The following is a 54,579-nucleotide window of genomic DNA, read 5'->3' as shown; positions in this document are numbered from 1 at the left end:
GAACGGCCGGAGCGGGCGCCAGTCCCGCCCGGCCGGGTGCGGCCAAGCTCAACGCGGCGATGGCGGATCGGCCGGCTGGGGAGCCGGCGCCGCCGGCGGCAAGTCGTCGAACAGGTCCAGCTGGTTCTCGTCCTTGACCGGCGCCGCCTCGGCCTGCGCCTCGACGTCGACCGGAAGCGGGTCCAGCAGATCCGGCTGCAGGCCGCCGTGGATGAGATTGGCCGCCTCTTCCACCGGCGCACGCGCCTCGTCCGCCAGGGAACGCAACTCGGCGCTGTTCTGCTCCATCGCCTCGCGCACGCCCCGCACTTCGGAGTCGAGCTGGCCTTTGAACGACTGCGCCGCGTCCTCGATGTCCTGCCGCAATTCGTTCAGGCCGGTCAGATTGGCCTGCTGCTGGATGTCGGACTTCACCGTGGCCACGAAACGCTGGGCGCGGCCCACCAGCGCGCCCAGGGTGCGCGCCACCGTGGGCAGGCGCTCCGGCCCCAAGACCACCAGGGCCACCACGCCTATCAACAGGATTTCGCCAAAGCTGATTTCAAACACGCTTGAGCCGCGCCTTATTTCTTGTCGGCGTCGCCGTCGATGATGCGGCCGGTTTCAGCCGGCTTGTCCTTGGCGGCCTTGTCGTTCTCGCCGTTCATGCCTTCCTTGAAGCCTTTGACCGCGCCGCCCAGATCTTCACCGATATTGCGCAGTTTCTTGGTGCCGAACACCAGCACCACGATCAGCAATACCACCAGCCAGTGCCAGATGCTGAAAGAACCCATGATTCACTTCCTTATCAAATCGAATTAGTACGCGGAGGCCGCCCGGCCTCCCGCTTCGGGCCCGCGGGCCGATCAGTTATTCTTGTGGCCGAACACATGCACGTGCAGGTGGAACACTTCCTGCCCGCCGCCGCGGCCGGTGTTGATGCCGGTCTTGAAGCCGCCCTCCAGGCCCTGCTCGCGCGCCAGCTTGGGCGCCAGGGTCAGCATCTTGCCCAGCACCGCCTCGTGCTCGGGGCCGCAATGGGCCAGCGAATCCACATGCAGCTTGGGAATCAGCATGAAATGCACGGGAGCGATCGGACGGATGTCGTGGAAGGCCAGCACATCGTCGTCTTCGTAGATTTTATTGGCCGGAATCTGCCCGGCCACGATTTTGCAGAAGATGCAGTCTGTCATTATTGTCGGCTCTCGCTCAATCTTAAGGGGTGGGGGCGCGGGAGGCCTTTTCATCCAGGCCGGAAATACCCTCGCGCCGCTTCAACTCCATCAGCACGTCCTCGGGCCGCAGGCCATGATAGGTCAGCAACACCATGCTGTGGAACCACAGGTCGGCCACTTCGCGCACCAGATGCAGCTTGTCCTTGTCCTTGGAGGCCATCAGCGTTTCCGCCGCCTCCTCCGCCACTTTCTTCAGAATGGCGTCCTCGCCCTTGTGAAACAGGGACGCCACATAGGAAGACTGGGAACTGGCCTCGCGCCGCGCTTCCAGCGTGTCCGCAATGGTTTTCAGCACATCCTGGCTCATGTCGCTATTCCTTTATGCCGCAACCCCGGCAAGTATATGTCGTTCCGATGGCAAAACGATAACAATCGCCTTGCCGGCAGCCATTCTAACGGCCAGCCGCCGCAAGGCGTTGACCGCGCGCAAGTCAGGCCTTGCCGTAGATGGCGCCCGGGTCCTTCAAGACCGCGTCCACCACTTCCCAATCTTGCCGCGCCGGATCGAAGCGGCGGTAGAAGCAGCTTTCGCGGCCGGTATGGCAAGCGATGCCGCCGGCCTGCTCGATCTGCATCACCACCACGTCGCCGTCGCAGTCCAGCCGCAACTCCTTGACGCTTTGCAGGTGGCCGGAATCCTCGCCCTTCTTCCACAGCTTGCCGCGCGAGCGGCTCCAGTAATGGGCGACGCCGGTTTCGGCGGTCAGGGCCAGGCTGTCGCGATTCATCCACGCCACCATCAGCACCCGGCCGCTGGCGGCGTCCTGGGCGATGGCGGCGACCAGGCCCTTGTCGTCCCATTTGACTTCATCCAACCAATTCATGGCTCACCTTTAGAAGGCCGCGCGCCTTGGCTATGAGTGGCGGCGCGGCAAATGATTCAGCGCGGCGCCCGCTTCGCCTCAAATTAAGACGCCGGCAAGAGTGTCGATCGGAAAGCGCTCACAGCCGCACTTCGATGCCGGCGTCCCGCATCGCCTGCTTGGCCTCCGCCACCGTGTGCTCGCCGAAATGGAAAATGCTGGCGGCCAGCACCGCGTCGGCCTTGCCCAGTTTGACCCCGTCCACCAGGTGCTGCAGCGTGCCCACGCCGCCGGAGGCGATCACCGGAATGTCCACCGCTTCCGACACCGCGCGCGTCAGCTCCAGATTGAAGCCTATCTTGGTGCCGTCGCGGTCCATGCTGGTCAGCAGGATTTCGCCCGCCCCCAGTTGCTGCATCTGACGCGCCCACGCCACCGCGTCGATGCCGGTGCGCGTGCGGCCGCCGTGGGTGAACACCTCCCAGCGGTCGTTCTCCGGCGTCACCGCCTTGGCGTCCACCGCCACCACAACGCACTGGCTGCCGAAGCGATCGGCCGCCTCGCTCACCAGCTGCGGCCGGGTCACCGCCGCGGTATTGATGCTGACCTTGTCCGCGCCGGCGCTGAGCAGGCGGCGGATGTCCGCCACTTCCCGCACGCCGCCGCCCACGGTCAGCGGAATGAACACCTGCTCCGCCACCGATTCGATCACGTGCAGAATGATGTCGCGCTGGTCCGAGCTGGCGGTGATATCGAGAAAGGTCAGTTCGTCCGCGCCCTGCTCGTTATAGCGGCGGGCGATTTCCACCGGGTCGCCGGCGTCGCGCAGACCCAGGAAGTTGACGCCTTTGACGACGCGACCGGCGGTCACGTCCAGACAGGGGATGATGCGTTTGGCAAGCATATGGGGTCCGGCAAACGGCCAACCGGCCCGAACAGTGCGTACGGGCCGGCATGGCTTGATAAGTCGAGAACAGGCTCTCAGTCCGACAATTCGTCGGCCAGCGTCTGCGCGGCGGCGAAATCGATGCCGCCCTCGTAGATGGCGCGGCCGGTGATCGCGCCTTCGACGCCCTCGTCCTTCACCGCGCACAAGGCGCGGATGTCGTCGAGATTGCTCAGGCCGCCGGAGGCGATCACCGGGATGGTCAGCGCCTGCGCCAGCTTGACGGTGGCGTCGATGTTGACACCGTTCATCATGCCGTCGCGGCCGATGTCGGTGTAGATCACCGAATTGACGCCGTAGTCCTGGAAGCGTTTGGCCAGATCGATCACCTTGTGGTTGGTGACCTTGGCCCAGCCGTCTATCGCCACCATGCCGTCCTTGGCGTCCAGGCCGACGATGACCTGGCCGGGGAAGGCGTCGCAGGCATCGTGCAGAAAGCCCGGCGTCTTGACCGCGGCGGTGCCGATAATCACGTAGGCCAGACCCATGTCCAGGTATTTCTCAATGGTGTCCAGATCACGGATGCCGCCGCCCAATTGCACGGGGATTTCATTGCCGACCTCGCCCAGAATGTCGCGGATCACCGCCAGATTCTTGGGCTTGCCGGCGAAAGCGCCGTTGAGGTCGACCAGATGCAGGCGGCGAGCGCCCTGATCGCGCCAATGGGCGGCGACTTGCACGGGGTCGTCGGAGAAAACGGTGGCATCGTCCATCACGCCCTGTTTCAGGCGTACGCATTGACCGTCTTTCAGGTCTATCGCGGGTATGAGCAGCATGGTGCTAAATCAAACGTGAGTTAAACACTGCCATCCCAGGCCAGGAAGTTCTTCATCATCTGAAGGCCGGCCCGGTGGCTCTTTTCGGTGTGGAACTGGCTTGCGAAGATGTTCCCACGACCGACAATACATGAAAACCGCTCAGGGTATTCACTTTCCGCCAGCGTCAGGCCCGCATCGGCCGGCGCAAAGTGGTAACTATGCACAAAATAGAAACGCTCGCCGTCGGCGATGCCGGCGAACAAGGGATGGACCCGCGTCTGGAACACCTGGTTCCAGCCCATGTGCGGCACTTTCAAACGCTCGCCCTCGGCGTCGCGCAGTCCGGCGGCAAAACGCGCCACCTTGCCGGGGAACAGGCCCAGGCCTTGAGTCGGCCCCTCCTCGCTTTCCTCGAACAATAGCTGCGCGCCGACGCAGATGCCAAAAAACGGCTTGTTCTTGGTGCTTTCCCTTATCGCCTCGGCCAGCCCGTGCTGGTTCAGCTCGCGCATGCAGTCCGGCATCGCGCCCTGTCCGGGGAAGATCACCTTGTCCGCCTTGAGCACGGCTTCCGGCTCGCTGGTGAGGAAGATGTCCGCGCCGATGTCGTTGACGGCCTGCGCCGACTTGAGCACCGAATGCAGATTGCCCATGCCGTAATCCACTACTGCAACTTTAATCGCCATCCTGCAAGCTCGCTTCGGGGTGTGGCGGCGCTCCGGCCAAATGCGTCCGGAGCCCTGAAAAAACGGCGTGACCGACTTATGCGGTCAGCGTGCCCTTGGTGGACGGCGTCTGTCCGGCCATGCGTTCGTCCGCCTCACAGGCCATGCGCAAGGCGCGGCCGAAGGCCTTGAAGATGGTCTCGGCCTGGTGATGGCTGTTGACGCCGCGCAGATTGTCTATGTGCAGCGTGACCATGCTGTGATTGACGAAGCCGTGGAAGAACTCGGAAAACAGGTCTACGTCGAACTGGCCGATGCTGGCACGGGTGTATTCGACCTGGTATACCAGGCCCGGACGGCCGGACAGGTCGATCACCACCCGGCTCAGCGCCTCGTCCAGCGGCACATAGGCGTGGCCGTAGCGGCGGATGCCCTTCTTGTCGCCTATCGCCTTGGCGAAGGCCTGGCCCAGGGTGATGCCGATGTCTTCCACCGTGTGATGGGCGTCGATATGCAGATCGCCGTGGGCGACCACGTCCAGATCGATCAGGCCGTGGCGGGCGATCTGGTCCATCATGTGGTCGAGAAAGGGCACGCCGGTTTCAAAGCGGCCTACGCCGGCGCCGTCCAGATTCAGGCTGACGGTGATCTGGGTTTCCAGGGTATTGCGGGTAACGGTTGCGGTTCTCATGGCTCAGGCGAAGTAAGCGTCCAGGGCCGCCAACATGGCGTCGTTTTCCTGCGGCGCGCCCACGGTCAGGCGCAGGCATCGCTCCAGCAAGGGGTGGCTGCCGTGCAGTTGCTTGATCAGGATGCCGCTGGCCTTGAAATGCTGGTACAAGGCCGGCGCGTCCGGCACCCGGATGGTGATGAAATTGGCTTCCGACGGGAAGGCTTCGATGGCGGCGTGGCGCGCCAGCCCGGCGGCCAGCCGGCCGCGTTCCTCGCACAGTTCCGCGGCCTGGCGGTTGAAGACATCGATATGGCGCAGCGAGAAGCGCGCGGCGGCCTGGGTCAGCACATTGACGTTGTACGGCGGGCGCACCTTGTCCAGTTCCCGGATCCAGTCGGCGGGGCCGGCGGCGTAACCCAGGCGGATGCCGGCCAGGCCCAGCTTGGACAGCGTGCGCATTACGATCAGATTGTCGCGCAGGCCGGCCAGATTCATGAAGCTGTCGCTGGCGAAAGCCTGATAGGCCTCGTCCACCACCACCAGGCCGGGCGCGGCCTCGCAGATCGCTTCCACCTCGACGCGGGCGAAGCGCGGGCCGGTCGGGTTGTTGGGGTAGGACACGAACACCACCGCCGGCTGATGCTCGGCGATGGCCGCCAGCGTCGCCGGCAGGTCCAGGCTGAAATCGGAACGCAGCGGCACGCCGACGTAGTCCAGGCCGGAGAACAGCGCGTTCATCTTGTACATCACGAAGGACGGCTCCAGCGCCAACAGCTTGGCGCCGGGACGGGCCAGCGCCTGCGCCACCAGGGTGATCAGCTCGTCGGAGCCGTTGCCCAGCAGCACTTCGGCCGGCTCCGGGATGGAAAACGCCTGCTTCAGCTGGGCTTTCAGCGTGCCGCCGGACGGGTCCGGATAACGGTTGACGGCGACGTCGGCCAGCGTCCGCGCCAGTTCCTGGCGCAGCTCGGCCGGCAGCGGCCACGGATTCTCCATGGCGTCCAGCTTGATGTAGCCGTCGGCGGAGGCTACCGGGTAGGCGCTGATGGCGGCGATCTCATCGCGCACCAGCTGTCGGACGGACTTTTTCATGACTTCGCAATCGGCCTGGCGGCCAACAAAAGCCCCGCGGGCGGAGCCGTGTTATCGGAAAAGACGAAAAGCTATAGTAGCGTGTTCATTCGCTTTCAGCTACTCGACCCAATTCGCCCGTTCCCGCAGCCGCGCCGGCAGCTCTATGCGGTCTCGCGCCAGGCCTTCGCGGCTGAAAACATAGCGGCCTTCCGACGGCGTCACCGGGAACAGGCTGGCCACCGGCTTGCCGTGGAACAACACTTGCTCGGCCAGCTTGGCCGCCTCGCGGCCCTGCTCGTAGCCGGACAGCACCAGGCCGCCGGCGGCCTTGTCCTTGCCCACGGCGAAATCCCAGAACGCGAACAGCGGCAGCTTGGCGTGGGCGGCGGTCCAACGCAGCACTTCATCGCCGGGCACCACCTTGCCGCCGGCGTCGCGCAGGGTGAAGTAAAGGCCGACCCAGACCGCCTGATAGCGGCCGGCGGCGCCCAGCACCCGCCGCTGCCAGTCCGCGTAGGAGCCGGTCAAGGCCAGGTCGACGTGGATATTGGCCAGCAGCATGGTGTCGCGGCCGACGAAGGTCTCATCGCGGATGATGCGCGAGGTGAGATCGTCGTCGAACAGCACCAGCGCGCTGCGCAGGCCTTTGACGGTTTTGCCCAATTCGAAGACGCTGCGCAGAATCAACGGCCGCTCCAGCACACCGCTGACGCCCGACGCCGCGCCCGGGAAGTAATTGCGCGGATTGTTGTTGATGCCCAGATAGATCACCGGGACGCCCCGCTGGGCCAGCTTGCTGCCCACTCTTTGCAAGGCGGCGTCGTCGCCGACGATGACGAGCTCAGGTTTTATTTTCGCCGCCATCGCCAGCGCCTCGTCGGCGCGCGCCTGATGCTGGGCCGGCGGCAGACGCTTGGTGTCCATCGCGTAATAGCTCAGCTGCGCGCGCTTGCCCAGGCGCTCCTGCAGGGCGCGGCGGTAATCCTGATCCCAGGGGTAGTCGCTGTGATAGCTCTCCACCACCAGCACCCGCGGTTGCGCCCCTGCCGCCGCGGACAAGAAAAAGGCCAGACAGAGTCCGGCCATGATGCGTTTCAGCCCAGCCATCGCCTTCTCCGGTTACCTATCCAGATTAAGCGATGAAGCGGCGTTTCGCCTCCAGCGGCGCTAGGCGTCCAGCCTCAGCTCCGCCGCGCGCGCATGCGCGCTCAGGCCTTCGCCGTGGGCCAGCAGGCTGGCGACCTGGCCCAGCGTCTGCGCGCCGGCCTGGGACACCCGGATCAGGCTGCTGCGCTTCTGGAAGTCGTACACGCCCAGCGGGCTGGCGAAACGCGCGGTGCGGCTGGTGGGCAGCACGTGGTTGGGGCCGGCGCAATAATCGCCCAGGCTCTCCGAAGTGAAACGGCCCATGAAGATGGCGCCGGCGTGACGGATCAACGGCAACAGCTCGTCCGGATGGGCCACCGACAATTCCAGATGCTCGGGCGCGATGTAGTTGGCGATCTCACAGGCTTGCGCCAGATCGCCGACCTGGATCAGCGCGCCACGATTGCCGAGGCTGGCCTCGATGATGGCGCGGCGCGGCATCTGCGGCAGCAGTCTGGCGATGCTGGCCTCAACCTGGGCGATATAGTCCGCCGACGGGCACAGCAGGATGGCCTGGGCGATTTCATCGTGCTCGGCCTGGCTGAACAAATCCATGGCCACCCAGTCCGGCGGGGTGTCGCCGTCGCAGATCACCAGGATTTCGGACGGGCCGGCCACCATGTCGATGCCCACCACGCCGAAGACCCGGCGCTTGGCCGCGGCGACGTAGGCGTTGCCCGGGCCGGTGATCTTGTCGACCTGGGGCACGGTCTCGGTGCCGTAGGCCAAGGCCGCCACCGCCTGGGCGCCGCCGCAGGTGAACACCTTGTCCACGCCGGCGATGTAGGCGGCGGCCAGCACCAGATCGTTGCGCTCGCCGTCCGGCGTCGGCACCACCATGATGATTTCGCCGACGCCGGCCACCTTGGCCGGCATCGCGTTCATCAACACCGAGCTGGGATAGGCGGCCTTGCCGCCCGGCACGTAGATGCCGACGCGGTCCAGCGGCGTCACCTGCTGGCCCAGCAAGGTGCCGTCCTCGTCCTGATAACTCCAGGAATGCGCCAGTTGCTTCTCGTGATAGCGGCGCACCCGTTCCGCGGCGGTGCTCAGCGCGTGGCGCACCGGATCGCTCAGCCGGTGGAAGGCGGCTTCCAGTTGCTCGCGCGACAGCGTCAGATCGGCCATCGAGACCGCGCGCATGCGGTCGAAGCGGTTGGTGTAGTCGATCACCGCGGCGTCGCCGCGCGCCTTGACATCGTCGCAGATGGCGGCGACGGCGGCGTCGACGGCCGGGTCCTGCGCGGTTTCAAAGGCCAGCAGCGCCTGCAGGCGGGCGGTGAAATCGGCTTGGGAAGAGGACAGTTTCAGCATGGAGCGGACCTCAGGCCGGCACGGCGCCGGCGAATGCGTCCAGCACCGGCTGGATCACGTCGTGTTTGAGCTTGAGCGCGGCCTGGTTGACCACCAGCCGCGAACTGATGTCGACGATGTGCTCGACCGCGACCAGATCGTTGGCGCGCAGCGTGCCGCCGGTGGAGACCAGGTCCACGATGGCGTCGGCCAGGCCGACCAGCGGCGCCAGCTCCATCGAACCGTAGAGCTTGATGATGTCCACATGCACGCCCTTGCGGGCGAAATGCTCGCGCGCGATCTGCGGATACTTGGTGGCGATCTTCAGGCGCGCGCCGCGGCGCACCGCGGCCTCGTAGTCGAAGCCGTTCTGCACCGCCACCATCATATTGCATTTGGCGATATTGAGATCCAGCGGCTGGTACAGGCCGGCGCCGCCGTGCTCGATCAGCACGTCGCGGCCGGCGATGCCCAGATCGGCGGCGCCGTACTGGACATAGGTCGGCACGTCGGACGCGCGCACGATCACCAGCCGCACGCCCGGATGGTTGGTGCCGATGATCAGTTTGCGCGAGGCTTCCGGGTCCTCCGCCGGCAAAATGCCGGCGGCGGCCAGCAGGGGCAGGGTCTCTTCAAAGATGCGCCCTTTGGACAGGGCAATAGTCAGCTTCATGATGTCTTGCGGCAAGGATGACGAAATCGAGGTTAAGGCGAAGCGGCGCGCGGATTCAGCCGACCAGCGCGCGGCGTTCGCGCTCCAGCAGGCCGACGTAGCGCTGGATCAGCGTCTCCATCGCCGGCGTCAGCCCCAGGTAGGAGCAACCGATGCGCACGGCCTCGTTGCCGTTGCGCAGCTTGGCGGCCAGCCGGTGACGGACTTCCAGCCCGATATGCAGCCCGCCCAGCGGTTTCAGATCCAGCGTGCAGCGCTGGTATTGCTGGCCGATGTCGAAGCCGGGCGTGGCCGGCTGCGGCAGCCACATGCTGACGCCGCCCAGGCTGACGTCGAACAAGGCCAGGTCGATGGGCTTGTGCGGGTAATCGGCCACATGGCACATCACCGGGCTGGCCGCCGGGGTCTGGATGCGGAAGAATTCGCGGCGCTGCAGCTTGATCACCTGCTCGGGCAGATCCGCCTGGAAGGCGGGCTGGCCCTCCCAGTCTATGCGGCGCACCTGGCCGGTGACGAACTGGGTCTTGACGCCCTCCGGCGAGCAGACGAAGACATTGCGCTCGCTGGCCAGCAGATGTTCATTGGTCTCCGGGTCCGCGCCCCAGTCGAACACCAGCGTGCCCGCCTTGTGGTCCACCTCCAGGAAACGAGTCAGGATGAAGGTTTTTCCCTTATTGGAAAACACCGTCACCATGTGGCCGTTCTTGGCGATGCCGGCCAGATGATGGGCGATCTCCACCGACGTGGACAGCGTGTATTTGGCGAGGTCCAACGATGGTTGCGAGCCGGATGTTGCGCCAGCGTTATGGTCGTTGCTCACTTTGATCCGACTTTCATGTCTGCGTCAGTTTCCGATACGCCAAGTTTAGCGTAACAACTGGCCAATATCATGAGCCAAGCTCGCCGACGGCGTGCCATAGGCCTCAAACACTCGCAAACGGCCCTGTTTATCCAACAGATAGGAGCCGGCGCTGTGGTCCACGCTATAGCCGCCGCCCGGCTGGCTCACCCGCTGGGCGACGACCTTGTATTGATTCTTGATCTGCTCGACCTCGCCGGCCGTGCCGGTCAGGCCGACGAAGCTTCGATTGAAATGCGGCACATAGCCGGCCAGCACCTGCGGCGTGTCGCGCTCCGGGTCTATGCTGACGAACAGCACCTGCACCTGGCTGGCCTGCTCGCCTAGCTGCTTCACCGCCGCCGCGTATTCCAGCATGGTGGTGGGGCAGACATCCGGGCAATGGGTGTAGCCGAAGAACAGCGCCACCACCTTGCCCTGGTATTGGGACAGGCTGCGGCGCTGGCCTTGGTGGTCGGTCAGCGTGAAATCGCCGCCTATCGACGCGCCGGCGACGTCGGTGCCTTTCAAATCCAGCTTGGGTTCATTCGGCGAGCACGCGGCCAGCCACAACGGCAGCAGCAGCCAGCCGGCGAGTTTTATCAATTTGCGCATCAGGAAACGGGTATCAGCCAGTAATGGTCTATCAGCAGGGCCGCGAATAGCCAGGTCAGATACCAGATCGACCAGGCGAAGGCGCGGCGGGCCAGAGCGTCAGCATACTGGCGATGCAGGCGCACGGCAAGGAAGAGCAGCCGCGCGTCCAGCGCCAGCGCCGCCAGCAGATAGAGCCAGCCGGCCGCGCCCATCGCCACCGGCAACAGGGTGATGGCCGACAACAGCAGCGAGTACAGCAAGATGGACAGCGTGGTGAAACGCTGGCCGTGGGTCACCGGCAGCATGGGCAGCCCGGCGCGGGCGTAATCGTCGCGGCGGTACAGCGCCAGCGCCCAGAAATGCGGCGGCGTCCAGGCGTAGATGATAAGGAACAGCACCAGCGCGAACGCGTGCACCTCCCCGGTCATCGCCGCCCAGCCCAGCACCGGCGGCATCGCGCCGCTGGCGCCGCCGATCACGATGTTCTGCGGCGTATTGGGCTTGAGCAGCAGGGTGTAGACGATGGCGTAGCCGACGAAGGTGGCCAGCGTCAGCCAGGCGGTCAAGGCGTTGACCAGGCCGGCCAGCAAGGCCATGCCGATGCCGCCGGCGGTCAGCGCGATGATCAGGGTCTCGGCCGCGCCGGCCTCGCCGCGGGCGGTGGCGCGCCAGGCGGTGCGGCGCATATTGGCGTCCACCGTGCGCTCCACCAGGCAATTGATCATCGCCGCCGCGCCGGCCACCAGCGCGATGCCGGCGGTGGCCGGCAACAGGCGCGCCGGATCCGGCCAGCCCGGCCCCGCCAGAAACATGCCGATCACCGCGCAGAATACGATCAGCCCCACCACCCGGGGCTTGGCCAGTTGCATCAAGGCGACCGCGTGCTGGCGCGCCTGCTGAAGCTCCGCTGCGTTCATGTTTTTTCCCCCTCAGGATGCGGCGCTCAAACCCATTCGCGATGGTTTTTGGAAAGACGGGGCAAAGGCCCGACCGGCCGCGCCTGCGCGGCGCGCGCCGGCCTCAGCCGCAGCGCCAGCAGGCTGCTGATCAGCAGCAGACAGGCGGCGCCGGCGTTGTGCAGCACCGCCACCGGCAAGGGCAGCGCCAGCAACACATTGGCGACGCCCAGCCCGATCTGCAGCGACAGCGCCGCCAGCAAGCAACACAGGTGGCCGCGCAGCGCCGGCAGCCGCCAGCCGGCGCGCGCCGCGCTCAGGCACAAGACGGTCACCAGGGCGGCGCCCAGCCGGTGCAGCCAATGCACCGCCACCAGATTGCCCACCGCCAGCGGGCTGCCGTCCGGCGCCTCGCCCAAGGCGCGGAACAGATGGAAAGCGTGTTCGAAGCGCATCTGCGGCCACCATTCGCCATTGCAGGCGGGAAAGCCCTGACAGGCCAGCGCGGCGTAGTTGGTGGACACCCAGCCGCCCAGGGCCAATTGCAAAGCCACCGCCAGCGCCAGAGCGCGCGCCAGCCAGCTCAACGACGCCGGCGCGTCCACCGGAGCGAGCCGCGGCGACAGCGCCAGCCAGGCCAGCAGCAGCAGCACCGACACGCCCCCGATAAGGTGCAGGGTGACGATGGCCGGCTTGAGCAGCAAGGTCACCGTCCACATGCCCAGCAAGCCCTGGAGCAGCACCACCGCCAACAGCGTCCCGGCGACGCGGCGGTGGCGTTTCCGCCGCCACGCCTGCCAGCCGATGGCGACGATCAGCGCGCCGAGCGCGCCGGCCAGATAGCGATGGCTCATTTCCTTCCAGGCCTTGCCCAGGCTGACCGGGCCGTCCGGGCTCTGGGCTTGCTGTTGCTGAATGCGTTCCGCGGCGTGATGCGGGGAGATCTGGCCGTAACAGCCCGGCCAGTCCGGACAGCCCAGCCCGGCGTCGGACAGGCGCACATAGGCGCCGAAAGGCACAACCACGCATGCCAGGATGAATGCCAGCCAGATCAGTCGCCTCATGCTGCTCTCCCCTTGTCGAGCGGCCAAGAAACTGCGGATGTCGCGGGGCCGCGCGGGCACCGCGGCTTAACAAGCTCAACCGATGCCGTTATTGGTTTTCAGCACGCGGCCTATTTCCTGAATCACTTTCTTGGGATCGGCGGCGTCGGGATAGAACAAGACCTGGTTGCCCAAGGGGTCCACCAGGTAGTAGCCGCCGCCGTCGACGTCCGTCTGCGCGGTTTGCACGATGTGGGTGGCGTCCACCTCCTCGTGCGCGGCGCTCTCCTGCCAGCCCAGCCGGGTCAGACGGCCGGCGGCCTCGCCCTGCGCGCGCTGGATCTGGCGCATCGCGAAAAAGCGCTGCTGGCAGCGTGTCTGGCAGCCCGGTTCTATCCTGGCCGCCAGCACCCATTTGCCGCGCGGCCATCCTTGCGCGCCGGTCAGCGCGAACGGCCGCGTCGGCAACAATTGGCCGTAGCTCTTGCCGCCCTGCGGCGGCATCAGCCGGTAAGCCGCCCAAGAGGCGAGCACCGGCGCCAGGCAGATGGTCGCCATCAGCAGCAGCTTGAGCCGGCCACGGCGCCGGGACGGCTCGGGGGACGCTTCATCGACGCGGCTCATGGGAACGTCTCCTCAGCGAATGCAAGGACAGCAGCAATAACAGGCCCAGCAGCAGCCACTGCGCCGCATAGGCGTAATGGCGCTCCGGCATGAATTCCGGCAGCACCGGCCAATGCCGCAGCGGGTCCGGCGAGTGCTCCAGCACCACCACGCCCTGATGCCAATGGCCGGGGTAGCGCTGGCGCAGCGCGGCCATGTCGATGGCGTCGACGCGGCCCTCCACGCCGGCCACCGCGCCGGGCAGCACGAAGTGGCGCGGCAGCGGCATCCAGTGTCCGCGCAAGGTCAGCGTTTTCGGATCGACGGCGGGCGGCGTCACGCCGTCGGCCAGCCAGCCCAGGTCCAACAGGGCCATCGCGCCGTCTTCCAGCCGCCAGGGCTGCAGCATGCGCCGGCCCTTGACCTCGCCCAGATAGCTGTTTTCCAGCAGCAAGGCCGGGCCGGCCGGCTGCGCGCCGGGCAGCGCCACCCGGCTGAATTCCGGCTGCGGGCGGGCCTCGCGATAAATCAGGCTGACCGGCGGCACGCCGATGGCGCTGGTCAGCGAGCGCAATAATTCGGACTTTTCCTGCGCGCGCTGCCATTGCCAGGCCGCCAAAAAGAAAGGCAGCACCGCCATGGCCAATAAACACAGCCAAACCAGCCGTTTGCCGCTAGACTTCAAAGCTGTAGATCGACGGCCCAATCGACCGGGGGATTCCGCAATGAAACTTGTCATTCTGTTCTTGCTCGCCTGCATCGTGCTTGCCCTGTTCTGGGGCCTGACCGGCCTGCTGAAGTCCGATCAAGGCTCTCAACGTCTGGTTCGCTCCCTCACTTTGCGCATCGGCCTGTCCATCGGCCTGTTCCTGCTCTTGCTGCTGGGCGCGCTGTTCGGCTGGTGGCGCCCTCATCAAGCTTAGCCGAGCCGGCCGCCCTCGTCCCGGCGCGGCCCCTGGCCTTTGGTCCGGCCGCGCGGTTCACAGCCAGTAGACGAAGACGAACAGCAACAGCCACACCACGTCGACGAAGTGCCAGTACCAGGCCGCCGCCTCGAAGGCGAAATGATGCTGGCCGTCGAAATGCCCGCGCATCACCCTCAGCCACACCACCGCCAGAATGATGGTGCCCAAGAGCACGTGCAGGCCGTGAAAACCGGTCAGCATGAAGAAAGTCATGCCGTAAGCGCCGGAGGCCAGGCTCAGATTCAACTCGCTCATCGCGTGGCCGTATTCGTACATCTGCAGGCAGAGGAACAAGCTGCCCAGCAACACGGTCAACAGCAGCCCCAGCTTCAATTGCGCGCGCCGGCCTTGCAGCAGCGCCCAATGCGCCCAGGTCACCATCGCGCCGGAACTCAGCAGGATCAGGGTATTCAGCGCCGGCAGGCCCCAGGCCCCCATCGCCTGATAGGGCTTGGTGATGCCCGGCCCGGTCAGCAGCGGCCAGGACGGCTCGAAATCCGGGTACAAGATTTTGTAGTCCATCTCGCCCAAGGTCGGCACCGACACCACCCGCACCCAGTACAAGGCGCCGAAGAAGGCGCCGAAGAACATCACCTCGGAGAAGATGAACCAGCCCATGCCCCAGCGGAAGGACATGTCTTCCTTGCCCTGGTAGTCGCCGTGCCGGCTTTCGCGGATCACATCGCCGAACCAGCCGAACAACATATAGATCAGTATCAGCGCGCCCACGCCCAGCGACAGCTTGCCCAGCGGCTGGCCGTTGACGGCGAAAGCCGCGCCCAAGCCCAGGCAGAACAGCGCCACCGCGCCCACCGCCGGCCAGCGCGATGGCTGCGGCACAAAGTAATGCGTCTGTTCCCGCTCGTTCGCTGTCGTCATTGCGTTCTCCCTGCACACCGATTAGGACGTGGCCAGCCGCACCACCAATAGCAACACGCCGATAAAAGTCGCCGCCAGCAGCAGCGCGGTCAGTATCAGCTGCAGCGGCGAGAGCTTGCTGTCCTCGCGCGCGTCCGCCTTGCGGCGCACGCCGAAAAAGGCGGACAACACCGCCAACACGCCTTGCCATGCCCTCATGAGCCCGCTCCCGCATTGCCCGGCACGTCAAACACGGTATAGGCCAGCGTGATGCTGTCTATTGAGGCCGGCAAGCGCTTGTCGACGACGAACACCACCGGAAAGCGTCTGGTTTCGCCGGGCGCGAAGGCCTGCTGGCGGAAGCAGAAGCACTCCAGCTTCTTGACGTACTCGCCGGCGGCGGCGGGCAGATAGCGCGGAATCGCCTGCCCCACCACCCGCTGACCGCTGGCGTTGGTGATTTCGTACTCCACTTGCACGAACTGGCCGGGCTTCACCTTGAGCCGGGTCTGCAAGGGCCGCACCTGCCACGGCAGGCCGGCCTGCACCGTGGCGTCGAAAGTCATGTCCACCTCGTGCGCCGCCGCGCCGCCGCTTGTCGCCGTGTCGTCCAGGCTGTCCGCCTTGACCACGTCGTTGAGGCCGGTGACTTCGCACACCACCTTGTACAGCGGGATCAGCCCCCAGGCGAAAACGAACATCAGCAAGGCCACCACCGCCAGTTTCTTCATCAGCTGGCGGTTGCTGCGACCCTGCTTGGCGGCGGCTTCCATCGCATCGTCCTCAGTGGTGCTCGCCGCCGGTGCTGGACACCACCACGCCGTTTTCGATCACCTCCAGCTGCGGCGCTTCGGCGAAGCTGTGATAGGGCGCCGGGGTGGGAATCGCCCACTCCAGCGTATTGGCGCCCTCCCACGGATGCTGCGGCGCGGGCTTGCCGTGGCGCAGCGAGCGCAGGATGTTGTAGAGGAAGATCAACTGCCCCAGACCGAACATGAAGGCGCCGATGCTGGCCAGCTGGTTGAATTCGGTGAATTGCAGCGCGTAGTCGGGAATCCGCCGCGGCATGCCGGCGAGGCCGAGGAAGTGCATGGGGAAGAAGGTGACGTTGAACCACAGCAAGGACCACCAGAAATGCAGCTTGCCCAGGCCCTCGTGGTACATCTTGCCCGTCATCTTGGGAAACCAGTAATAGATGGCGGAGAACAGGCTGAACAGCGCCCCGGCCACCAGCACGTAATGGAAATGGGCGACCACGTAGTAGCTGGCGTGCAGCTGGATGTCCACCGCCGCCACGCTGAGGGTGACGCCGGACAGGCCGCCTATGGTGAACAGCAGGATGAAGCCGATGGCGAACAGCATGGGCGTTTCAAACGTCATGCTGCCCTCCCACATGGTGGCCACCCAGTTGAACACTTTGACCCCGGTGGGCACCGCGATCAGCATGGTCGCGTACATGAAGAACAGCTGGGCGGTGGCCGGCATGCCGGTGGCGAACATATGGTGCGCCCACACCATGAAGGACAGGATGCCGATGCTGGAGGTGGCGTAAACCATGGAGGCGTAGCCGAACAAGGGCTTGCGGGCGAAGGTGGGAATCACCTGGCTGACGATGCCGAAGGCCGGCAGCGCCATGATGTAGACCTCGGGATGGCCGAAGAACCAGAACACGTGCTGATACAGGATGGGGTCGCCGCCGCCGGCGGCGTTGAAGAAATGGGTGCCGAAGTGACGGTCGGTCAACACCATGGTGACCACGCCGGCCAGGACCGGCATCACCGCGATGATCAGGTAGGCGGTGATCAGCGAGGCCCAGGCGAACATCGGCATCTTCATCATGGTCATGCCCGGCGCGCGCAGATTGAGGATGGTGACGATGATGTTGATCGACCCCATGATGGAGCTGACGCCCATGATGTGGATGGCGAAGATGGTCATGTCCATGCCCATGCCCATCTGGGTGGACAAGGGCGCGTACAGCGTCCAGCCGGCCGCCGCCGCGCCGCCGGGCACGATGAAGGACAGCAGGAGCAGCAGCGCCGCCGGCGGCAGCAGCCAGAAGCTCCAGTTGTTCATCCGGGCGAAAGCCATGTCCGGCGCGCCTATCATCAGCGGCAGCATCCAGTTGGCCAGGCCGGTGAAGGCCGGCATGATGGCGCCGAACACCATGATCAGGCCGTGCAGGGTGGTGAACTGATTGAACAGCTCCGGCTGAAAGAACTGCAGGCCGGGCTGGAACAGTTCGGCGCGGATGCACAGCGCCATCACCCCGCCGGACAGAAACATGATGAAGGAGAACCACAGATACATCGAACCGATGTCCTTGTGGTTGGTGGCCGCCAGCCAGCGCATGATGCCGCGCGGGCGCTCGTGATGCCCCGGCGCGTGCCCGGCATGGCCGGCGTCATCGACAATTGCCATATCGCTCTCCTTGCATGGGTTCGCCGCCGCTCCCGGCCTCAGCCGGTGGCGCCGCGGGCCGCCTTGATCTCTTTGGGCTGCACCAATTCGCCGGTGTGGTTGCCCCAGGCGTTGCGCTCATAGGTGATCACCGCGGCGATATCGGTATCGGACAGCTGCTTGCCCCAGGCTTGCATCGCCGGGTTTTTCTGACTGCCGAACAAGACGATGTGGATGTGCGCCGGCTTGTCGGCGATGGCTATCTTGGAACCGTCCAGCGCCGGGAAGGCGCCGGGCAGGCCCTTGCCGTTGGCCTGATGACAGGCGACGCAGTTCTGGGCGTAGACCTTTTCGCCGCGGGCTTTCAGATCGGCCAGCGTCCACACCTTGTTGGGATCGTCCGCCGCCGCGGCCATTTGCTTTTTCTTGGCTTCCAGCCACTTGGCGTAGTCGTCCGGCGTCTTGGCCTCCACCACGATGGGCATGTAGCCGTGGTCCTTGCCGCACAACTCGGAGCACTGGCCGCGATAGGTGCCGGGCTTGTCTATGCGAAACCAGCTGTCGCGCAGAAAGCCGGGAACCGCGTCCTGCTTGACGCCCAGCTGCGGGACCCACCAGGAGTGGATCACGTCGTTGGCGGTCAGCAGCAGCCGCACTTTCTTGCCGGTGGGCACCACCAGCGGCTCGTCCACTTCCAGCAGGTAATTGACCGGTTTGGCCGCGGCGTTGGCGATGGCCTCGCGCGGCGTGGACAAATGGCTCATGAAGCCGAAATTATCGTCCAGATAATCGTAACGCCACTTCCATTGATAGCCGGTGACCTTGACCGTCATGTCCTCGCCGCGCGTGCTCTTCTGCGACAACACCGCCTTGGTGGCCGGCCAGGCCATGCCGATCAGGATCAGCAGCGGAATCACCGTCCAGATGATTTCCACCGTGGTGTTTTCATGGAAGTGCTTGGCCTGATGGCCGGCGGCTTTGCGGTGGCGGACGATGGCGTACATCATCACCAGGAACACCAGCGCGAAGATGACGCAGGTGATCACCAGCAACATGGTGTGCAGGTCGTATTGCTGGCGGGCAATGGGAGTGACGGGGGCTTGCAGATTCAACTCGGCCGCTGACGCGCAGGATATCGGCAGCCAACAGCAAAGGACGCGCATACAGGACATGGAGCCCCCCTAGAAATCCTCAACTGACATGAAATGGTGCTGACTGGTCCGGTCTATTCCCATGACCGGTTAATGGCATGCTAGAAAAAAAGGTCAAGGAAAACAAGAAAATGTCTTGCGGCAACGCAATAAAATATTACGGATGGGAATCGCGGCGCGCGTCGTTCCGCGCCCGGCGGCTCAGTTGGATTCGCCGGCCAGGTGCGGCACTTCCAGCAATAGCGGCGCCGGCATGTGTCTTTGCAGGGTTTCCAGGTTCTGCTCGTAGGCCTGTTGCTGCGGCACCACTCGATTGGCCACCCAGCCGGCCAGCGGCAGGCCGGCGTCCAGCACCGCGCGCGCGGTCAGCAAGGCGTGGTTGATGCAGCCCAGCCGCATGCCCACCACCAGAATCACCGGCAGTTGCAAGGCCTTGGCCATATCGGCCATGAACAGCCGGTCGGACAGCGGGGCCATCCAGCCGCCCGCCGCCTCCACCACCACCACGTCGGCGCAGGCGGCCAATTGCTGGTAATGGTCGACGATCACGTCCAGCCGGATGTCCACGCCGGCCTCGCTCGCGGCGATATGCGGCGACACCGGCGGCAGGAATCGATAGGGGTTCATCAGTTCCAGATCGGACTGGCCGGTGGCGGCGGTCAGCCGCGCCACGTCGTCGTTCCACCAGCTGCCGTCGGCCAGCAGTTCGCAGCCGGAAGCCACCGGCTTCATCGCCAGCACGCGCTTGCCTTCGGCCTGCCATTGGCGGATCAATTGCACGGCGACGTGGGTCTTGCCGATTTCGGTATCGGTGCCGGTGATGAAGAAGGCTGCGGACATGGGCGCTTTCCGTAATGGGGAAGGAGAGAGCTGGCAGTCTAGCGCCGGCCCGTCCGCGCGTAAAACGCAAAAACCCCGGCTCCGCCGCGCAACGACGCCGACCTCATGGGTCGGCTGTCCGCCGCGCGGCCTTGTGAGCCGGGGCAAAAAGGGTCGGCCTTGTGGGCCTGATGGACTTCACACTCGATAAAGTGAACTCCCTGGGCCGGACGGTCTAACGCTGACTGCACGCCGACAAGGACGGGATGGAAAACCTTGTCGACGACGCGCCGCGCTGGCCGCCTCGGCCGGAAAACCTCATACCAGCGCTTGTGCGTTCAGCTTTTGCTCCTGGTTCATCAATTTGTTCAAGGCCGACAGATAAGCCTTGGCCGAGGACACGATGATGTCGGTGTCCGCGCCCAGGCCGCTGACGATGCGGCCGTCTCGCGCCAGGCGCACCGTCACTTCGCCTTGGGATTCGGTGCCCTTGGTGATGGCGTTCACCGAGTACAGTTCCAGTTCCGCGCCGCTGGCGGCCACGCTTTCAATCGCCTTGAAGGCGGCGTCCACCGGACCGGAGCCGCTGGATTGGGCGCGGCGCTCTTCGCCGTGCGCCAGGAAGACGATGGAGGCCACCGGCGCTTCGCCGGTTTCGGTGGCGATCTTCAAGGACACCAGTTTGTAATCCTCTTCGCGGACGGTGCTGAACTCGTCCGACACCAGCGCGTGCAGGTCCTCGTCGAAAATCTCGCGCTTGCGGTCCGCCAGCTCCTTGAAACGGGCGAAGGCGGCGTTCAGCGCTTCTTCGCTGTCCAGCACGATGCCCAGCTCGATCAGCTTGGTCTTGAAGGCGTTGCGGCCGGACAATTTGCCCAGGGTCAGACGGTTGGTGCTCCAGCCCACCGATTCGGCGGACATGATCTCGTAGGTTTCGCGGTGCTTGAGCACGCCGTCCTGATGAATGCCGGACTCGTGGGCGAAGGCGTTGGCGCCGACGATGGCCTTGTTGGGCTGCACCGGATAGCCGGTCACCGTGGACACCAGCTTGGAGGCCGGCACGATCTGGGTGGCGTCGATGCCGGTTTCCAGCGCGAACACGTCCTTGCGGGTGCGCACCGCCATCACCACTTCCTCCAGGCTGGCGTTGCCGGCTCGCTCGCCCAGGCCGTTGATGGTGCATTCCACCTGGCGCGCGCCGCCCAGCACCGCGGCCAGGCTGTTGGCCACCGCCATGCCCAGATCGTTGTGACAGTGGGCGGACCAGACCACTTTGTCGCCGCCCGGCGTCTTGGCGATCAATTCGCGGAAGAAAGCCTCGGTGATGAAGGGCACCGCGTAACCGACGGTGTCCGGCACGTTCAGCGTGGTGGCGCCGGCCTTGATCACTTCGCCGAAAATGCGCGCCAGGAAGTTGATGTCCGAGCGCAGCGCGTCTTCGGCGGAGAACTCCACGTCGTCGGTGTATTCGCGGGCGATTTTCACCGCCGCCACCGCCGCCGCCACCACTTCGTCCGGGCTCATGCGCAGCTTCTTCTCCATATGGATGGGGCTGGTGGCGATGAAAGTATGGATGCGGCCGCGCGCCGCCGGCTTGATCGCTTCGCCCGCGGCGCGGACGTCGCGCTCGTTGGCGCGGGCCAGACTACAGACGGTGGAGTCCTTGATCACCTCGGCGATGGCGCGGATGGCGTCGGCGTCGCCCGGGCTCGCCGCGGCGAAACCGGCTTCGATGATGTCCACGCCCAGACGCTCCAGCTGGCGGGCAATCCGGATCTTTTCTTCCTTGGTCATCGATGCGCCCGGCGATTGCTCGCCGTCGCGCAAGGTGGTGTCGAATATATAAAGACGATTGCCCATCTGGCTGTTTCTCCCTGGTCCCTGCATTGCAATTTCCGCGCCTGTCCCGACGCCGATCAGATAATCGTTGAAATCGAAGCGTTTACCCTGGCTGGCCGCCATCACCGCCAGCTTGTTGAGCTGGGCCAATGGCAGGCTGCCGCGTTCTCTCCATTTGTATATCGCCGCCCGAGTCACCGGCTCATCGGCGAACAAGCGATTCAGATCCTCAGCCAGCTGTCCCGGCCCGCCGAAGTCCGCAATCAAGCGTTCAATGTCCAATTGCATCATGTGCTCCCGCAGCAAATTTTGATCCAGCCTACCGGCAAGCAAGACATAAAGTCAAATCTGCATGCTGAAAACTGTGATTAAAACGTTACACCGGATGTCCAAACCAAAAATATCGGACATTATGTCTATTTTTGCTTGGCAATTGCCTAAGCTTTAAGCAAAGCGCAAGCGATCAGACGCCGACAGATCGGTTATACTCTTGGGTTTAGTCAGATTGATCGAGGACAAACCAGTGTCCGAACGCCTGTTCGTGCTGTTGCAACATCTGATGCCCAAGCTGGCCATGACCCGATTGGCGGGCCGCATCGCCAACTGGGAAGGCGGCAGCCTGACGCAATGGATCATCCGCCGCTTCATCGCCCGCTATCAGGTGGACATGAATGAAGCCGCCGCCAGCGATCCCTCCGCCTACGCCAGCTTCAACGCCTTCTTCACCCGCGCCCTGCGCGCCGACGCGCGCCCGCTCTCGAGCGAACGGCTGGCGTGCCCGGTGGACGGCGCCATCAGCCAGTTCGGCCGTATCGAACAGGGGCAGATTTTCCAGGCCAAGGGCCGCAGCTACTCCGCCCAGGCGCTGCTGGCCGGCGACGCCGAATCGGCGCGCCGTTTCGACGACGGCCATTTCGCCACCATCTACCTGAGCCCGCGCGACTACCATCGCATCCACATGCCTTGCGACGGCCGCCTGCTGCGGATGAGCTATGTTCCGGGCGAGCTGTATTCGGTGAACCCGGCCACCGCCCGCGGCGTGGACCGCTTGTTCGCGCGCAATGAACGCGTGGTCTGCCTGTTCGAGGGACAGGACGGCCGGCCCTTCGCGCTGGTGCTGGTGGGCGCCACCATCGTCGGCAGCATGGCCACCGTCTGGCACGGCGTGGTCAATCCGCCGCGGCCGGGCCAGATCCGGCACTGGGACTACCGCGACCAGGACATCCGTCTGGCCAAGGGCGAGGAGATGGGCCGCTTCTTACTGGGCTCCACCGTGGTCTTGCTGTTCCCGCAAGGCCCGCTGAGCTTCAACCCCGCCTGGCAAGCCGCCGGCGCGGTGCGCATGGGCGAGGCGATGGCCGACTGAAGGCTCTCGCTCCAAACGCAACGGCGCCCAGGGCGCCGTTTTTCATGGGCCGGCCTTGCGTCCGCGCCGTCCAAACGCAAAAAAGCCGGGAAATCTCCCGGCTTTGCTTAATGCGGCAGCCCTCGGACTCAGTTCTTGGACTGGTCCACCAGCTTGTTCTTGGCGATCCACGGCATCATCGCGCGCAGCTCGGCGCCCACTTTCTCGATCGGGTGATCAGCGGTCAGACGACGACGCGCGGTCATGCTCGGATAGTTGGTCTTGCCTTCCAGGATGAACATCTTCGCGTATTCGCCGGACTGGATGCGGTACAGCGCCTTCTTCATCGCGTCCTTGGTGGCGGAGGTCACCACTTCCGGGCCGGTCACGTACTCGCCGTACTCCGCGTTGTTGGAGATCGAGTAGTTCATATTGGCGATGCCGCCTTCGTACATCAGGTCGACGATCAGCTTCAGCTCGTGCAGACACTCGAAGTAAGCCATTTCCGGCGCGTAGCCCGCTTCCACCAGGGTTTCGAAACCGGCCTTGACCAGCTCCACCGCGCCGCCGCACAGCACGGCCTGCTCGCCGAACAGATCGGTCTCGGTTTCCTCGCGGAAATTGGTCTCGATCACACCGCCCTTGGTGCCGCCGTTGGCCGCCGCGTAGGACAGGGCCACGTCGCGCGCCTTGCCGGACTTGTCCTGATAGACCGCGATCAGGGTCGGCACGCCGCCGCCCTTCAGGTATTCGGAGCGCACGGTGTGGCCCGGGCCTTTCGGCGCCACCATGATCACGTCGACGTCGGCCGGCGGCACGATCTGGTTGTAATGGATGTTGAAGCCGTGGGCGAAGGCCAGCGCCGCGCCCTTCTTCAGATTGGGCGCGATGTCCTTGCCGTAGACGTCCGGCTGCGATTCGTCCGGCAGCAGAATCATCACCACGTCGGCCTTCTTCACCGCCTCGGCCACTTCCTTGACCTTGTGGCCGGCCGCTTCCGCCTTCTTCCAGGAAGCGCCGTCCTTGCGCAGGCCCACCACGACGTCCACGCCGGAGTCTTTCAGGTTCTGCGCATGGGCATGGCCCTGGGAACCGTAGCCGATGATGGCGACTTTCTTGCCCTTGATGATGGAGAGGTCAGCGTCTTTGTCGTAGAAAACTTTCATTTGCAATCCTTGATTTCGTTTGTTTAGGCGGCCCGGCCCTTGGCCGGCGCCCGCCTGCTTCAGATTTTCAGAACCCGCTCACCCCGACCAATGCCGGATGCGCCGGTACGGACCGTTTCCAGGATCACTGTGCGGTCCACCGCCTCGATGAAGGCGCCGAGCTTTTCGCTCGTACCGGTCAGCTCGATGGTGTAAGTCTTTTCCGTCACGTCGATGATGCGTCCGCGGAAGATGTCGGCCATGCGCTTCATCTCCTCGCGGTCCTTGCCGGTGGCGCGGACCTTGATCAACATCAGCTCGCGCTCGATGTGCTCGGATTCATTGAGGTCTATCACCTTGACCACCTCGATCAGCTTGTTGAGCTGCTTGGTGATCTGCTCGATGACTTCGTCGGAACCGTGAGTGACGATAGTCATGCGCGACAGCGTCGGGTCCTCGGTCGTGGACACTGTCAGCGAATCGATGTTGTAGGCACGGGCCGAAAACAGGCCCACCACGCGGGACAATGCGCCCGCTTCGTTTTCCAGAAGAATGGATAGGATATGTCGCATACCGGCTGGCCTCAACACATATTGCCGTAGTCACGGTTGTTCTCGAAGGGCACGTTCTGCACCTCGCTCATGTGCTCGGGCAGGTCCATCTGGTCCAGGCCCTTGCCGTTTTGCACCATCGGGAACACGTTCTCGGACTGGTCGGTACGGAAATCCAGGAACACCAGCCGCTCCTTCAGCTTCTGGCTGAACGCCTCCTTCAATACCGGCTCCACGTCGGCGGGGTCTTCCACCTTGAAGCCGATATGGCCGTAAGCCTCGGCGATTTTGACGAAGTCCGGCAAGGCGTCCATATAGGATTCGGAATAGCGCGTGCCGTAGAAGAACTGCTGCCACTGACGCACCATGCCCAGGTAGCGGTTGTTCAAGGCCAGCACCTTCACCGGGGTGTGGTACTGCTTGCAGGTGGACAGTTCCTGGATGTTCATCTGGATCGAGCCCTCGCCGGTGATGCAGGCGACGGTGGCGTCCGGATTGGCCAGTTGCGCGCCCATCGCCGCAGGCAGGCCGAAGCCCATGGTGCCGAGTCCGCCGGAGTTCAGCCACTGCTTGGGATTGTCGAACTTGTAGTACTGCGCCGCCCACATCTGGTGCTGGCCCACGTCGGATGTGACGATGGCCTTGCCGCCGGTAATTTCGTACAGCTTCTCCACCACGTACTGAGGCTTGATCAGCTCCGTGGACGGGGTGTACAGCAAACAGTTGTGGCCGCGCCATTCCTTAATCTGCTTCCACCAGCCGGCCAGGGCTTGAGCGTCCGGCTTCTGGCCGGATTGCTTCAGCAGGTCCAGCATGTCTTTCAGCACATGCTTGACGTCGCCGACGATGGGGATGTCCGCCTTCACCCGCTTGGAGATGGAGGACGGATCCACGTCGATGTGGATGATCTTCTTCGGCTGGCTGAGGAAGTGCGAGGGCACGCTGATCACGCGGTCGTCGAAACGCGCGCCTATGGCCACCAGCACATCGCAGTACTGCATCGCCATATTGGCTTCATAAGTGCCGTGCATGCCCAGCATGCCGAGGAACTGCGGATCGGAACCCGGATAGGCGCCCAGGCCCATCAGGGTGTTGGTACACGGCAAGCCCAGCGATTTGACCAGCTCGGTCACTTCGCCGGCGGCATTGCCCTGCACCGCGCCGCCGCCCACGTAAATAAAGGGGCGCTTGGCTTCCAACAGCAGGTTCACCGCTTTCTTGATCTGCCCCGGGTGGCCGCGGGTAGCCGGCACGTAGGAGCGGATATGCACGCTTTCCGGGTATTGGAATTCCGTGCGCTGCTGGGTGATGTCCTTGGGGATGTCAACCACCACCGGACCGGGACGACCGGTCTTGGCGATGTAGAACGCCTTTTTGATGGTGGCGGCTATTTCATTGACGTCCTTGACCAGGAAGTTGTGCTTCACGCACGGGCGGGTGATGCCCACCATGTCCACTTCCTGGAAGGCATCCAGGCCGATGGCCGGAGACGGCACCTGGCCGGACAGCACCACCATGGGGATGGAGTCCATATAGGCGGTGGCAATGCCGGTCACGGCATTGGTCGCGCCGGGGCCGGAGGTGACCAGGGCCACGCCCACCTTGTCGCTGGAACGGGAGTAGGCATCGGCGGCATGCACCGCCGCCTGCTCATGCCTGACCAGCACATGTTTGAATTTGTCCTGCCGGAAAATGGCATCGTAGATTTCCAGCACCGCGCCGCCGGGGTAGCCGAAAACGAATTCGACACCTTCTTCCTGCAGGCAGCGGACAACCGCTTCCGCGCCCGATATCTGCATATCGCCTCTTGTCTTTGCGTTAGTTTCATCCCGTATCGGACGACCTTAGCGTATTGCTTTGAAACCGGTCAAGTGCTTTTGTGCAGGTGCAATATGCGTCTAAGCCTCGGTAAATTCAGGAAAAAAATCAGGCTTGGCCGAATCGGCGGCGCTCTGCTACCATCTTCTGTTGGCATCAACTCAAACTCTCATCCGATGGCTAGCCGCGAGGAAATGGCCGACTTCCTGGAGTCGGCGGAGAAACGCGCTTTCAAGCAGGCGTGGTATGCGGTCCAGAACGAAGACAGCGCATTGGATATCGTGCAGGACTCGATGATGAAACTGGCGGATCGCTATCCGCACGCCCCGGCGGCGGAACTGCCGCTGATCTTCCAGCGCATCCTGCAAAACACCATCCGCGATTTCTACCGCCGCAGCAAGGCGCGCCGTTTCGTCAGCACGCTGCTGTCTTCGCTGATCCCCGCCCGCGAGGAGGAGGACGGCCCGGACCCGCTGGAAGTGCTGGACGTGGCCGCTGACGAGGCGCACAGCAACCCCGAGCTGTGGTGCGCGCGCAAGGAAACCGCCGTGTTGATCGAGACCTCGCTGCAGTTGCTGCCCGCCCGTCAACGCGAGGCCTTTTTGCTGCGTTATTGGGAGGGTCTGGATGTCGCCGCCACCGCGCGCGTGATGGGCTGCTCGGAAGGCAGCGTGAAAACGCATTGCTCGCGCGCCAATCACACGCTGGCCGCCATCCTCGCGCAAAAGGGAGTGACGCTATGAAACCTTCCAATCCCCTGCCCGGCCATGTGTCCCGCGTGCTGGACCACGCCAGCGACGATCTCGACCCCGCGCTGGAACGCAAGCTGCGTCAGGCGCGCGAACGCGCGCTGAGCCGCTTCGACACCCATTCCCCCGGCGCCGCGCCCCCGCGCGAGCGGCTGGGCCTGTGGGCTCAACGCCATGTGTTGTCGCTCCGCCGCGGCGGCCTGGCCTTGGGCTTCGCGCTGTTGACCGGCGCCGGCATGATGCTGGCCGAAGACCTGCTGCTGGAGGAAGAAGCGGTGGACGCCGCGCTGCTGGCGCAGGATCTGCCCTTCGAAGCCTTGCTGGAACCGCATTTCAGCCGAGGCCTGCATGAATAGCGGCCGCCGCCTGCTGCTTGCCCTGTGCCTGAGCGGGCTGCTGACGCCGGCGGTCAAGGCCAGCCCGCCGGCCAACCCCAGCTGGGCGCAGTTGAGCGCGGAACAGCAACAGGTGCTGGCGCCGCTGGCCACGGAATGGGACCGCTACGCGCCGTATAAAAAGCAGAATCTGCTGGCCATCGTGCCGTCCTTCCAACAGCTGCCGGAGGCCCAACGCCAGCGCGTGCAACAGAAGCTGAAAGCCTGGTCCGAACTGAGTCAGCAGCAGCGCGACGAAATCCGCGCCAACTGGAAAGCCTTGCAGCAGATGCCGCCCGAACAACGCCGGCAGGCCATCCAGCGCCTGCAACAACAACATAAAGCCCAAGATGCCTCCCGCTGACGCCCCCGCCCTGACTCCTCCGACACTGAAACGCAGCCTGGCCAGCCTGTTCTACGAATTGCTGCTGGTCGCCGCGCTCTTGCTCACCGTCACCGCGGCGCTGACCCCGTTGCAAACGCTGATCGGCCAGGGGCCGCTGTTCAAGGCCCTGCTGAAAGGCGTGCTCGCCGTTGCGCTGTTCGGCTACTTCGGCTATTGCTGGGTGCGCAGCGGCCAGACCGTGGCGATGAAGACCTGGCGCATCAAGCTGGTCAACGCCCGCGGCGGCGGCATTGTCTGGAAGCAGGCGGCGGCGCGCTACCTGATCGGCCTGACCTTGTTCGTCGGCATGCCGGCGGTGTCCTACCTCGGCTGGGCCAATGCCTACGGCCACCAGCCGCAGGCGCTGTGGCTGGCGCTGAGCTGGTGCCTGGTGCCCTTCCTGGCCAAGTTCTACGACCGCGACAAACTCTTCCTGCACGACAGACTGGCCGGCACCCGGCAGATCGTGCTGCCCAAGCCGCCGCATCCGGGCAAGAAGCGGCGCGGCGAGCCCACGCCGGGCTGACTAAGCCCGCGCCAGCAAAGGCTCCGTCTCGGCGAACTCCGCCAGAACGTCCAGCAAGACCCGCACCCGCGCCGGCGGATAACGCCGTTGCGGCCATACCGCGTACACCGGCTGCGCCGGCATTTCCCAGCCGGCCAAGACCTGCCGCAAGCCGCCTTCCGCCAACTGACGGTGGCACAGGCTATGGGGACAGACGGCAATGCCGACGCCGGCCTCGGCCAAGCGGCGCGGCAGCAGCATATCGTTGACCCGCAGCCGCGGCGGCGGTAACTCCCATTCCGCGCCGTCGTCCCGGCGCCGTAAATGCCAGCGCTCGAACGGCTCCGCCACCAGCAAGGCGTGACGCTCCAGCGCCTCCGGCGTCCGCGGCTCGCCTTGCGCCGCCAGATAGGCCGGCGCGGCCACCAGCAAAGTGCGCACCCAGCCCAGCCGCCTTTGGTTCAAGCTGGAGTCCGGCTGCTCCCCTACCCGCAAGGCCAGGTCCGCCATGCCGCTGAGCAGGTCGTCGATGGCGTTGTTCAGATGCAGCTCCAAGCGCAAGTCAGGATAGTCTCTGAGCATCCGCCGCCACACCGGCACCAGGACGTCGTTGCCCAGGCTCAGCGGCGACAGCACCCGCAGCACGCCCTTGACCTGGTGCAGCGAATCGGCCAGCGACGCGGCGGTCTGGCTCAGCGATTGCAGCAAAGGCCGGCATTGCTCGTAGTACTGCCCGCCTTCCGCCGTCAGCTCCATCCGCCGCGCGCTGCGGTGCAGCAGGCGACAGCCCAACTCCCGCTCCAGCGCCTGCAAGCGCCGCGACAGGGTGGCGGTGGGCACGCCCAGCCGCCGAGCGGCGGCATTCAGGCTGCCGGCGTCGACAATGCTCACGAATAACTGCAGATCATCCAGCATGATTTCATTTTTGGAATTTGAATTCGATATTTTAAGTCTATTTACATAAATGATTTTTGCCTAGACTGGCCTTGCAGCTCGCCGCTGCGACTCTCTCTCTTGAAAGGAATTGCCATGTCTCTGCGCCTGCCCTACACCCAACTGTCCCCCGCCGCCTACCAAGGGCTGGCCAGCGTCAAAGCCAGCCTGCAGCACAGCAGCCTGGGCCTGCCCTTGATCGAGCTGGTTTACCTGCGCGTATCCCAGATCAACGGCTGCGCCTTCTGCCTGAAAATGCACGCGTCGGCCCTGCGCGCCCGGGGGGAAAGCAATGAACGCATCGATTCTCTGGCCGGCTGGCGCGTCAGCGAGTTGTACAGCGCCCGCGAACGCGCGGCGCTGGAATGGGCGGAATCGCTGACCGACATCGCCGTCACCCAGGCGCCGGACCAGCACTATCTGCCCTTGCAGGAACACTTCAGCCCGGAAGAAGTGGCGGACCTGAGCTTCGCCATCGCCCTGATGAACGCCTTCAACCGGCTGGCGGTCAGCATGCGTCAGTAAGCGCGCTTCCCGCTGGTGCGGGTGATGACTGAAGACTATTCTTTCACGTGAAGATAAACTAACTTCAAGCCGTGCTAATCTCTGCGCCCGGTAGTCATCCAGTTGTCACCCACACATCAGGAACCGTCAGTGATGCAACAAGCACCAGACCAGATTGACCGTATCGTGGCCCTGTGGCGCGAGGTTCGCCCGGACTTGGACCCGTCCTCCACCGAAGTGGTCGGCCGCATTGTGCGAATGGAGTACTTCGTCACCCGCCGCGTACTGCACGATTTGGCGCGCCACAATCTGAATGTCGGCGAATTCGACGTGTTGGCCGCGCTGCGCCGCGGCGGTGAGCCGTTCCAGCTGTCCCCCAATCAACTGCAAGGCATGGTGCTGATTTCCTCCGGCGCGCTGACCAACCGCATCAATCGTCTGGAAGAAGCCGGCCTGGTGACCCGCTCGCCGGACCCGGGCGACCGCCGCGGCGTGATCGTGACGCTGACGCCCAAGGGCTTCGAGGTGATCGAGGACGCCGTCGGCAACCATCTGTCGGCCGAGGCCGAGTTGATCGAGATGCTGGACGCGGAAGAACGCGCCACCCTGGCGCGCTTGCTGAAAAAGATGCTGCAAACCCAGGAGGATTGAAATGCGCGCGCCCTCCTGTAGCCTGCCGCGCTGAGCGGACAAAAAAACCGGCCTGGATTCCAGAGCCGGTTTTTTTTGCATCCGCGCTTCAGCGCAGCAGCGGCGGCGCGGCGCCCGCCGCCGCCGTTTTCACCGGCAGCGGCGCCACCCAGTGCCAGCGGCCTTTCCAGGCCCCCATCACCAGATTGGGATACTCGGCGCGGCCCAGGCTGCCGTTGTAGCGGCCCAGCGCGCGGAACAGATTGCCGCGCTCGATATCCAGGTAGTAACGCAGAATGGTGCAGCCGTAGCGCAGATTGGTGGTGAGGTCGAACAGATTGTGCTGCGCATTGCCTATGCTGCGCACCCAGAACGGCATCACCTGCATCAGCCCGCGCGCGCCGGCGCCGGAGATCGCGTACTTGTTGAAGCCGCTTTCCACCTGGATCAGGCCCAGCACCAGCTGCGGGTCCAGGCCGGCGCGGGTGGCCTCGTAATGGATGGCGGTGAGCAGACGCTCGCGCGTCCATTTATCCGGAATCCGCTTGGCCAGCCGGCTGGACATCTCTCCCAGCCAGGCGTCAGCCTCGCGCTGGTCGTCGAACACCAGCCGCGGCGCATTGGCGTCCGACACCGAACGGCGCATGGTGGAAGCGACGTTGGCGGCCAGCGCCTCTTCCTTCTGCGCGCCGGCCCACGCCGGCATCGCTGCCAGCGCGGCCAACAATACGACGATGCCGGATCGGATCATAAGACGGTCACAGCCCCAGTTTGGCTAGCACTTGTTCCAGCATAGCATCGGCGGCCAGCGCGCTGGCCTCCGCGTCGCGACGGTGCTGGTACTCGACCTTGCCTTCCTTCAGGCCGCGGTCGCCGATGGTGACCCGATGCGGCGCGCCGATCAGTTCCCAATCGGCGAACATCGCGCCCGGGCGCTCGCCGCGGTCGTCCAGGATCACGTCCACGCCCTTGGCCAGCAGGCCTTGGTACAAGGCGTCGGCGGCGGCCTTCACCTCGGCGGAACGGTCATAGCCCACCGGGCAGATCACCAGGGCGAACGGCGCGATGGCGTCCGGCCAGATCATGCCCTTATCGTCGAAGTTCTGCTCGATCGCCGCGCCCAGAATGCGGGTGACGCCGATGCCGTAGCAGCCCATCTCGAACGGCTTGGGCTTGCCGTCCTCGTCCAGGAAGGTGGCGTTCATCGCTTCCGAGTACTTGGTGCCCAGATAGAACACATGGCCCACTTCGATGCCGCGCTGGATCGCCAGCTCGCCCTTGCCGTCCGGCGAGGCGTCGCCGGCCACCACATTGCGGATGTCCATCACTTCCGGCTCCGCGCAATCGCGGCCGAAGTTGACGCCGGTGTAGTGCTGATCGTCCTCGTTGGCGCCGGTAATCATGTCGGCCATCCTGGCGACGGTGCGGTCGGCGATGACGCGGCCCTTGAAGCCCACCGGGCCCAGCGAGCCGGGATTGGCGCCGAAGGCGGCCTTGATCGCGGCCGGCGAGGCGAAAGTCAGCGGCTTCTTGATGCCGGCGATCTTCTCCGCCTTGACTTCGTTCAGCTCGTGGTCGCCGCGCACCAGCAACAGCACCGGCTGATCTTCGTCGCCGTCCACCACCACCGCCTTGACGGTCTGCTTGACGTCCACGTTCAGGAAGCCCACCAGATCGGCGATGGTCTTGACCTTGGGCGTGTGCGCCTTGGCCATGACCGCGCCGGCGGCCGCGCGTTCGCCGGCCGGGGCCACGGCTTCGGCCAGTTCGATGTTGGCGGCGTAGTCGGAGTCCGGGCAGTAGACGATGGCGTCCTCGCCGGTGTCGGCGATCACCTGGAATTCATGCGAGCGGTCGCCGCCGATCGCGCCGGTGTCTGCGGCGACGGCGCGGTAGCTCAGGCCCAGGCGGTCGAAGATGCGGCAGTAGGCGGCGTACATATTGTCGTAGCTGACGCCGGCGGCGTCGGCGCTGCGGTCGAAGGAGTAGGCGTCCTTCATGGTGAACTCGCGGCCGCGCATCACGCCGAAGCGCGGACGGCGCTCGTCGCGGAACTTGGTCTGGATCTGGAAGAAGTTCTTCGGCAGCGCGCGGTAGCTGCGCAGCTCGTTGCGGGCGATGTCGGTGATCAGCTCCTCGGCGGTGGGCTGCAAGGCGAAATCGCGCTCATGGCGGTCCTTGAAGCGCAGCAACTCCTCGCCCATCTTGTCCCAGCGGCCGGTTTCCTGCCACAGGCCGGCCGGTTGCACCACCGGCAGGCTGACTTCGATTGCGCCGGCGCGATTCATCTCTTCGCGCACGATGTTTTCCACCTTGCGCACGCTGCGCAGGCCCATCGGCATCCAGGAGTAAATGCCGGCGGCCACTTTGCGGATGAAGCCGGCGCGCATCATCAGTTTCTGGCTGGCGATGTCGGCGTCGGCGGGGGCTTCCTTCAGGGTGGAAATGAAAAACTGCGATGCGCGCATGATGCGTCCTTGGCAATACGGTGTAATTGAGGGCTTGATTGTAGCGTTTGCCGCGCCTCGCGGCCAAGCCTTGCACCGGCATCGCCGATTTGCGCTATAAAGATGCGTGTCCCGCCCCCCGCCGGCTACCCCAGATGCGGCCGCCGCGCAAGCAGACAGCCCGGACTCTGTCGTTTTACGAGAACACATCTCGGCTCTTGCGCGGCCTTTGCTTGGCTTACCCAGACCTCTGGAGTAATCTGCGCGCTCAAGAACCACCGATATTGCTGTGCAGCAATATACGGTGACGAACAATTCCATTGGATGCTTATGCAGGATCACAACAAACAGGCCATGGCTGGCCTGACCCTGGCCGCCTTGGGCGTGGTATACGGCGACATCGGCACCAGCCCGCTGTATACCCTGCGCGAATGCTTCACCGGCCAGGGCATCCCCACCACCCCGGAAAACATCTTCGGCATCTTGTCGCTGATCTTCTGGTCGCTGATTTTCGTGGTTTCCATCAAATACGTGGCCTTCGTGCTGCGCGCCGACAACCGCGGCGAAGGCGGCATCATGGCGCTGATGGCGCTGGCCCGGCATTACACCACTCACGCCGCGCGCTGGAAGATCGTGCTGCTGGGCTTGTTCGGCGCGGCGCTGTTCTACGGCGACGCCATCATCACCCCGGCGGTGTCGGTCTTGTCCGCCGCCGAGGGCATGGAGCTGATTTCGCCGGCGATGGAAAGCTATGTGCTGCCGATGGCCATCGGCGTGCTGACCGGCCTGTTCCTGCTGCAACGCTTCGGCACCGCCAGCGTCGGCCTGCTGTTCGGCCCCATCATGCTGGTCTGGTTCTCCGTGCTGGGTCTGCTCGGCTTGCACCAGATCGTGCAAGCGCCGCAAGTGCTGCAGGCGCTCAATCCCTACCACGCGCTGCACTTCATCGGCCACAACGGCTGGGGCTCCTTCCTGACCCTGGGCTCGGTGGTGCTGGCGCTGACCGGCGCCGAGGCGCTGTACGCCGACATGGGCCATTTCGGCAGCTCGCCGATCCGCCGCGCCTGGTTCAGCCTGGTGCTGCCCGGCCTGGCGCTGAATTATTTCGGCCAGGGCGCGCTGCTGATGCAAAACCCGGCGGCGATCAAGAATCCCTTCTTCCTGCTGGCGCCGGACTGGGCGCTGCTGCCGCTGATCGTGATGGCGACGCTGGCCACGGTGATCGCGTCGCAGGCGGTGATTTCCGGCGCCTACTCGCTGACCCGCCAGGCCATCCAGCTGGGTTACTGCCCGCGGCTGGAAGTGCAGCACACCTCGGAAAAAGAGATCGGCCAGATCTATATGCCCTTCATCACCTGGGCGCTGCTGATCGCGGTGATGGTGGTGGTGCTGACCTTCAAGACTTCGTCCAGCCTGGCCGCCGCCTACGGCATCGCCGTCACCGGCACCATGCTGATCACCACCTGCCTGTTCTTCGTGGTGGCCCGGGTCAACTGGCGCTGGCCGCTGCCGCTGGCGCTGGGCGTCACCCTGATGTTCGCCACCATAGACCTGGGCTTCTTCAGCGCCAACATCCATAAAGTGGCCGACGGCGGCTGGCTGCCGCTGGTGCTGGGCATGGTGATCTTCACCCTGATGAGCACCTGGAAGCAGGGCCGCGAGCTGCTGTTCACGCGCCTGCGCGACCAGGCGCTGCCGCTGGACAGCTTCATCGAGAACCTGGAAGCCTATCCGCCGACGCGGGTGCAAGGCACCGCGGTGTTCCTGACCAGCACCTTGCACGGCGTGCCGCACGCGCTGCTGCACAATCTCAAGCACAACAAGGTGCTGCACGAGCGGGTGGTGTTGATGACGGTGCGCACCGAAGACGTGCCCTATGTGGCGGAAGAGGACAGACTGGAGATCGTGCAGATGTCGGCTTCGTTCTGGCGCGTGGTGGCCCGCTACGGCTTCAAGGAAGACCCGAACGTGCTGCAGGTGCTGGAAGACTGCACCGCCCAGGGCCTGGCCTTCGAGCTGATGGACACGTCCTTCTTCCTGTCGCGGGAAACCATCGTGTCCACCGAGCGTCCGGGCATGTCGCGCCTGCGCGAAAAGCTGTTCGTGTGGATGAGCAAGAACGCGATGCGCGCCACCGACTTCTTCCAGGTGCCGACCAACCGGGTGGTGGAGCTGGGCGCGCAAGTCGAGCTGTAAGCCCTACCGCCCCGCTCCCAAGCCGGACCGGCCCTGCCTGTCCGGCTTTTTCGCGCCTGACTCTAGCGTTGCAGGCCGCTGTCCGCCTCCGCCCGCGCCCAATCGAAGAACGGGCCGGGATCGGTCTTGCGCCCCGGCGCGATGTGCTCGTGGCCGATGACGGCGCTAAGCGGCAGCTTGCTCCGCAATGCCCGCGCCAGCGCTTGCAGCGTCCGGTATTGCGCCTCGCTGAACGGCTCGAAATCGCAGCCTTCCAACTCCACGCCGATGGAAAAATCGTTGCAGCGCTCACGCCCCCGCCAGCTGGACACGCCGGCATGCCAGGCGCGCCGCGTCACCGGCACGAACTGCTGCAGCTCGCCGGACCGACGAATGAAGAAATGGGACGACACCCGCAGATGCTGGATTTCGGCGTAGAACGGATGCTCGTCAGGATTCAGCCGGTTCTGGAACAGCTGTTCCACACCCAAGCCGCCGTAGCGATACGGCGGCAGGCTGATGTTGTGGATCACCAGCAGCTCCGGCGCCATGCCCTCGCCGCGTTCATCGTGATTGGGCGAGGGCAGCCGGCGCGCGCCGTCCAGCCAGCCGTCTTCCAATAATTGCAAAGCAGGCGGCGGGGCCGGCTGATAATTCAAACGCCACAACATCAAGCCGTCCGGCGTGGACCAGCGCTGCTCGGCGACGAAACCGGCCTTGCGGTACAAGGACAACGCGGCGATATTGACCTCGGCGGTGTCCACGCTGACCTCGCTCTCGCCCACCAGCGCCCGGTTCAGCAGGCGATAGCCCCAGCCGGCGCGCAGCTGTTGCGGATCCACCACCACTCTTTCGATATGCAGACCGCCGTCCTCTCGGCGCGAGGCCACCAGCAGGCCGCGCAGGCTCTCGCCCTCGAACGCGCCCCAGACCGCGTCGGCGCAGGCCCGCGCCGCGGACAGATCGGCCCACAGCACGGGCAGGTGCGGATAGGACAGCCACTCCGCCTCCAGACGGTGGGCGGCCAGTTGCAGATCCAAGGCGCGCGCGGCCAGCGCGGCGTCCCTCAAATCCAGGCTTTTCACTTCAAACGGGGCTTGCATTCACTCTCCCTGCGCGCGTAACCGATGCAACAATCCGGTAACTGGAACAGTCCAATATCGCACTTGTTTTCTGAGGCCCTACGCGGTATCAAGAACAACCGGGGCGGACAAGCCTTCATCCTGCATTCTACCGCTCCCGCCCGGCGGAAGGCTCGCCTTGCTTGAGCCGAATCATGGCCGCGGCCCGTTCCATGCCGCAGAATGCAGGCCGTCACCCATCACAGGAGAACGCCCATGCTGACGCTGGACTCTCTGAGCAACGCCGCCGCGCCCAGCTTCGAACAGCCGCTGGAAATGCTGCAAGCCTGTCACGACAAGATTCGCCGCTTCTGCGAGCAATTGGATCAACTGCCCGCCTACATCGAGCAACACGGCGTCAACGAGGCCGCCCGCAATACGATAGACGGCGTGGTCCGCTACTTCGATCTGGCCGGCCCCGCCCATCACAGCGACGAGGAGGACGAGCTGTTCCCGCTGATTCTGGCGCGGGTGCCCACCGCCGCCGCCCGACTGGAGCAACTGAGCGCCGAACACGGCTATCTGCACTCCTGCTGGAACGCGATCCGCGACGATCTGCTGGCGCTGCGCGACGGCAAGATCCACCGTATCAGCCGCAACGAGCTGGAGGAGTTCGCCCGCCAGTACCGCGAACACGCCGCCGCCGAGGAAAGCTGGCTGTTCCCCACCGCCGCCTCCGCCATCAGCGCCGAGGAAATGAGCGCCGCCGGGCAGCGCATGGCGGCGCGCCGGACGCAGCAGGCCGCCTGAACGGCTGCCGCCGCCCGGCCGCAAACGCAAAAAAGGCTGACCGCGCTGGTCAGCCTTTTTATCTTTCCGCACTCAAAACCTGTTTACGATCTGCTGCGCGTTGTGGAGCGTTACACGGTGAGTACCCCTTCGAAATGCTCATGTACCGTGTGTACACTCCGCTTTCCCAGCTGTTTTCGCCTTGTCTCGCCTTAGCTCGCGAGATCGTAAACACGTTCTCAGAGCTGGTTTACACTCTCAGGCGGTCAGCTTCAGCAACTGCTCGAACGCGTCTTCGAACAGCTTCAAGCCGTCCTGCTGCAGCTTCTCGCCGGCGGCGGCCAGATCCATGCCGGACGCCCCCACCGCGTGCAACAGGGTTTGCGCGTCGTCCATGCCTTCCGGCAGCGTCAACGCGGCCTGGCCGTGATCGCGGAAGGCCGCCAGCGTGCCGTCCGGCACGGTGTTGACGGTTTCGTCGCCGATCAGGCTTTCCACGTAGAGCACGTCGGAGTAAGCGGCGTTCTTGGTGCCGGTCGACGCCCACAACAGATATTGCGGACGCGCGCCGGCGGCTTTCAGCTCGGCGAACTCGGCGCCGTGGAAACGTTCGCGGTAGCGGGCGTAAGCGGCCTTGGACAGCGCGATGGCCACCTTGCCCTGATGGGCCGCGCCCACTTGCGGATCCAGCAGGCTGTCGACGCGGGACAGGAAGAAGCTGGCCACCGCCTTGATCCCGGACACATCCTTGCCGTCTGCGCGACGGGCGGACAGGCCGGCGATGTAGGCGTCCCACACCGCTTCCACTTGCGGCAGCGAGAACAGCAGGGTGATGTTGACGTTGACGCCTTCGCGGGTCAGCGCCTGAAACGCGCGGATGCCGGCGGCGGTGGCCGGGATCTTGATCATGGCGTTGGGGCGGGCGATTTCCGCCCACAGGCGGCGCGCCGCGGCCAGGGTGCCGGCCTCGTCGTTGGACAGCTCCGGCGACACTTCCAGGCTGACATAGCCGTCGTTGCCCTGGCTGGCGTCGTACTGGCCGCGCAGCAGATCGCAGGCGGCCTGGATGTCCGGCACCACCAGCGCTTCGTAACGCGCCTCGGCCGAGAGGCCGGCGTCCGCTTTCAGGCGGGCCAGGTCGGCCTGGTAGCTGGCGTCGCCGCTGATCGCCTTGTAGAAGATCGCCGGATTGGAGGTCACGCCGGCGATGCCGTCGTCGGCCAGCAGGCGAGCCAGTTCGCCGGAGGCGATCAGTTCGCGGGACAGATTGTCCAGCCAGATGCGCTGGCCGAAGGGGCGGATGGATTGCAGTCGATTCATGGTGGAACGATCCAGAATAAAGTCAGGGCGGACCCGGCGTCGCCGAGCCGGCCAGTGGCTACCACGCCATAGAGCCTGTTCAGAGTCTCGCGCACAAGGGCGAGACAAGACGAAAACAGCCGAGGAAGCGGAATGCACATACGGTATATGAGCATTTCGAAGCGGGTTTCTAACGCCGTATCGCCGAAGCGCAGCAGACTTTGAACAGGTTCTAAAATCGGCGGGCTAAAACGGACATCCTAACCCGCTTGGAGCGGCGCGCCAAGAGCGCCGACCCAAGCTTGCAAGAATACGCCGCATGCGGCCCCGCGGCGCGGCGCTCAGGCCGCTTGCGAGCCGCTGCGGCGGTCGCGCGGGAACACCGCGGAGAACACGCTGCCCTTGTCCGGCTCGCTTCTGATCTCCAGCCGGGCATGATGACGCGCCAGCACGTGCTTGACGATGGCGAGCCCCAGGCCGGTGCCGCCGCTGCCGCGCGAACGGCCGCGGTCCACCCGGTAGAAACGCTCGGTCAGGCGCGGGATATGCTCGCGCGGGATGCCGATGCCGGTGTCGCTGACAGAGAAGCGCAGCTGCTCGCCCTCCTCCTTCCAGCTCAGCGTGATGCAGCCGCCCTCCGGCGTGTAGCGCACCGCGTTGGACACCAGGTTGCCGAAGGCCGAGTGCAGCTCCTGCTGGCTGCCCCACAGCCAGGCGTCGCTGTGCCGGTCCAGCTTGACCTGATGGCGGCCGTGGGACAGGCCCTCGGCCTCCACCATCAGCGTGTCCAGCATGTCCTGCATGTCCACCCGCTCCGACACCGTCGCCTTGGGGCTGTTCTCCAGCTTGGACAGGGTCAACAGGTCCTCGACCAGGCTTTGCATGCGCCGCGACTGCTCCATCATCATCGGCAGAAACTGGCGGAAGGTGGCGTCGTCCACCTGCGGCATGTCTCCCAGCGTCTCCAGAAAGCCGCCCACCACGGTCAGCGGCGTGCGCAGCTCGTGCGAGACGTTGGCGACGAAATCCTTGTGCACGGTCTGCACCCGCTCCAACTGGGTGATGTCGCGGGTCAGCAGCAGCTTGCGGGTGGAATCGAAGGGCACCATCTGCAGCGAGATCACCAGTTCGCGCGGCTGCACGAAGTTGAGCACCAGCGGCTGGCTGAAGCGCGCCTCGTTCATATAGGCGTGAAAGGCCGGCTGGCGGATCAGGTTGAGGATCTGGTTGCCGACATCGCGCTTGCGGTCCAGACCCAGATGCTCCACCGCCATCGGGTTGATCCATTCGATGCGGTCGTGCTCGTCCAGCACCACCACCCCGTCCGGCATCGCCTCGCCGGCGTTGATGAAACGCTCCAGCGCGTGGGTGAGCTTTTTCTGGCTCTGGCTCTGGGTGCGGGTGGTGCGGTACAGCGTCATGAAAATGGTGTGCCAGACGCCGAAACCGTCAGGCACCCGCTCCGGAGTCGGCCGTTGCAGCCAACGCAACAGCAGCGCCACATGGTAGAGATTGAAGGCCAGCCAGCCGCCCAGGCAGATGGCCACCGCGATCAGTCCGTCTTCCGCCGACGAGCCCAGCCAGAAGCCGAGGCCGATGACGGCGGTCGCCAGCAGCGAGGCCAGCGTGCGTTTCAGAAATTCAGGCATCAGGCCTCACTGCTGGGTGGAAAAGCGATAACCGGTGCCGCGCACGGTCTGGATCAGCGTGTCGTGCCCGGTGCCCTCCAGCGCGCTGCGCAGCCGGCGGATATGCACGTCCACGGTGCGCTCTTCCACGAACACATGGTCGCCCCACACCTGGTCCAGCAGTTGGGAGCGCGAATGCACGCGCTCGGGGTGGGTCATGAAGAAGTGCAGCAGGCGGAATTCGGTGGGCCCCAGATCGATGACGCCGCCGTTGCCGGTGACGCGGTGGGTGACCGGGTCCAGCCGCAGGCCTTGCACATCCACCGCGTCGTCGGTCATCTGCGGCGCGCGGCGGCGCAACACCGCCTTGATGCGCGCCAGCAGCTCGCGCGGCGAGAAGGGCTTGGTGATGTAGTCGTCGGCGCCGGTCTCCAGGCCGGTGATCTTGTCCTGCTCGTCCGAGCGCGCGGTCAGCATGATGATGGGCACGTGGCGGGTGCGCTCGTCGGCGCGCAGGCGCTTGGCGATGTCCACGCCGCTGGCGCCCGGCAGCATCCAGTCCAGCAGCACCAGGTCAGGCAGCGCGTTGCGCACCAGCGTCAGCGCCGCTTCGGCGGTGCTGGCCCGCAGCACGTGGTGGCCGGCCTGCGCCAGGTTGAAGGCAATCAGCTCCTGGATTGCCGGTTCGTCTTCAACAAGCAAGATATTGGCTGGCATGGTTGATCCATTCCCGTTTGAGTGTGTGGCAAGGATAAAAACGGGTGATTACAAAAATATGACATTTCGTCAAACTTTCCCACTTTGGCGCAGATTATTTTAACGCGCCAGCCGTAGACGCCTCAGCAAGCCAAAAAAAACGGGCCTGTTGCTGTGAACAGGCCCGGAATGGTCGTCGTCAATACAGATTTGATCTGACTAGAGACCAGGGACAAAGAGATCACCAGGACAGTTTCAAATGAGAGCGTTTTGGGACAATTCTCATCCGCAACGGATCTGGACAGGCGGGCCGCGGGACAGTGCGGCCAACCCTGATACGGCCAGCATTTTACGTAGCAAACAGGCGTTTTGATCAGATGGTTGATTGGATTTTCAGCCATTTCGCCTTTTTTTATAAGTTTGTTTCGTCATATTTCCTTATAATCGAAGAATGGATAAATTTGATAGAAAAATCATCGCCGCACTGCACGAAAACGCCCGAATCAGCTTCGCGGAACTGGCCCGGCGGGTGAATCTGTCGCCGCCGGCGGTGGCGGACCGGGTGAGCAAATTGGAGCGCGGAGGCGTGATCACCGGCTACCGCGCCACCATCGATCCCAACAAGGTGGGCATGCCCATCTGCTGCATGATAGAGCTGACGGTCAAGCATCTGGAGTACTTCGCGGTGATAGAGGAAATCCGCACCATGCCGGAGATCATCGAATGCATGTCGGTGACCGGCACCAGCGGACTGATGATGAAGGTGGTGGTGGACAATATGCCCACGCTGCAGGCCTTGATCGCGCGGCTGATGCAGTTTGGCGACACCAAGACCTCGATCGTGATCGAGGTGCCGGTGCCGCCGCGGCTGCCGGATCTGCAGCAGGATGAATAAACCGGCGCCGTCCCAAGCGCCCGCTCCTGGCGCCGCGCCATGAAAAACGGACAGGCAAGCCTGTCCGTTTCTTGAGCCGGAACCCCGCTGGGCGCTTACTTGGCGGCCTGCCAGGCCACCGCGGTATCGATCATGCGGTTGGAGAAGCCCCATTCATTGTCGTACCAGGCCAGCACTTTGACTTCGCGGCCGCCGATGACGCGGGTCAGCGTGGCGTCGAAGGTGCTGGACGCCGGGTTGTGCAGGAAGTCGCAGGACACCAGCGGCAGGGTGTTGACGCCCAGCACGCCCTTGAGCGGGCCCTTGGCGGCGTCGCTGATCAGCTGGTTCACTTCTTCCTTGCTGGTATCGCGGCCGGCGGTGAAGGTCAGGTCCACCAGCGAGACATTGCTCACCGGCACGCGCACGGCGAAGCCGTCCAGCTTGCCCTTCAGCTGCGGCAGCACCAGGCCCACCGCGGCGGCGGCGCCGGTCTTGGTCGGGATCATGGACACGGCGGCGGAACGGGCGCGGCGCAGGTCTTTGTGATCGGTGTCCAGCAGCACTTGGTCGTTGGTGTAAGCGTGCACCGTGGTCATCAGGCCGCGCTCGATGCCGATGGTGTCGATCAGCGGCTGCACCATGGGGGCCAGACAGTTGGTGGTGCAGGAGGCGTTGGAGACGATGGTCATCGCGCTGCTCAGCTGCTGGTGGTTGACGCCGTAAACCACGGTGGCGTCCACGCCTTCGCCGCCCGGAGCGGAGATCAGCACTTTCTTGGCGCCGGCCTGCAGATGCGCGCCGGCTTTTTCGCGGGTGGTGAACAAGCCGGTGCATTCCATCACCACGTCCACGTTCAATTCTTTCCACGGCAGCTCGGCCGGGTTGCGGATGGCCAGCAGTTTGATCTTCTTGCCGTTGACCACCAGGTGATCGCCGTCCAGCGCCACGGAAGCGGCGAACGGACCGTGCACGCTGTCGTAACGGGTCAGGTGTTCATGCAGCTCCGGCGAGGCCAGATCGTTGATGGCGACAATCTCGATGTCCTGATCGGCATAGCGCTCTTGCCATGCACGCACAATCATGCGGCCGATGCGGCCGTAACCATTGATAGCAACTCGCAACGTCATGATGCATCCTCCAAGTTGAAATGGCGCAAGGTCATCTTCCCGTGCCCTGCGCCACCACTGTCCGCCTGATTCCGCTTGTAATCAACTCGCTACATAAGTAGTGGGCGAATTACCAACATCGGCAGTGCGGAAATTGCGCCCAAGCTTGCCGTGCGTCAAATTCCGCCGGGCAACGCCCGGTTCTTAGGGCCTATCCGAGGCCCCGCGACGCGCGGCGCATGGAAGCGACGCTCAGCCTTGCAATGCGGCGGCGTAATCGCCCGCGTCGCTATTCAATACTATATGCAATAGCGTGCCGGAGAAGGTGGTGACGCCGCTGGCCCCCAGTTGTTGCAGGGCGGCCTGGTCCACCAGCTCCGCGTTGGCCACTTCCACCCGCAGCCGGCTGCCGGCCACGGCTTCCACCTTGAGCACATTGGCCGCGCCGCCCAGCGCCGCCAGCCAGCGTTCGCGGTCTATGCCGACCACCTCGCCCAGGGCCTGCGCCGGCGCGGCCGCGCCCGCATGGACGGCCGCCTCGGCGTCCGGGTTGCCCAGTGCGACGCGGATTTCGTCGGCGATCAGGTCCGCCTCCGGTCCCAGCACCACTTGCACGCTGCCGGCGGCCGGCTTGATCAGGCCGCGCGAACCCAGCGCCTTCAGCGCGGCTTCGCTCACCTTGTCGTTGCTGGCCACTTGCAGACGCAGACGGGTGGTGCAGGCGTCCACGGACTTCAGGTTGGCGGCGCCGCCCAGCGCGGCGATGAAGGCGCGCGCGCGGTCGCTGCCGGCGGCCACCGCCGCCACGGCCACCATCGCGTCTTCGCGGCCCGGGGTTTTCAGGTTGAACTTCTTGATGAAGAACACGAACAGCACGTAGTAGAGCGCGAAGTAGCCGATGCCCACCGGGATCAGCAACAGCGGCTTGGTGGACAGGCCGAAGTTCAGCAAGTAATCGAACAGGCCGGCGGAGAAGCCGAAGCCCAACTTGATGTTGAGCGCGTGCATCAAGGCCATGGCCAGGCCGGTCAGCACCGCGTGGATGGCGTACAGCGCCGGAGCCAGGAACATGAAGGCGAATTCCACCGGTTCGGTGACGCCGGTCAGCATCGCGGTCAGCGCCATCGAGAACAGCAGGCCGCCGACGGCTTGCTTGTTCTCAGGCTTGGCGGTGCGGTACATCGCCAGGCAGGCGGCCGGCAGGCCGAACATCATCACCGGGAAGAAGCCGGACATGAACATGCCGGCCGTCTTGTCGCCGGCGAAGAAGCGGGTCAGGTCGCCATGCACCACCTTGCCGGCGGCGGAGGCGAAATCGCCCACCTGGAACCAGACAATGGTGTTGAGGATGTGGTGCAGGCCGGTGACGATGAGCACGCGGTTGAGCACGCCGTAGGCGAAGACGCCGATCTCGCCGGCGCCGATCAACCAGCGGCCGACGCTGTCGATGCCGGTCTGCACCGGCATCCAGACATAGCCCAGCACCGCGCCCAACAAGAGCATGGAGAAGCCGGTGACGATGGGCACGAAGCGCTTGCCGCCGAAGAAGGCCAGGTAGCTGGGCAGCTTGATGTCCTTGTAGCGGTTGTACAGCGCCCCGGCCACCAGGCCGGACAGGATGCCGGACAGCACCCCCATATTGATTTTCTCGTCTATCACCTTGAGCACCGCGGTGATCACCAGATAGCCGATGGCGCCGGCCAGGCCGGAGGTGCCGTTGTTGTCCTTGGCGAAGCCCACCGCCACGCCAATGGCGAAGATCAGGGCCAGGTTGCCGAAGATGGCGTCGCCGGCCTGGGCCATCATCTTGATGTTGAGCAGGTCCGGCTGGCCCAGGCGCAGCAGCAAGCCCGCCACGGGCAGAACGGCGATCGGCAGCATCAGGGCGCGGCCCAGCTGCTGAATGCCAGCGAATTTATTGTCAGAGGTACTCACGTCTCGTCTCCCAGTGTATGGACGCCGATGGGGGCATGGCGCTCCAGGCTGCTACCTTCTTGTGTGTCTGTACCGCTCGCTGCCGCGTGTCCCCGCGGCATGCGATGACCTCAAAACCACTTCATATAAGCCCCGCGCGCGCCTGCGCGCCGGGCCGATTCAATCTTCCGGCCACCATTCGGCGGCCTGCGCGCGCACCGCGACGGCGGAATCCAGCGCCAGCAATTGCTCGGCGCGCTTGCGGCAGGCCTGCTGGTCCAGCGTCCTCACCTTGGCCTTGATCTCCGGCACCAGGCCGGGGCTGACCGATAGTTCGGCGACGCCGAGGCCGACCAGCACCGGCGCGGCCAGCGGGTCCGAGGCCAGGGCGCCGCATACGCCCACCCATTTGCCGTGCTGGCTGGCGCCGGCCACCGTGCGTTCGATCAGCCTCAGCAGCGCCGGGTGCATCGCGTCCAGGCTGGCGGCCAGCGAGGCGTTGCAACGATCCATCGCCAGCGTGTATTGCGTCAGGTCGTTGGTGCCGATGGACAGGAAGTCGGCCTCGGCGGCCAATTGGTCGGCCAGCAGCGCGGCGGAGGGCACTTCCACCATCACGCCCAGCTGCGGCCGCTCGCTCAGCCCCGCTTCCTCGGCCAACGCGTCGATGCGCTGGCGCAAGCGCCGCAGTTCGCCGACATCGGCGATCATCGGCACCAGGATGCGCAGCAGGGACAAGGGCCGCAGCATCAGCAGCGCGCGCAGTTGCTCGTCCAGCATCTCCGGATGGGCGAAGCCGGTGCGGATGCCGCGCAGGCCCAGCGCCGGATTCGGCTCCGGCGGCAGGGTCAGATAGGGCACTTCCTTGTCGCCGCCCACGTCCAGCGTGCGGATGATGGCGACGCGGCCCTGCAATTCGTCCAGCACCGCCTGATAGGCGTTGGCCTGTTCGTAGCGATCCGGCGCGTCCTGACGGTCGATGAACAGAAACTCGGTGCGCAGCAGGCCGACGCTGTCGGCGCCGTGGCGCACCGCTTCGCGCGCGTCCTCTTCATTGGCGATATTGGCGGCCACCTCGACGCGCACGCCGTCCAGCGTCACCGCGGCGCCGTCGGCGTCCGCGCGCATATCGGCGCGGCGGCTCTCGCGCTCCGCCATCGCCTGCCGGGCGGCGGCCAACAGGGCCGCGTCCGGCGCCGGATGACAGCCGCCTTGGCTCGCATCCAGCAAGACTTCGCTGCCGGCGTCCAGCCGCAACACCTGAGGCCCGCAAGCCACCAGGGCCGGAATGCCCAGCGCGCGCGCCAGGATGGCCACGTGGCCGGTGGCGCCGCCGGCGGCGGACAGGATGCCGGCCACCTGCTCGCGCGGCAGCCGGGTCAGTTCGGAAGGCGCCAGGTCTTCGGCCACCAGAATGGAGGCCGGATACAGTTCGGGCTCGCTTTGGGCGTCGCCCAACAGGGCTTTCAGCACTTGGCGTTCAATGTCTTTGAGATCCGCCACCCGTTCGGCCAGCAAGGGGCTGCCCAGGCCGGACAGCACGCGGCATTGCGCGCGCACCGCCTGGCGAAAGGCGTGGCCGGCGCTGTGGCCGGCGGCGATGTCCCGTTCCGCCGCGTCCCGCAATTCCGGATCGTCCACCAGCGCCAGATGGGCGGCGAAGATGTCGCTTTGCGAGGTCTGGCCGCGGCGCAAGGCTGTGTCGATGGCGGCGGCGATGCCGGCGCTCACCTCGGCCAGCGCCCGGCGCAATTGCTCGCGCTCGCTGTCGGCGTTGACCGCGAACTCCGCCACCTGCGGCTCGAAGGCGTCGAGACGCACCACCTGGCCGATGGCCAGGCCCGGCGCCGCGCACACGCCGCCTATCCAGCCGGCCGGCAACGCGCGCGCCGGCCCCCTCGCCAAGGGCGCGGGCGCGCCGTGGCCGGATTCGGTGCGGGTCTGCAGCGCGGCGATCACCGCCGCCGCCGCCGCCGCCGCGTCCTCGCCCTGCGCCAGCACCGCCACATCGTCGTCCTCGGCCACGCCCAAGCCCATCAGGGCCACCACGCTGCGGGCGTTGGCCGCCTGGCCTTTGAACTCCACCCGCACGCTGGCGCGATATTGACGCGCCGCGTTCTGCACCAGCGCCGCCGGCCGCGCGTGCAGGCCGCCGGCGTGACGCACCGTGGCCTGACCGCGGCTTTCCGCGCCCTCGGCGCTGGGGGCCTCGTCGGCCGCCGCGCCACCGGACAGCGTCAGAAACACGCTGCGGCCCGCCTGCTGCCAGCCCTCGCCCCGACTTTCCAGCGCATAAGCCTCGCCATTGGCGATCACCACCATGGTCAGCAGCGACGGCGCGCGCCGCGCCACCGCGTCCAGATCCACCTCGATCAGGGGCTGGCCCTGACGCACCGCGTCGCCGGCCTTGACCAGCGGCTTGAAGCCCTCGCCCTCCAGCTTGACGGTGTCGATGCCGATGTGGATCAGCACTTCCGCGCCGTTGGCGGCTCGCAGCGTCAAGGCGTGGCCGGTGCGCGCCAATTGCGCCACCTCGCCGTCACAGGGCGCCAGCAGGGTGCCGGACAGCGGCTCGATCGCCAGGCCGTCGCCCATCATCAAGCCGGCGAAGACCGGATCGGGCGCGCGGCTCAGCGGCACGGACGGCCCGTCAAACGGGGCCAGGAGTTCGAGCGTAGCGGACATGGGGGGCGTCTCCATTCTTACTGACTGATGTGTCTCCGCGGCCGACGCGGCTTCCGCTGGACGCCGTTCGCGGCGCGCCCCGTTCGTGCAGACGGTCGGGGCGCGGTTTCAAGCAGGACCGGACTCAGCGCGTGCAGGTCACTTTGGACAAGTGGCGCGGCAGATCCGGGTTCAGGCCGCGCGCCTCGGACAAGCGCGCCGCCATCAGGTAGAAGCTCTGGATCGCCAGCAGCGGATCCAGCGCCTCGTCGTCGGCCAGCGCCAGGGTCAGGTCGCGGCTGGCGATATTTTCCGGCGCCGCCAGCAGCACCTTGGCGCCGCGGCCGCGCATCTCCTCGGCCAGATCGATCAGGCCCTGTTGCTCCGGCCCGCGCGGCGCGAAGATCAGCAGCGGATAGCCGTCGTCGATCAAGGCCATCGGCCCGTGCTTGATCTCGGCGCCGGAGAAGGCCTCGGCCTGGATCGCGCAGGTTTCCTTGAATTTGAGCGCGGCTTCCAGCGCCACGGCGAAGCCCAGGCCGCGGCCCACCACCATGATGCGTTCGGCGTCGCGCAAGACGTCCACCGCCGCCGTCCAGTCCTGGCGCGTGGCTTCGGTCAGGCGCTGCGGCAGATTGGCCAGCGCGGCCAGCAGCGCGTCGTCCGCCTGCCAGTGAGCGACCAGGCGCGCCACCGCGGACAGCGAGGTGATGTAGCTCTTGGTGGCGGCCACGCTTTTTTCGTCGCCGGCGCACAGAGGCACCACCCATTCGCAGGCAGCGGCCAGCGGCGATTGATGCTTGTTGACCAGCGCCGCGGTGCGCGCGCCGGCGGCGCCCAGCGCCTTCATGGTGTCGATCAGGTCCGGGCTTTGGCCGGACTGGGACAGGGCCACCGCCAACTGGCCCTTCACCGCCAGCGGCGCGCGGTGCAGGGTCACCAGCGACATCGGCAAGGACACCACCGGCACGCCCAGCCGCTGCATCGCCAGATAGGCGAAGTAGTTGGCGGCGTGATCGGAACTGCCGCGGGCCACGGTCAGCGCCAGGCTGGGGCGTTCCACCGCCAGCGCGCGTCCCAGCGCGGCCAGCGCTTCATCGGCGTACATGTGTTGCGCGGCCACCGCCTCGGCGGCGTACAGCGCTTCTTCAAGCATCAACGAGGCCAATCTGTTCTCCCTCTACATAGACTTGCTGCAAATTCAAATCCGCGTCCATCGTCACGATGTCGGCCCAGGCGCCGACGGCGAGCCGGCCGCGATCGGCCAGGCCAAGGTAGTCTGCGGGATAGAGCGACAGCCGGTGCGAGGCGTCCGCCAGCGGCAGGCCGATGGACACCAGGTTGCGCAGCGCCTGGTCCATGGTCAGCGTGCTGCCGGCCAGGGTGCCGTCGGCCAGACGCACGCCGCCCATGCACTTGGTCACCGAGTGCGAACCCAGCTTGTATTCGCCGTCCGGCATGCCGGCGGCGGCGGTGGAATCGGTCACGCAGTAGAGGCGCGGAATCGAGCGCAGGGCGGCCCGGATCGCGCCCGGATGGACGTGGAGCAGATCCGGAATCAATTCGGCGTATTCGGCGTGCGCCAGCGCCGCGCCCACCATGCCGGGCTCGCGGTGGTGCAGGCCGCTCATCGCGTTGAACAGATGGGTGAAGCCGGACGCGCCTTGCTCCAGCGCCCGCACCCCGTCCTCGTAACTGCCCAGGGTGTGGCCCAGCTGCACCTTGACGCCCTGCTCCGCCAACTGGCGGATGATGTCCATATGACCGGCGATTTCCGGCGCCAGCGTGATCAGCGACACCGGCGCCAGCGAGCGGTACCAGTCCACCTGCTCCATCACCGCGCGGCAGGCGTCGTCGGGCTGGGCGCCCAGCTTGCCGGGATTGATGTAGGGGCCTTCCAGATGCACGCCCAGGATGCGGGCGCCGCCGGGCTGGCGTTCGCGACAGGAGGAACCGAGCGCGCGCAACACCTGCTCGATGTCGATCGGCGGCGCGGTCATGGTGGTGGCCAGCAAGGATGTGGTGCCGAAGCGGGCGTGCAGCCTGGCCACGCTCTCGGCGGCGCGGCCGCCCTCCATGATGTCGACGCCGCCGCCGCCGTGAACATGCAGGTCGATGAAGCCCGGCAGCAAATAACGCTCCACCGCTCGGCCGGAGGCCAAGCGCGCGTCTATGGCCTCGATGCGGCCGTCGACAGCCAGTTTCAATTCGCCGTCCATCCAGCCGGCCTCGGTCAGGATGCGTCCTTGCAGCACTCGGTTTTGGGTCATCGTCTCAGTTCGGCAACAAAATCGTAGTAGTCGTTACGGCAATAGGTATCGGTCAATTCAATCGCGATGTTCTCGGCGTTGAAGCCGATACGGGTAATCAGCAACATCGCTTCGCCGGGGCGGATGCCGGCCAGCGTGGCGATGTCGCCGGAGGCGTTCACCGCGCGGATGTGCTGCAGCGCGCGCACCACCGAATGGCCGCTGGCGTCCAGATGGGCGTACAGCGAGGTGCCCACTTGCTGCGGCTCCGGCAGATACGCCACCGGCAGCGTCGTCATCTCGATCGCCATCACCACTCCGTCGGCCAGCCGCTGGCGCTTCAGCCGCGACACCTGCGAAGTGGGCGACAGCCCCAGCTTGATCACTTCTTCATTGCTGGGCGCGAACACGCCGCGCTCCAGCCACACCGACGACGGCACGAAGCCGCGCTGGCGCAATTGTTCGGTAAAGCCGGTCAGCCGCGACAAGGGCTGCTCCAGCCTCGGCGTGATGAAGGTGCCCGAGCCCTGGCGCCGGCGAATCAGGCCCTGCTCCAGCAGCACATCCATCGCCTTGCGCGCCGTCACGCGCGAAATGCCCAGTTCTTCGGAAAACGTGCGCTCCGACGGCAGCGCCTCGTCCGCCTGCCACCAGCCGGCGTTGATGGCGTCGGCCAATTTCCGCGACAACTGCAGATACAGCGGCGTGGTCAGGGTTTCATCCGGTTTCAATGCAAGCCAGCGATTTTCCATGGGTTGTCTGCAAGTGGTCTGAAAACCCCAGTGTATAACCTGGCTTCCCGGCTGGCATCTTCCGCGCTGACGCGAGTCGATTCCGGCCTTCCGGCTTACCGCGAACGTTAATACCACATTAATACCACGTCAATACCATTTTATTTACGCACATCATTGTCCGCTTGCTGCATGGCAGCAAAACGACAAACAGATGATTTGGCAGGGGAAATTGCGGGAGCAATGCGTATTGACCTGCGGGACAGGTCAGGGAATGAGCGTTTTTTGCAAGAATCAAGCAGATACAAGACCACACAGTAAGTATGGCAATAGTACCTTTCGCCAAACTTACATTAAAAATAGTCGTCTCATTTTAAATCATATGGCATTCATATGATGATTGGACTGCTCGGCAAACTGCTGGGCGCTTGCATACCACTCGTAGCTCAAAGGAGTCAGAATGAAACCACAACTGCGCCTTCCCGCCGCCCTCGCCCTGGCCTGCCTCAGCGCGCCGCTCTGGGCCCACGGCACCATGGAAGTGCCGATCAACCGCACCTACAACTGCTTCAAAGAGGGCGCGGAATCGCCGAAATCCGCCGCGTGCCAGGAAGCCCGCCGCGTGGGCGGCACCCAGGCCATGTACGACTGGAACGGCATCAACCAGAACCCGCAGGGCGACAACCACGCGGCGGTGGTGCCGGACGGCAAGCTCTGCGCCGGCGGCCAGGACAAGTTCAAGGGCTTCAATCTGGGACGCACCGACTGGCCGAAAACCAAGCTGGTGCCGGACGCCAACGGCAACTACGAGTTCGTCTACCACGCCACCGCGCCGCACTCGACCAAATACTTCAAGTTCTACGTCACCAAGAACGGCTGGGATCAGACCAAGCCGCTGAAGTGGTCCGACCTGGATCCGCAGCCCTTCCACACCGTGACCGGCAACCCGCCGCTGGACGCCAACAAGCGCTACCACATGGTAGCCAAGCTGCCGGCCGGCAAGAGCGGCCCGCACATCATCTTCAACGTCTGGAAACGCGCGGACAGCGAGGAAGCGTTCTATTCGTGCTCCGACGTGGTATTCGGCGACGGCACCAATCCGCCGGAACCGCCGCCGGTGACCAATCCGTGGAAGGAAATCGGCAAGGTGACCGCTTATGAAAACCTGCCGAACAACAGCACCGCCACCCTGCGCGTGTTCGACGCCAGCGGCCGCGACGCCGAAACCATCCCGGTCAAGCTGGACGCCGTCAGCGGCCAGATGGCGAACTGGCCGTACGAGCTGGGCGTGAAAGTGAACGCGACCTCCAAGGCGATCCGCATCGGCGTGATGAATCAGAAGCAACGCACGGTGAGCATCACCCCGGAACGCAGCGCCACCGCCAACCGCGTGTACCTGAACGACAGCTACAAGGGCTACACCTATCAGATCGACCTGAAAAAGGGCGACGGCGGCATCACGCCGCCGCCGGTGGGCGACACCTGGAAGGAAGGCCTGTCCTACACCGCCGGCCAGATCGTCAGCTATCAGGGCAAGAAGTACCGTTGCCTGCAGCCGCACACCGCCTGGGCCGGCGCGGGCTGGACTCCGTCCACCCAACCCGCCTTGTGGGCTCCGGCCTGACCGTCCCCTTGTCAGCGCGCGGGCTGAACGCCTGACGTGTTGACTCGCCGGCCTTCCCCGTCCCGGAAGGCCGGTCTCTCCCACACTCCTCCTGCCGCAGGCCCATTCCTTGGATGGCCACCGCGCCATGCCCGCGACGCAGGCAGGACGGCGGCCGCGCGTCGCCTGCCGGGATTCGCAAGAAAGCCGATTCCGATGGAAACCTCAACCCAGACCTATCCGCCCATCGCCGCCTGGCTGCACTGGATTTGCGCAGTCGTGATCCTGTGGGCGATGATCAGCGGCTTCGCGCTCGCCTCCGGCGCGCTGCCGCCCGCCGTCGCCGCGGCGATTCCGCCGTTCAACGTTGCGCTGACCACCTTGTTGATGCCGGTCTTCCTGCTGCGCGTCGTTTACCGCGCCAGCTTCCGCATGCCGCCGCCGGCCGGCGTTCCGCCCGCCAAGCACCGGCTGGCGCGCCGCGCCCACGCGCTGCTCTATCTGCTGAGCTGTCTATCGCTGGCCAGCGGCTGGCTGATGATGGAGCGGCCGGTCGACGTGTTCGGCCTGATCACGCTGCCGCCCAGCCTGGAAGCCGGCGCGGCCACGCGCGCGCTGGCCAAGCTGCACTTCGCCAGCAATGTGCTGCTGGCTCTGCTATTGACCGCCCACATCGGCGCGGTGATTCAACACCAGCGCCAAGGCCGGCGCCTGCTGCGGCGCATGTCGCTGCTGACGGGCTAACGCCGCCAGCTGATCAAGACCACCGCCGCCACGATCACGCTCATCGCCAGCATCTCGTGCAGGCCGATGTGCTCGCCGAGGAAGACCACGCCCAGCAAAACCGCGATCACCGGGTTGACGTAGGCGTAGCTGGTGGCGGCGGCCGGAGACACCGTCTTCAGCAAGTGCAGATAGGCGCTATAAGCGATGATGGAGCCGAACACCGCCAGGTAAAACAAGGCCAGCCAGCTGGACAGCGTCGGCATCGCCTGCAGCTTCTCGCCATAGGCCTGGCTGGCCAGCAACAAGGCTGCGCCGCCGAAGATCATCATCCAGGCGCTGCCCATCGGTCCCTTGGGCTGAGCCAGATGGCGGCTCCAGGCCGAGCCCAGCGCCCAACCGGCGGAGGCCAGCAGCAGCAGCGCGGCGCCGCTGGGGCTGGCCTTCAGATTGGCCCCCATATTCAACAGCACCATGCCGCAAACGCCCAGACCGATGCCGGCCCACTCCACCTTGCGCGCCTTTTGGCCGAACATGCGCGCGAACAACAGGGTGAACAGCGGCACGGTGGCGATCACCAAGGCGGCCACGCCTGAGGACACGTCTTTCTCCGCCACCGTGACCAAGCCGTTGCCCACCGCCGGCATCAGCACGCCGAGCAAGGCGGCGCCGCCCAGCTCCCGCGCGTTCGGCATCGGGTATTTGCGCAAGCATAGGTAGGCCAGCATCAGCCAGCCGGCCAGGGAAAAGCGCAGGCCGGCCATCATCATCGGCGGCCAGGACTCGATGCCTATGCGTATGCCCATATAGGTGGAGCCCCAGATCACGTACAGGGCGAAGAAAGCGGCTAAGGTCAGCGGGGGAATGCGCGAAAACGGCATGGTGCGGCTCGGGAAAGTGGAACCGGATACCATGCCGTATGGGAATGTCCGTGGCAAGTCCAATTTTGCCGCGGACGGGCCAGGCTTAACGCGTGGCCAAGCGCTGCAGGATGTTGGAGAACTCTTCCATATAACTGTCGAAGCGGGTGGCCAAGCGGTCGACGTCGGTGGCGAAGCGGTTGTAGGCCACCACCGCCGGAATCGCGGCGAACAGGCCGATGGCGGTGGCCACCAGCGCCTCGGCGATGCCCGGCGCCACCGTGGACAAGGTGGCCTGGCCGGCGTTGCCCAGGCCGATGAAGGCATGCATGATGCCCCACACCGTGCCGAACAGGCCGATGTAAGGACTGACCGAACCGACGGTGGCGAGGAAGGAGGTATGGCTGTCCAGGGCGTCCAGCTCGCGCTGCGCCGCCGCCTTCATCGCCCGGCGCGAGCCGGCCATGATGTCGGACAGCTCGGTACCGTTGCGGCCGCGCAGCTTCAGGAACTCGGCGAAACCGGACTGGAAAATGCGCTCCATGCCCACGGTGTCGCTACGGCGGCTGGCGTCCTCGTACAAGCGGTTCAGGTCCGCGCCGCTCCAGAAATTACGCTCGAACTCGTCGCTATTGCGCCGCGCCGCGCGCAGCACGGCGATCTTGTTGAAGATCAGGGCCCAGGACAGCACCGACATCAAGGCCAGGCCGGCCATCACCAATTGCACCATCAGGCTGGCGTCCAGGATCAGGCTCAGGAAGGAAATCTGTTGCACGGCAACTCCTCTTGTAATCGCCAGGCTCAGCGCAACACGCGGCCTGTTTCCAAATCAATGATGGTGGACGGTTTGCGCCGCTTGCCGATGCGGCCCGGCAGAGTCAGCACCCGCTGGCGGAAAGCCTCGCGGCAGGCCCGCGCGGTTTTCAGCGATTGCTGGCCGGCGCGGTTGGCCGAGGTGGACACCAGCGCCGTGCCCAGGCTGCGGCACAAGGCAGCCGCCTCGCCATGCGCTGTCACGCGCACGGCGATCTTGTCGTGTTTGCCGCGCAAGGCCGGCGGCACCCGGCTCGAGGCCGGCAGCAAAAAAGTATATGGACCGGGCCAGTAGCGCGCCAGTTCCGCGTATTGGGCGGCGCTCAACGGACGGATCAGATGACGGATCTGGGAGACGTCGGCCGCGATCACGATCAGCCCCTTGTGATTGGGCCTGGCCTTGATCGCCAGAATTTTGCGGATGGCGCGCACATCCAGCGGATTGCAGCCCAGGCCGTAGCAGGACTCGGTGGAATAGGCGATGACCTCGCCTTGCTTCAAGGCGGCGCGGGCCTGCTGTTGCAGGGCGCGGCCGGGCAGACGGGGCACGGGCCGCACCTGGCCTGGCGTGAACTTCATGATGGACGGCGATGCGAAAGTAAAGCCGCATTGTACCGCTGTCCGCGGCGGCGACCTAGCGCTTCGACGCCGCGTCGTCAACATCCTCCGGCGCCGGCCGCCAGGCGTAGCAGCGAAGCGGCGGCCTGTCGCTGCGAAATTGCTTCAACCAATACGCCAGCCGGCGCCAGCA

At 65.2% G+C, this 54,579-nt stretch carries 58 protein-coding genes and 1 pseudogene; 13 read left to right on the top strand and 46 right to left on the bottom strand.

Annotated elements, in window-relative coordinates:
* Nucleotides 1–48: 48 nt before the first annotated feature.
* From tatB to NK214_RS05290, 19 genes are all read right to left on the bottom strand, one after another.
* A complete protein-coding gene (gene tatB / locus NK214_RS05380) occupies nucleotides 49–549 on the bottom strand; it encodes a Sec-independent protein translocase protein TatB (RefSeq protein ID WP_253313905.1) in 501 nt (166 codons plus the stop codon).
* A gap of 14 nt (nucleotides 550–563) precedes the next feature.
* A complete protein-coding gene (gene tatA / locus NK214_RS05375; protein WP_043589548.1) occupies nucleotides 564–773 on the bottom strand; it encodes a Sec-independent protein translocase subunit TatA in 210 nt (69 codons plus the stop codon).
* Between the two features lie 72 nt (nucleotides 774–845).
* Nucleotides 846–1,172 carry a histidine triad nucleotide-binding protein gene (locus tag NK214_RS05370; protein WP_107800982.1) on the bottom strand — a complete coding sequence of 109 codons (327 nt, stop codon included), beginning with the start codon at nucleotides 1,170–1,172 and terminating at the stop codon, nucleotides 846–848.
* A gap of 22 nt (nucleotides 1,173–1,194) precedes the next feature.
* Entirely contained in the window at nucleotides 1,195–1,521 is a 327-nt protein-coding gene (locus NK214_RS05365) for a phosphoribosyl-ATP diphosphatase (protein ID WP_043589545.1), read from the bottom strand.
* A 124-nt stretch (nucleotides 1,522–1,645) separates the two neighbouring features.
* Nucleotides 1,646–2,038 carry a phosphoribosyl-AMP cyclohydrolase gene (gene hisI / locus NK214_RS05360; protein ID WP_107800983.1) on the bottom strand — a complete coding sequence of 131 codons (393 nt, stop codon included), beginning with the start codon at nucleotides 2,036–2,038 and terminating at the stop codon, nucleotides 1,646–1,648.
* Between the two features lie 118 nt (nucleotides 2,039–2,156).
* Entirely contained in the window at nucleotides 2,157–2,921 is a 765-nt protein-coding gene (hisF, locus tag NK214_RS05355; protein ID WP_019103912.1) for an imidazole glycerol phosphate synthase subunit HisF, read from the bottom strand.
* A gap of 77 nt (nucleotides 2,922–2,998) precedes the next feature.
* Nucleotides 2,999–3,739, bottom strand: coding sequence for a 1-(5-phosphoribosyl)-5-[(5-phosphoribosylamino)methylideneamino]imidazole-4-carboxamide isomerase (gene hisA / locus NK214_RS05350; RefSeq protein WP_107800984.1), 741 nt, complete (start codon nucleotides 3,737–3,739; stop codon nucleotides 2,999–3,001).
* Nucleotides 3,740–3,759: 20 nt separating this feature from the next.
* On the bottom strand, nucleotides 3,760–4,401 hold the full coding sequence (hisH, locus tag NK214_RS05345) for an imidazole glycerol phosphate synthase subunit HisH (RefSeq protein ID WP_227108620.1): 642 nt from the start codon (nucleotides 4,399–4,401) through the stop codon (nucleotides 3,760–3,762).
* A gap of 82 nt (nucleotides 4,402–4,483) precedes the next feature.
* Complete coding sequence (hisB, locus tag NK214_RS05340) at nucleotides 4,484–5,077, bottom strand: imidazoleglycerol-phosphate dehydratase HisB (protein ID WP_107800985.1); 594 nt, start codon at nucleotides 5,075–5,077, stop codon at nucleotides 4,484–4,486.
* A 3-nt stretch (nucleotides 5,078–5,080) separates the two neighbouring features.
* Nucleotides 5,081–6,151 (bottom strand): histidinol-phosphate transaminase, encoded by a 1,071-nt coding sequence (gene hisC, locus NK214_RS05335; RefSeq protein WP_253313904.1) that lies wholly within the window; start codon nucleotides 6,149–6,151, stop codon nucleotides 5,081–5,083.
* Nucleotides 6,152–6,250: 99 nt separating this feature from the next.
* Nucleotides 6,251–7,240, bottom strand: a complete 990-nt coding sequence (locus NK214_RS05330; protein WP_235085897.1) for an ABC transporter substrate-binding protein — start codon at nucleotides 7,238–7,240, stop codon at nucleotides 6,251–6,253.
* A gap of 60 nt (nucleotides 7,241–7,300) precedes the next feature.
* Nucleotides 7,301–8,593 (bottom strand): histidinol dehydrogenase, encoded by a 1,293-nt coding sequence (gene hisD, locus NK214_RS05325; protein ID WP_107800988.1) that lies wholly within the window; start codon nucleotides 8,591–8,593, stop codon nucleotides 7,301–7,303.
* A gap of 10 nt (nucleotides 8,594–8,603) precedes the next feature.
* A complete protein-coding gene (gene hisG, locus NK214_RS05320; RefSeq protein ID WP_107800989.1) occupies nucleotides 8,604–9,245 on the bottom strand; it encodes an ATP phosphoribosyltransferase in 642 nt (213 codons plus the stop codon).
* A gap of 55 nt (nucleotides 9,246–9,300) precedes the next feature.
* On the bottom strand, nucleotides 9,301–10,017 hold the full coding sequence (locus NK214_RS05315; RefSeq protein WP_227105543.1) for a flagellar brake protein: 717 nt from the start codon (nucleotides 10,015–10,017) through the stop codon (nucleotides 9,301–9,303).
* Nucleotides 10,018–10,110: 93 nt separating this feature from the next.
* A complete protein-coding gene (locus tag NK214_RS05310) occupies nucleotides 10,111–10,698 on the bottom strand; it encodes an SCO family protein (RefSeq protein ID WP_227105544.1) in 588 nt (195 codons plus the stop codon).
* Entirely contained in the window at nucleotides 10,698–11,597 is a 900-nt protein-coding gene (locus tag NK214_RS05305) for a heme o synthase (RefSeq protein WP_019102802.1), read from the bottom strand. Before NK214_RS05305 ends, NK214_RS05310 begins: the two co-directional genes overlap by 1 nt.
* 26 nt (nucleotides 11,598–11,623) lie before the next feature.
* Nucleotides 11,624–12,640 carry a heme A synthase gene (locus NK214_RS05300; protein ID WP_107802037.1) on the bottom strand — a complete coding sequence of 339 codons (1,017 nt, stop codon included), beginning with the start codon at nucleotides 12,638–12,640 and terminating at the stop codon, nucleotides 11,624–11,626.
* Nucleotides 12,641–12,715: 75 nt separating this feature from the next.
* Entirely contained in the window at nucleotides 12,716–13,243 is a 528-nt protein-coding gene (locus NK214_RS05295; RefSeq protein WP_253313903.1) for a hypothetical protein, read from the bottom strand.
* Entirely contained in the window at nucleotides 13,227–13,856 is a 630-nt protein-coding gene (locus NK214_RS05290) for an SURF1 family protein (RefSeq protein WP_253313902.1), read from the bottom strand. Before NK214_RS05290 ends, NK214_RS05295 begins: the two co-directional genes overlap by 17 nt.
* Nucleotides 13,857–13,947: 91 nt before the next feature.
* On the opposite strand from NK214_RS05290, the gene NK214_RS05285 reads away from it, so the two are divergent.
* Entirely contained in the window at nucleotides 13,948–14,145 is a 198-nt protein-coding gene (locus tag NK214_RS05285) for a DUF2909 family protein (protein ID WP_019102806.1), read from the top strand.
* Nucleotides 14,146–14,202: 57 nt separating this feature from the next.
* Here NK214_RS05285 and NK214_RS05280 read toward each other — a convergent pair whose 3' ends face one another.
* The 7 genes from NK214_RS05280 to NK214_RS05250 form a co-directional block, all read right to left on the bottom strand.
* Nucleotides 14,203–15,066 carry a cytochrome c oxidase subunit 3 gene (locus tag NK214_RS05280; protein WP_227105548.1) on the bottom strand — a complete coding sequence of 288 codons (864 nt, stop codon included), beginning with the start codon at nucleotides 15,064–15,066 and terminating at the stop codon, nucleotides 14,203–14,205.
* 21 nt (nucleotides 15,067–15,087) lie between these two features.
* Complete coding sequence (locus tag NK214_RS05275) at nucleotides 15,088–15,264, bottom strand: DUF2970 domain-containing protein (RefSeq protein ID WP_081544914.1); 177 nt, start codon at nucleotides 15,262–15,264, stop codon at nucleotides 15,088–15,090.
* Nucleotides 15,261–15,818 (bottom strand): cytochrome c oxidase assembly protein, encoded by a 558-nt coding sequence (locus tag NK214_RS05270; RefSeq protein WP_253313901.1) that lies wholly within the window; start codon nucleotides 15,816–15,818, stop codon nucleotides 15,261–15,263. Before NK214_RS05270 ends, NK214_RS05275 begins: the two co-directional genes overlap by 4 nt.
* Before the next feature lie 10 nt (nucleotides 15,819–15,828).
* Entirely contained in the window at nucleotides 15,829–17,466 is a 1,638-nt protein-coding gene (ctaD, locus tag NK214_RS05265) for a cytochrome c oxidase subunit I (RefSeq protein WP_107800996.1), read from the bottom strand.
* 38 nt (nucleotides 17,467–17,504) lie between these two features.
* Complete coding sequence (gene coxB / locus NK214_RS05260) at nucleotides 17,505–18,557, bottom strand: cytochrome c oxidase subunit II (protein ID WP_253313900.1); 1,053 nt, start codon at nucleotides 18,555–18,557, stop codon at nucleotides 17,505–17,507.
* 240 nt (nucleotides 18,558–18,797) lie between these two features.
* Complete coding sequence (gene bioD, locus NK214_RS05255; protein ID WP_107800998.1) at nucleotides 18,798–19,436, bottom strand: dethiobiotin synthase; 639 nt, start codon at nucleotides 19,434–19,436, stop codon at nucleotides 18,798–18,800.
* A gap of 297 nt (nucleotides 19,437–19,733) precedes the next feature.
* A complete protein-coding gene (locus NK214_RS05250) occupies nucleotides 19,734–21,542 on the bottom strand; it encodes a 2-isopropylmalate synthase (protein WP_107802039.1) in 1,809 nt (602 codons plus the stop codon).
* Nucleotides 21,543–21,777: 235 nt separating this feature from the next.
* Between NK214_RS05250 and asd the strand changes: the two genes are divergently transcribed.
* Complete coding sequence (gene asd / locus NK214_RS05245; RefSeq protein ID WP_227105566.1) at nucleotides 21,778–22,620, top strand: archaetidylserine decarboxylase; 843 nt, start codon at nucleotides 21,778–21,780, stop codon at nucleotides 22,618–22,620.
* 128 nt (nucleotides 22,621–22,748) lie between these two features.
* Here asd and ilvC read toward each other — a convergent pair whose 3' ends face one another.
* From ilvC to ilvB, 3 genes are read right to left on the bottom strand one after another with little or no spacing between them, the layout of a single operon-like run.
* The gene (gene ilvC / locus NK214_RS05240; protein WP_048407995.1) at nucleotides 22,749–23,765 is read right to left on the bottom strand and encodes a ketol-acid reductoisomerase; all 1,017 of its coding nucleotides are present in this window, start codon (nucleotides 23,763–23,765) and stop codon (nucleotides 22,749–22,751) included.
* 59 nt (nucleotides 23,766–23,824) lie between these two features.
* Nucleotides 23,825–24,316, bottom strand: coding sequence for an acetolactate synthase small subunit (ilvN, locus tag NK214_RS05235; protein ID WP_019101853.1), 492 nt, complete (start codon nucleotides 24,314–24,316; stop codon nucleotides 23,825–23,827).
* Nucleotides 24,317–24,327: 11 nt separating this feature from the next.
* Nucleotides 24,328–26,094, bottom strand: coding sequence for a biosynthetic-type acetolactate synthase large subunit (gene ilvB, locus NK214_RS05230; RefSeq protein WP_253313899.1), 1,767 nt, complete (start codon nucleotides 26,092–26,094; stop codon nucleotides 24,328–24,330).
* Nucleotides 26,095–26,289: 195 nt separating this feature from the next.
* On the opposite strand from ilvB, the gene NK214_RS05225 reads away from it, so the two are divergent.
* The 4 genes from NK214_RS05225 to NK214_RS05210 are packed head-to-tail and all read left to right on the top strand — an operon-like array spanning nucleotide 26,290 to nucleotide 28,147.
* A complete protein-coding gene (locus NK214_RS05225) occupies nucleotides 26,290–26,856 on the top strand; it encodes an RNA polymerase sigma factor (RefSeq protein WP_253313898.1) in 567 nt (188 codons plus the stop codon).
* The gene (locus NK214_RS05220) at nucleotides 26,853–27,218 is read left to right on the top strand and encodes a DUF3619 family protein (RefSeq protein WP_253313897.1); all 366 of its coding nucleotides are present in this window, start codon (nucleotides 26,853–26,855) and stop codon (nucleotides 27,216–27,218) included. Before NK214_RS05225 ends, NK214_RS05220 begins: the two co-directional genes overlap by 4 nt.
* Nucleotides 27,211–27,600: a DUF3106 domain-containing protein gene (locus NK214_RS05215; RefSeq protein ID WP_253313896.1), complete on the top strand. Its 390-nt coding sequence runs from the start codon at nucleotides 27,211–27,213 to the stop codon at nucleotides 27,598–27,600. Before NK214_RS05220 ends, NK214_RS05215 begins: the two co-directional genes overlap by 8 nt.
* On the top strand, nucleotides 27,587–28,147 hold the full coding sequence (locus NK214_RS05210; protein ID WP_235085876.1) for an RDD family protein: 561 nt from the start codon (nucleotides 27,587–27,589) through the stop codon (nucleotides 28,145–28,147). Before NK214_RS05215 ends, NK214_RS05210 begins: the two co-directional genes overlap by 14 nt.
* Here the strand turns inward: NK214_RS05210 and NK214_RS05205 are convergent, their stop codons facing one another.
* On the bottom strand, nucleotides 28,148–29,041 hold the full coding sequence (locus tag NK214_RS05205) for a LysR family transcriptional regulator (RefSeq protein WP_235085874.1): 894 nt from the start codon (nucleotides 29,039–29,041) through the stop codon (nucleotides 28,148–28,150).
* A gap of 114 nt (nucleotides 29,042–29,155) precedes the next feature.
* Between NK214_RS05205 and NK214_RS05200 the strand changes: the two genes are divergently transcribed.
* Entirely contained in the window at nucleotides 29,156–29,584 is a 429-nt protein-coding gene (locus NK214_RS05200) for a carboxymuconolactone decarboxylase family protein (RefSeq protein ID WP_107801006.1), read from the top strand.
* A 132-nt stretch (nucleotides 29,585–29,716) separates the two neighbouring features.
* Nucleotides 29,717–30,214 carry a MarR family winged helix-turn-helix transcriptional regulator gene (locus NK214_RS05195; RefSeq protein ID WP_107801007.1) on the top strand — a complete coding sequence of 166 codons (498 nt, stop codon included), beginning with the start codon at nucleotides 29,717–29,719 and terminating at the stop codon, nucleotides 30,212–30,214.
* Nucleotides 30,215–30,302: 88 nt separating this feature from the next.
* Here the strand turns inward: NK214_RS05195 and NK214_RS05190 are convergent, their stop codons facing one another.
* Both NK214_RS05190 and NK214_RS05185 read right to left on the bottom strand, forming a co-directional pair.
* Nucleotides 30,303–30,944, bottom strand: a complete 642-nt coding sequence (locus tag NK214_RS05190; RefSeq protein ID WP_107801008.1) for a lytic transglycosylase domain-containing protein — start codon at nucleotides 30,942–30,944, stop codon at nucleotides 30,303–30,305.
* 7 nt (nucleotides 30,945–30,951) lie between these two features.
* Nucleotides 30,952–32,661 carry a proline--tRNA ligase gene (locus NK214_RS05185; protein ID WP_253313895.1) on the bottom strand — a complete coding sequence of 570 codons (1,710 nt, stop codon included), beginning with the start codon at nucleotides 32,659–32,661 and terminating at the stop codon, nucleotides 30,952–30,954.
* Nucleotides 32,662–32,970: 309 nt separating this feature from the next.
* On the opposite strand from NK214_RS05185, the gene kup reads away from it, so the two are divergent.
* Nucleotides 32,971–34,836: a low affinity potassium transporter Kup gene (gene kup / locus NK214_RS05180; protein WP_253313894.1), complete on the top strand. Its 1,866-nt coding sequence runs from the start codon at nucleotides 32,971–32,973 to the stop codon at nucleotides 34,834–34,836.
* Nucleotides 34,837–34,898: 62 nt separating this feature from the next.
* Here kup and ampD read toward each other — a convergent pair whose 3' ends face one another.
* The gene (ampD, locus tag NK214_RS05175; protein WP_235089876.1) at nucleotides 34,899–35,486 is read right to left on the bottom strand and encodes a 1,6-anhydro-N-acetylmuramyl-L-alanine amidase AmpD; all 588 of its coding nucleotides are present in this window, start codon (nucleotides 35,484–35,486) and stop codon (nucleotides 34,899–34,901) included.
* A gap of 15 nt (nucleotides 35,487–35,501) precedes the next feature.
* Nucleotides 35,502–35,918, bottom strand: a pseudogene (locus NK214_RS05170) (GNAT family N-acetyltransferase); the annotation flags it as partial.
* A 234-nt stretch (nucleotides 35,919–36,152) separates the two neighbouring features.
* Here NK214_RS05170 and NK214_RS05165 point away from each other — a divergent pair.
* Entirely contained in the window at nucleotides 36,153–36,686 is a 534-nt protein-coding gene (locus NK214_RS05165; RefSeq protein ID WP_253313893.1) for a hemerythrin domain-containing protein, read from the top strand.
* A gap of 237 nt (nucleotides 36,687–36,923) precedes the next feature.
* Here NK214_RS05165 and tal read toward each other — a convergent pair whose 3' ends face one another.
* The 3 genes from tal to phoB all read right to left on the bottom strand — a co-directional run bounded on the left by tal (nucleotide 36,924) and on the right by phoB (nucleotide 40,309).
* Nucleotides 36,924–37,985: a transaldolase gene (gene tal, locus NK214_RS05160; RefSeq protein WP_253313892.1), complete on the bottom strand. Its 1,062-nt coding sequence runs from the start codon at nucleotides 37,983–37,985 to the stop codon at nucleotides 36,924–36,926.
* 320 nt (nucleotides 37,986–38,305) lie between these two features.
* Nucleotides 38,306–39,613, bottom strand: a complete 1,308-nt coding sequence (gene phoR, locus NK214_RS05155) for a phosphate regulon sensor histidine kinase PhoR (RefSeq protein WP_107801014.1) — start codon at nucleotides 39,611–39,613, stop codon at nucleotides 38,306–38,308.
* 6 nt (nucleotides 39,614–39,619) lie between these two features.
* On the bottom strand, nucleotides 39,620–40,309 hold the full coding sequence (gene phoB, locus NK214_RS05150) for a phosphate regulon transcriptional regulator PhoB (RefSeq protein ID WP_048412957.1): 690 nt from the start codon (nucleotides 40,307–40,309) through the stop codon (nucleotides 39,620–39,622).
* Nucleotides 40,310–40,739: 430 nt separating this feature from the next.
* Here phoB and NK214_RS05145 point away from each other — a divergent pair, with 430 nt between their 5' ends.
* Nucleotides 40,740–41,183, top strand: a complete 444-nt coding sequence (locus NK214_RS05145; RefSeq protein WP_019100282.1) for an Lrp/AsnC family transcriptional regulator — start codon at nucleotides 40,740–40,742, stop codon at nucleotides 41,181–41,183.
* A gap of 95 nt (nucleotides 41,184–41,278) precedes the next feature.
* Here the strand turns inward: NK214_RS05145 and gap are convergent, their stop codons facing one another.
* The 6 genes from gap to NK214_RS05115 all read right to left on the bottom strand — a co-directional run bounded on the left by gap (nucleotide 41,279) and on the right by NK214_RS05115 (nucleotide 49,850).
* Nucleotides 41,279–42,292: a type I glyceraldehyde-3-phosphate dehydrogenase gene (gene gap, locus NK214_RS05140; protein WP_107801015.1), complete on the bottom strand. Its 1,014-nt coding sequence runs from the start codon at nucleotides 42,290–42,292 to the stop codon at nucleotides 41,279–41,281.
* A 231-nt stretch (nucleotides 42,293–42,523) separates the two neighbouring features.
* On the bottom strand, nucleotides 42,524–44,206 hold the full coding sequence (gene nagE, locus NK214_RS05135) for an N-acetylglucosamine-specific PTS transporter subunit IIBC (protein ID WP_253313891.1): 1,683 nt from the start codon (nucleotides 44,204–44,206) through the stop codon (nucleotides 42,524–42,526).
* Between the two features lie 159 nt (nucleotides 44,207–44,365).
* Nucleotides 44,366–46,870, bottom strand: a complete 2,505-nt coding sequence (gene ptsP / locus NK214_RS05130) for a phosphoenolpyruvate--protein phosphotransferase (protein ID WP_253313890.1) — start codon at nucleotides 46,868–46,870, stop codon at nucleotides 44,366–44,368.
* 124 nt (nucleotides 46,871–46,994) lie between these two features.
* On the bottom strand, nucleotides 46,995–48,005 hold the full coding sequence (locus NK214_RS05125; protein ID WP_227105583.1) for an SIS domain-containing protein: 1,011 nt from the start codon (nucleotides 48,003–48,005) through the stop codon (nucleotides 46,995–46,997).
* The gene (nagA, locus tag NK214_RS05120; protein WP_253313889.1) at nucleotides 47,998–49,119 is read right to left on the bottom strand and encodes an N-acetylglucosamine-6-phosphate deacetylase; all 1,122 of its coding nucleotides are present in this window, start codon (nucleotides 49,117–49,119) and stop codon (nucleotides 47,998–48,000) included. Before nagA ends, NK214_RS05125 begins: the two co-directional genes overlap by 8 nt.
* On the bottom strand, nucleotides 49,116–49,850 hold the full coding sequence (locus tag NK214_RS05115) for a GntR family transcriptional regulator (protein WP_019101073.1): 735 nt from the start codon (nucleotides 49,848–49,850) through the stop codon (nucleotides 49,116–49,118). The genes nagA and NK214_RS05115 overlap by 4 nt, the downstream gene beginning before the upstream one ends.
* 439 nt (nucleotides 49,851–50,289) lie before the next feature.
* Here NK214_RS05115 and NK214_RS05110 point away from each other — a divergent pair, with 439 nt between their 5' ends.
* Both NK214_RS05110 and NK214_RS05105 read left to right on the top strand, forming a co-directional pair.
* The gene (locus NK214_RS05110) at nucleotides 50,290–51,453 is read left to right on the top strand and encodes a lytic polysaccharide monooxygenase (RefSeq protein WP_107801020.1); all 1,164 of its coding nucleotides are present in this window, start codon (nucleotides 50,290–50,292) and stop codon (nucleotides 51,451–51,453) included.
* A 195-nt stretch (nucleotides 51,454–51,648) separates the two neighbouring features.
* A complete protein-coding gene (locus tag NK214_RS05105) occupies nucleotides 51,649–52,176 on the top strand; it encodes a cytochrome b (RefSeq protein ID WP_253313888.1) in 528 nt (175 codons plus the stop codon).
* Here NK214_RS05105 and yedA read toward each other — a convergent pair.
* From yedA to NK214_RS05090, 3 genes are all read right to left on the bottom strand, one after another.
* Nucleotides 52,173–53,036 (bottom strand): drug/metabolite exporter YedA, encoded by an 864-nt coding sequence (gene yedA, locus NK214_RS05100; RefSeq protein ID WP_227105589.1) that lies wholly within the window; start codon nucleotides 53,034–53,036, stop codon nucleotides 52,173–52,175. The genes NK214_RS05105 and yedA overlap by 4 nt on opposite strands.
* 85 nt (nucleotides 53,037–53,121) lie before the next feature.
* The gene (gene tolQ / locus NK214_RS05095) at nucleotides 53,122–53,781 is read right to left on the bottom strand and encodes a protein TolQ (RefSeq protein ID WP_368651269.1); all 660 of its coding nucleotides are present in this window, start codon (nucleotides 53,779–53,781) and stop codon (nucleotides 53,122–53,124) included.
* Between the two features lie 35 nt (nucleotides 53,782–53,816).
* A complete protein-coding gene (locus NK214_RS05090) occupies nucleotides 53,817–54,377 on the bottom strand; it encodes an L-threonylcarbamoyladenylate synthase (RefSeq protein WP_227105591.1) in 561 nt (186 codons plus the stop codon).
* Between the last annotated feature and the right edge of the window lie 202 nt (nucleotides 54,378–54,579).

Source organism: Chromobacterium sp. S0633 (assembly GCF_024158805.1).
Classification (GTDB): Bacteria; Pseudomonadota; Gammaproteobacteria; order Burkholderiales; family Chromobacteriaceae; genus Chromobacterium.
This window is presented reverse-complemented; position numbering and strand designations above follow the sequence as displayed.

What these genes read in the sequence shown, in the direction of transcription:
- NK214_RS05125 (WP_227105583.1), bottom strand. Translation starts at nt 48,005, where the DNA reads ATGCTTGAAGAAGCGCTGTACGCCGCCGAGGCGGTGGCCGCGCAACAC.
- NK214_RS05190 (WP_107801008.1), bottom strand. Translation starts at nt 30,944, where the DNA reads ATGATCCGATCCGGCATCGTCGTATTGTTGGCCGCGCTGGCAGCGATG.
- NK214_RS05220 (WP_253313897.1), top strand. Translation starts at nt 26,853, where the DNA reads ATGAAACCTTCCAATCCCCTGCCCGGCCATGTGTCCCGCGTGCTGGAC.
- NK214_RS05305 (WP_019102802.1), bottom strand. Translation starts at nt 11,597, where the DNA reads ATGAACGCAGCGGAGCTTCAGCAGGCGCGCCAGCACGCGGTCGCCTTG.
- nagA (WP_253313889.1), bottom strand. Translation starts at nt 49,119, where the DNA reads ATGACCCAAAACCGAGTGCTGCAAGGACGCATCCTGACCGAGGCCGGC.
- bioD (WP_107800998.1), bottom strand. Translation starts at nt 19,436, where the DNA reads ATGTCCGCAGCCTTCTTCATCACCGGCACCGATACCGAAATCGGCAAG.
- tatA (WP_043589548.1), bottom strand. Translation starts at nt 773, where the DNA reads ATGGGTTCTTTCAGCATCTGGCACTGGCTGGTGGTATTGCTGATCGTG.
- NK214_RS05295 (WP_253313903.1), bottom strand. Translation starts at nt 13,243, where the DNA reads ATGAGCCGCGTCGATGAAGCGTCCCCCGAGCCGTCCCGGCGCCGTGGC.
- NK214_RS05210 (WP_235085876.1), top strand. Translation starts at nt 27,587, where the DNA reads ATGCCTCCCGCTGACGCCCCCGCCCTGACTCCTCCGACACTGAAACGC.
- NK214_RS05145 (WP_019100282.1), top strand. Translation starts at nt 40,740, where the DNA reads ATGGATAAATTTGATAGAAAAATCATCGCCGCACTGCACGAAAACGCC.
- ampD (WP_235089876.1), bottom strand. Translation starts at nt 35,486, where the DNA reads ATGTTGTGGCGTTTGAATTATCAGCCGGCCCCGCCGCCTGCTTTGCAA.
- hisF (WP_019103912.1), bottom strand. Translation starts at nt 2,921, where the DNA reads ATGCTTGCCAAACGCATCATCCCCTGTCTGGACGTGACCGCCGGTCGC.
- NK214_RS05310 (WP_227105544.1), bottom strand. Translation starts at nt 10,698, where the DNA reads ATGCGCAAATTGATAAAACTCGCCGGCTGGCTGCTGCTGCCGTTGTGG.
- NK214_RS05330 (WP_235085897.1), bottom strand. Translation starts at nt 7,240, where the DNA reads ATGGCTGGGCTGAAACGCATCATGGCCGGACTCTGTCTGGCCTTTTTC.
- ilvB (WP_253313899.1), bottom strand. Translation starts at nt 26,094, where the DNA reads ATGCAGATATCGGGCGCGGAAGCGGTTGTCCGCTGCCTGCAGGAAGAA.
- NK214_RS05275 (WP_081544914.1), bottom strand. Translation starts at nt 15,264, where the DNA reads ATGAGGGCATGGCAAGGCGTGTTGGCGGTGTTGTCCGCCTTTTTCGGC.
- ilvN (WP_019101853.1), bottom strand. Translation starts at nt 24,316, where the DNA reads ATGCGACATATCCTATCCATTCTTCTGGAAAACGAAGCGGGCGCATTG.
- NK214_RS05370 (WP_107800982.1), bottom strand. Translation starts at nt 1,172, where the DNA reads ATGACAGACTGCATCTTCTGCAAAATCGTGGCCGGGCAGATTCCGGCC.
- ilvC (WP_048407995.1), bottom strand. Translation starts at nt 23,765, where the DNA reads ATGAAAGTTTTCTACGACAAAGACGCTGACCTCTCCATCATCAAGGGC.
- NK214_RS05200 (WP_107801006.1), top strand. Translation starts at nt 29,156, where the DNA reads ATGTCTCTGCGCCTGCCCTACACCCAACTGTCCCCCGCCGCCTACCAA.
- yedA (WP_227105589.1), bottom strand. Translation starts at nt 53,036, where the DNA reads ATGCCGTTTTCGCGCATTCCCCCGCTGACCTTAGCCGCTTTCTTCGCC.
- phoB (WP_048412957.1), bottom strand. Translation starts at nt 40,309, where the DNA reads ATGCCAGCCAATATCTTGCTTGTTGAAGACGAACCGGCAATCCAGGAG.
- NK214_RS05205 (WP_235085874.1), bottom strand. Translation starts at nt 29,041, where the DNA reads ATGCTGGATGATCTGCAGTTATTCGTGAGCATTGTCGACGCCGGCAGC.
- hisD (WP_107800988.1), bottom strand. Translation starts at nt 8,593, where the DNA reads ATGCTGAAACTGTCCTCTTCCCAAGCCGATTTCACCGCCCGCCTGCAG.
- NK214_RS05185 (WP_253313895.1), bottom strand. Translation starts at nt 32,661, where the DNA reads ATGCGCGCATCGCAGTTTTTCATTTCCACCCTGAAGGAAGCCCCCGCC.
- NK214_RS05110 (WP_107801020.1), top strand. Translation starts at nt 50,290, where the DNA reads ATGAAACCACAACTGCGCCTTCCCGCCGCCCTCGCCCTGGCCTGCCTC.
- NK214_RS05165 (WP_253313893.1), top strand. Translation starts at nt 36,153, where the DNA reads ATGCTGACGCTGGACTCTCTGAGCAACGCCGCCGCGCCCAGCTTCGAA.
- NK214_RS05285 (WP_019102806.1), top strand. Translation starts at nt 13,948, where the DNA reads ATGAAACTTGTCATTCTGTTCTTGCTCGCCTGCATCGTGCTTGCCCTG.
- NK214_RS05250 (WP_107802039.1), bottom strand. Translation starts at nt 21,542, where the DNA reads ATGCAATTGGACATTGAACGCTTGATTGCGGACTTCGGCGGGCCGGGA.
- ptsP (WP_253313890.1), bottom strand. Translation starts at nt 46,870, where the DNA reads ATGTCCGCTACGCTCGAACTCCTGGCCCCGTTTGACGGGCCGTCCGTG.
- hisI (WP_107800983.1), bottom strand. Translation starts at nt 2,038, where the DNA reads ATGAATTGGTTGGATGAAGTCAAATGGGACGACAAGGGCCTGGTCGCC.
- NK214_RS05115 (WP_019101073.1), bottom strand. Translation starts at nt 49,850, where the DNA reads ATGGAAAATCGCTGGCTTGCATTGAAACCGGATGAAACCCTGACCACG.
- hisA (WP_107800984.1), bottom strand. Translation starts at nt 3,739, where the DNA reads ATGCTGCTCATACCCGCGATAGACCTGAAAGACGGTCAATGCGTACGC.
- NK214_RS05365 (WP_043589545.1), bottom strand. Translation starts at nt 1,521, where the DNA reads ATGAGCCAGGATGTGCTGAAAACCATTGCGGACACGCTGGAAGCGCGG.
- phoR (WP_107801014.1), bottom strand. Translation starts at nt 39,613, where the DNA reads ATGCCTGAATTTCTGAAACGCACGCTGGCCTCGCTGCTGGCGACCGCC.
- hisC (WP_253313904.1), bottom strand. Translation starts at nt 6,151, where the DNA reads ATGAAAAAGTCCGTCCGACAGCTGGTGCGCGATGAGATCGCCGCCATC.
- gap (WP_107801015.1), bottom strand. Translation starts at nt 42,292, where the DNA reads ATGACGTTGCGAGTTGCTATCAATGGTTACGGCCGCATCGGCCGCATG.
- NK214_RS05215 (WP_253313896.1), top strand. Translation starts at nt 27,211, where the DNA reads ATGAATAGCGGCCGCCGCCTGCTGCTTGCCCTGTGCCTGAGCGGGCTG.
- NK214_RS05195 (WP_107801007.1), top strand. Translation starts at nt 29,717, where the DNA reads ATGCAACAAGCACCAGACCAGATTGACCGTATCGTGGCCCTGTGGCGC.
- NK214_RS05105 (WP_253313888.1), top strand. Translation starts at nt 51,649, where the DNA reads ATGGAAACCTCAACCCAGACCTATCCGCCCATCGCCGCCTGGCTGCAC.
- hisB (WP_107800985.1), bottom strand. Translation starts at nt 5,077, where the DNA reads ATGAGAACCGCAACCGTTACCCGCAATACCCTGGAAACCCAGATCACC.
- NK214_RS05270 (WP_253313901.1), bottom strand. Translation starts at nt 15,818, where the DNA reads ATGGAAGCCGCCGCCAAGCAGGGTCGCAGCAACCGCCAGCTGATGAAG.
- NK214_RS05280 (WP_227105548.1), bottom strand. Translation starts at nt 15,066, where the DNA reads ATGACGACAGCGAACGAGCGGGAACAGACGCATTACTTTGTGCCGCAG.
- kup (WP_253313894.1), top strand. Translation starts at nt 32,971, where the DNA reads ATGCAGGATCACAACAAACAGGCCATGGCTGGCCTGACCCTGGCCGCC.
- tal (WP_253313892.1), bottom strand. Translation starts at nt 37,985, where the DNA reads ATGAATCGACTGCAATCCATCCGCCCCTTCGGCCAGCGCATCTGGCTG.
- hisG (WP_107800989.1), bottom strand. Translation starts at nt 9,245, where the DNA reads ATGAAGCTGACTATTGCCCTGTCCAAAGGGCGCATCTTTGAAGAGACC.
- ctaD (WP_107800996.1), bottom strand. Translation starts at nt 17,466, where the DNA reads ATGGCAATTGTCGATGACGCCGGCCATGCCGGGCACGCGCCGGGGCAT.
- NK214_RS05225 (WP_253313898.1), top strand. Translation starts at nt 26,290, where the DNA reads ATGGCTAGCCGCGAGGAAATGGCCGACTTCCTGGAGTCGGCGGAGAAA.
- NK214_RS05300 (WP_107802037.1), bottom strand. Translation starts at nt 12,640, where the DNA reads ATGAGGCGACTGATCTGGCTGGCATTCATCCTGGCATGCGTGGTTGTG.